Below are 55,197 nucleotides of genomic sequence, written 5' to 3' on the forward strand. Positions count from 1 at the left end.
TTGACTTTTGGCACGCTGTTGAGTTCTCAAGGAACGGACACTTCCTTCGGACCGCCTTCCAGCGGGCCCTCCGGGCGCTTCGTTCTTTCGTGTTTCCAGCTTATCAGATGTTTTCCGCTCCGTTTACCGGAGTTTCGCTTCCCTGACTCGCTGTCCTTCGGCCTTTCGGCGCTTCCGACTCTACCAGATCGCTCTGCAGTGTCTTTCCGCGCCTCCCGGTCTCAGGAGGCTTTCATCGGACCCGACCTGACGGCCCGTCCGACGTTTCCCACTTTAGCCGAGCCCCGCTCCGAAAAGCGAATCCGACCGCAATCCACAGAAACGGGCACGCCGAATTCACCCCGAGCCGCGGTGGCAAAAAGCAACGCGTACCCGGCCTGAACCAGGAAGTGGTGTTTCAGTGGATTGGCTACCCCGGGACCGTCCGCGCCGATGCGTGTCCGGTGCTCCCAGCCAGGCAGCTCGAAGAACACTAGACCTCTCGCGAGGCCGAGTCAAGCGCAGGCCCGGAGACCTCGGCTGATCCGCAGGCGACCCCGACGACATCGGCGCCGCGCCCCGGGTCCGGGTCGGCCTCGGGGTCCGCGGCCGGCAGCTGGAAGGCGAGGACGGCGACGTCGTCGTCGTGGTCCGAGCTGACGCCCATGGCGCGGAGCAGACGGGAGCAGACCACCTCGGGGTCGCCGACCGGGCCGGCGAGCGTCCGGGCGAGCAGGTCGAGGCCCTGGTCGATGTCCTCGTCCCGCCGTTCCACCAGGCCGTCGGTGTAGAGGACGCCGGCGGTGCCGGGCAGCAGGCGCAGGGTGTGCGAGACGTGCACACCGCCGCCGGTGCCCAACGGGGGGCCGTTCTGCTCCTCACTGCGCAGGACGGTGCCGTCGGGGCAGCGCAGCAGCATCGGGAGGTGGCCGGCGGACGCATAGGTAAGGGTGCGGCGCTGCGGGTCCCAGACGGCATAGGTGCAGGTGGCGATCTGGTTGGCGTCGATCTCCATGGCGAGTCCGTCGAGCAGGCGCATCACCTCGTGCGGCGGCAGGTCGAGGCGGGCGTAGGCGCGGACGGCGGTGCGCAGCTGGCCCATGACGGCGGCGGCGCGCAGGCCCCGGCCCATGACGTCGCCGATGACGAGTGCGGTTCGGCCGCCGTCGATGGCGATGACGTCGTACCAGTCACCGCCGACGGCCGCCTCGGCGCCGCCGGGCTGGTAGGTGGCGGCGACCCTGAGGTCGGCGGGCTGGTCGAGCTTCTGCGGGAGGAGGCTGCGCTGGAGGGTGACGGCGGCCTCGCGCTGGCGGCGCTCGGCCTCGCGCAGCCGGGTGGCGGCCAGGACCTGGTCGGTGACCTCGGCGGCGAAGATGAGGACTCCGGCGGGAGGTCCGCCCTGTCCCTCGCTTCCGCCGCGGGACTCGCCCTGGTCGGGGAAGGTGTCGTCGCGGGTGAGCGGGACGCAGGAGACGTTGTAGTAGCGGTTTCCGGTGAGGCCGAGGATGCAGCGGGCCTTGACGCTGCGCGGGCGGCCGCCGCGGACGACCTGGTCCATCAGGGGCAGCACGCCCATGGTGTCGAGCTCGGGGAGGGCGTCCCCGGCGGGCAGGCCCGTCGGCCGGTCGCCGAAGAGCTCGCGGTAGGCGCGGTTGGCGTAGCCGAGCTGGTGGAGCGGTCCGTAGGTGACGGCGACCGGTGCCGGGATGCGGTTGAGGATCTCCCGCAGGTCGCGGGGGCCCGGCAGCACGACGGCCTCGCTGGGCGCGGTGGTGGGGTCGCGGGGATTGGGGACCACGACGCCGTCGCCGGATGCCGTGCCCTGGTCGGTGCCGGGCCCGTTCTGCGGGGCGGCACGCCAGGGGACTCCGGTGAGCCGGGCGCTCCAGCGCATGAGGTTCAAACGACGGCCGCTTCCTCGGGTTCCAGGCATATCATCACTTTTTGTGTGCGCACTGCCACACGGGGTAATGACTCGGTTGGGCAGATCCTGTCAGGCGGAGGCCCGATTCCGGAAGTCGCGCGCGCGGGGCGCGGCCGTCATGTCAGTCGCCGCGAGGCGTCGGGGGCCGCTCTCAGGTCGGCCGGTCGTCCGCGAACCCCGCCTCGAACTCGGAGCGCGGGTGCTCCAGGGTGCCGAGCGAGACCACCTCCCGGGAGAACAGTCCGCCCAGGACCCAGTCCATCAGCACCCGCACCCGCCGGTCGGCGCTCGGCAGCCGGCGCAGGTGCCGGGCCCGGTGCAGCCACCAGGCCCGCCGGCCGGTGAGCCGGCCCCCGCGCCGGGTGTGCGCGACGGCCCGGCCGAGGCCGAGGGAGGTCGAGCAGGCGGCCTGGTCGGGCCGGTACGCGGCGATCCCCTCGGCGCGCGGGCCGCCGTCCAAAGAGGCCAGCACGTTGTCGGCGAGCTGCTCGGCCTGGGCGAACGCGTGCTGGGCGTTGGGTGCGCAGGGCGCGTCGTCCGCGTGCGGGTCGGGTACGGCGGCGCAGTCCCCGGCCGCCCAGACCCCGGGCAGCGCCCGGCCGTCCGGTCCGACGGCCTGCAGGGTGGGCAGACAGCGCACCCGGCCGGAGGTGTCCAGCGGGAGGTCGGTGTCGCGCAGCAGCGGGGAGGGGCGCACCCCGGCCGTCCAGACCAGGGTGCGCGCGGCGAAGCGGCTGCCGTCCGAGAGCGCCATGACCCGGCCGACGGCGGACTCCAGGGTGGTGCGCAGCCGGATGTCGACGCTGCGTTCGCGCAGCTGGGCCAGGGTGTGCGCGGCCAGCTCGGGCGACTCCTCGGCCAGGATCCGGTCGGTGGCCTCGACCAGCACCCATCGCAGGTCCTCGGGGCTGATGTTGTGGTAGCCGCGGACGGCGTGCCGGACCATGTCCTCCAGCTCGGCCAGCGCCCCGACGCCCGCGTAGCCGGCGCCGACGAAGACGAAGGTGAGCGCGGCCTGCCGGAGCGCCGGGTCGCGGGTGGCGGAGGCGAGGTCGAGCTGCTCCAGGACGTGGTTGCGCAGGCCCACGGCCTCGCCGACGGTGGAGAAGCCGAGGCCGTGTTCGGCCAGGCCGGGGACGGGCAGCGTCCGGGACACCGAGCCGGGTGCCACCACCAGGACGTCGTAGTCGAGTTCGACGGGCGCGGACGGCTCGCCGTGGGGTGCGGCGTCGGCCCAGGCCCGGCGGGTGGCGTGCTCGACGCGGGTGATCCGGGCGGTGAGCACCCGGCAGTCCGGCAGGGCGCGGCGCAGCGGGACCACCACGTGCCGGGGGTCGATCGAACCGGCCGCGACCTCGGCGAGCAGCGGGTGGTAGGTCAGATAGGACTGCGGTTCGACCACGGTGATCTCCGCCTCGCCCCGCCGGAGCCGCTCGCGCAGCGCGCGCTGGAGGCGCAGCGCGGTGGACATCCCGGCGCAGCCGCCGCCGATGATCAGGATTCTGATGGCGCACCCCCTGCCGATGTGGCCTTCCCTGGACCTTGGGCAGGGTGGAGCCCCGCCACGCCCTCAATGAAGGACCGTCGGGGGGCCTCTTGTCCACAGTCCGTACCGGGTCCGATGGGGCAGAAGTTGACCCGTGTGGCCAGATGTGCTGCCTGGGTGAGTTTCTGACGCACTTTCGGCCCCGAACTTCCGTGAACTATGGTCGGATTGTGTGCCGGGGCAGCCGTCGCCATGACAATCGGCGGCGACGCACCGTGGAGCGGCCACTACGGCCTGTTCTAGCGTTGGCGTGAGAACCCGACTGCGGGACCGTGATCCGGGGAAGGGTAGTTCCCGGACGGGGCCCCGAACTGTGCCGACGCCGAGCCGGTCGTAGGACCGGTCCGGTGGCGCCGACAGGTCGCGGTCGCAGAGCCGTGGGCCGTGGATCAGGCCCGATGTGGGCGATGCGAGCAGCACGAGCGATGGGTCATCGGGCTCATCTCCGACAGGTGAAGCTGCACCGGGGGGTGCAGGGGCGGGCGACGACAGGGTCCGGGATCGGATGCCTGCGGGGGAGAGTTGGGATGATGGAGCAGGATCGACTGTTGGGGCGGGCGGCCACGCCGCACGCCGGCCACGGAGTTGTGCCGGAGCAGCGCGGCCCCGCCGACCTGCCCGCGCAGCACGCCGCCGCGTACGCCGCGGTCCCGTACCGCGAGGGGCTGTCACCGGGTGCCGGTGCGCCCGCGCCGGGATCCCGGCTGCGGGTGGACGCCCGGCGGAACCTGGAGAGCGTGCTGCGCGCGGCGCGCGAGGTGTTCGGCGAGTTCGGCTACGGCGCGCCGATGGAGGAGGTCGCGCGCCGGGCCGGGGTGGGCGTGGGCACGGTGTACCGGCGCTTCCCGAGCAAGGAGGTGCTGGTCCAGCGGATCGCCGCCGAGGAGGTCGCCTGGCTGACGGCGCAGGCCCGGGAGTCGCTGTACGGCGGCGGCGGTGCCTGGGACGCGCTGGCCGGGTACCTGGCGCGGGCGGTGGGCACGGGCGCCGGGCGGCTGCTGCCGCCGGAGGCGTTCCGGTACGCGGAGGAGCTGGGCCGGGTGCCCGAGCATCGTGCGCCCGATCTGGCCGGGACGGGCGCCGTGCTCGGTGGCGTCCGCTACGAGCTGCGCGGTCCGGAGCCGTACCCGGTGCCCGATCCGGCGGCCGCCGGGGACGCGGATCCGCGGTTGCTGCTGCAGCTGCTCGCCGCGCTGGTGGCGCGGGCGGGTGCGGCCGGCGAGCTGCGGCCGGGGGTGACGGTGGCCGACGTGGTGCTGGTGCTCACCGCCTCGGTGCCGGTGCACGCGGCGCACCCGGCGCCGGTGCCCGGATCCGGGTCGGCGGGCGCGGGGGCGACGACAGGTGGTCAGCAGACGGACGGTCAACCGTCCGCGAGTCCGGCCGACCGGCTGCTGCAGATCCTGCTGGACGGCCTGCGGGCGCGCTGAGCCCGACCGCCGACCGCCGACAGCGGTCATCGTCCGCTGCCGGTCGTGGAGTTGGGCTCGGCCCTGGTCCGGGCGGCCGGGTCCGGGCGCGGTGCGGCGGGTGGTGCGGAGAGCGGGCGGCACGGGCCGAACACATCCGCGACGGCCCCTCGGAAGAGTGGGTCGCGGCCGGTCCGGCTACCGCCCAACTCTGCGCTATGCCATCCTTTGCCCGTGGTTGGAGCCAATGTCCCGATGCGCGCCGTTCGCGCGCCCTCGGCGCCGTGCAGCGGGGACCGGTGCGCCCACGCACTCCTGCGCGCCCTGCCACACTGCGGGGGCTGTCGTGGAATCTGGGGTCCGTTGTGAGCGCCGAGGAACAGAACGACTACGGCTACGGCCTTGACTTCGGCCGGTCCGGCTCGGGCGGGTCCGAAGGCGTGGGCAAGGGCCGGTCCGAGGACGGGACCGGCGATTCGGCCACGGGCTCCGGGGTGCCCGGGCGGCGCTCCGGCCAGGCGCCCGGCGCGGGTCCTGGGCAGCCGCCGGCTCCCGGCGTCGGCCAGGTGCCGGACCAGGCGGGGATGCCCAGCCGAGAGTCGCTCTCGGCCTCCGCCGCCGCGCTCCCGCCCAACCGGGTGCCCGGCCAGGCCCCGGCCGGCCGCGGCGGCGTCACCCCGGAGGCCTTCGTCGGCGGCGGCCTCCCGGCCCGGCCGACCGTGCCCGCCCCCGCCGATCCGGTGGACGGCGAGCGCCCGCCCTCCGACGCCGAGTTGACCGCCCTGGTGCGGGCCGGCGACGACACCGCGTACGAGGAGATCTACCGCCGGCACGCCGACTCGGTGCGCCGCTACGCGCGGACCTGCTGCCGGGACAGCTTCACCGCCGAGGACCTGGCCGGCGAGGTGTTCGCCCGTACGCTGCAGGCGCTGAAGGCGGGCAAGGGCCCCGAGTTCGCCGTCCGCGCGTACCTGCTGACCGCCGTGCGGAACGTCGCCGCGGCCTGGACCCGCAGCGAGCGGCGCGAGCAACTGGTCGACGACTTCAGCGCCTTCGCGCAGGGCTCGGCCGCCACCGTCGACCTCGACCTGGCCGACCCGGGCGCGGACGCCTGGGCGATGGCGATGGCCGACCAGCGCATGGTGATGCAGGCCTACGCCGAACTGCCCGAGGACGACCGGGTGGTGCTCTGGCACACCGAGGTCGAGCGGGAGTCCCCGAAGACCGTCGCGGTGATGCTGGGCAAGACCGCCAACGCCACCGCCGTCCAGGCCCACCGGGCCCGCGACCGGCTGGCCGCGGCCTTCCTGCAGGCGCACGTCGCGGGCAGCCAGAGCCAGGGCTGCGAGGCGTACGCCAACCGGCTCGGCGCGTACGCGCGCGGCTCGCTGCGCAAGCGGGCCTCGACGGAGGTGGGCCGGCACCTCAAGGAGTGCGACCGCTGCACGGCCGCCTATCTGGAGCTGTCCGAGATCAACCACGGGCTGCGGGCGCTGCTGCCCGGCGGTGTGCTGGTCTGGGTCGGTGTGGGCGGCTTCAGCGCCGCCGCGGCCGCCGTGGGCGGTGCGGCGGCGGTCGGTGGTGCTGCGGCGGGTACCGCGGCCGCGGTCTCGGGTGGCACGACGGGCGCCTCCGCCGGTGCGGCCGGTGCGGCCTCCGCAGGTGCCGCCGGGGCCTCGGGTGGAGGCGGTGCCGGAGCCGGCGCCGCGGTGGGCGAGGGTCTGGGTACGGCCGCCAAGGCCGGGATCGCCGCCGCGATCGCGGTGGCCGCGGCCGCCGTCGCCGCGTACGCGCTGACCGGCGCCCCCGAGCCGAAGCCCCCGCTGGCCGCTCCCCCGGCCTCATCCCCCGCCGCGCCCCCGCCGCCGGCCGCCCCGGCGCCGGTCCCGCCCGCGCCGGCCCCGGCGCCGAGCAGCCCCGCTGCGACGCCCTCGGCCGAGCCCGCCCCGCCGCCGCCGGCCCCCTCGCCGTTCCCGTCGGTGGTGCCGGGCCCGGCGCCCAAGGCCGCGCCCGCGCCCGCCGTCCCGCCGCCGCCCGCACCCGCCCCGGTGCGGACCTCGCCCTCGCCGACGCCGCCGAAGCCTCCCAGGCCGCCGGTACCCGAGGTGTCGGCCGTTCCGGTGGTCCCGGTGGTGCCGACCCCGGACGTTCCGGTGGTACCCACGCCCGAGGTGCCGGTGGTGCCGACGCCGACCGCGCCGCCCTCGCCGCCCGCACCGACCGTCGCGCCGCCCACCCCGCCCGCGCCGACCGACTTCTGGGCCGACGACCTGCCCGTGGTGAAGCCCGGCAACAACCGGGTGCCGCCGCCGGGGCCGAGCATCCGACAGAAGGGCAGCGACTGGTTCTGGCAGCGCGACGCCGTCTCCATCGACGGCCGCCGCCACCTGCACGGCATCACCGTGCACGCACCCGCCACCACGCTGATCGACCTCAACCGCGCCTGCACGTCCTTCGACGCGGTGGCGGGGGTCGACGATCTGACGGGCTCCCCCGGCGATGTGCGCTTCTCCGTCCAGGGCGGCGACGGCCGCACGCTGTGGACCTCGCCGGCGCTCGGTGCGGGCGACCCGGCGGTGCCCGTGCACGTGCCGCTGGCCGGTCAGCAGTCGATCCGGCTGACGGTCACCCCGGTGCACGGGATCTGGTCGGCGCTGAACGTGGCGGACTGGGCCGAGGCCCGCTTCAGGTGTGCCTGAAACGGGCCTCGGAGGTCGTACCGGGTCCTACCGGGTCGGGTCGGGTCAGATCGCGCAGGAGCCGTCCGCGCAGGCCTCGCCGGCCGGGGCGACGGGCACCGGCACCGGTCGGCGCTCGCCTATCTCGGTGGCGACCTGCTCCAGCACCTTGCGGAAGGTCTCGGCCTCCTGACCGCCCTGGACGGCCCACTTGCCCTCGAAGACGAAGGTCGGCACGGCGCTGATGCCCAGTTCGCGGGCCTCGGCCAGCTGGGCGCGGACCTCGGCGGCGCCCTCGTCGCCCGCCAGGTAGGCGCTCACCCGGTCGCGGTCCAGCCCGGCGGCCACGGCCACCTCGGTCAGCGCCGCGCGGTCGCCGACGTCCACACCGTCGGTGAAGTGCGCCTTGAGCAGCGCCTCCTTGAGCGCCCCCTGGACGGCCGCGCCGTACTCGCTCTCGGCGAGGTGCAGCAGCCGGTGGCCGAGGAAGGTGTTGGCGTGCAGCGCGGCGTCGAAGTCGTACGTGATGCCCTCGGCGAGGCCGAGCTCGGCCACCCGGGCGTCCATCGCGACCGACTGCGGGCCGTAGCGCTCGGCCAGCCACGCGCGGTGCGGGCTGGCCGTCTCCGGCGCGTCCGGCACCAGCTGGTACGGCCGGTAGACCACCTCGACGTCCTCCCTGCCCGCGAAACCGTCCAGCGCCTCCTCGAAGCGGCGCTTGCCGATGTAGCACCAGGGGCAGGCGATGTCGGAGTAGATCTCGACCTTCATGACGGGCTTCTCCAGGGGTGGGGAGGACGGCGTTCGAGATAGGTGAACGGTGAACCATCTCCGGACATTCCCGGCACCCCGGTGCGACGCGGCGGTCAGGCACGGCGGTCGAGCGGTCGGGCGCGGCGGTCAGCGGTCGGGCGGGGCGGTCAGCGGTCGGGCGGGGCGGGGACGACCAGCACCGGACAGGCCGCGTGGTGCACGGCCGCCGCGCTGACCGAGCCGAGCAGCAGTCGGCTGAAGCCGCCGTTGCCCCGGGTGCCGATCACCAGGGTGTGCTGCCGGGTCGAGGCGGCGAGCAGCACCTCGATCACGTTGCCCAGCACCACGTGCAGCGACAGCTCCCCCTCGTACGGGCGGCCGCGGGCGTCCTGCACGGCGGCCACCGAGCGGCGCAGGCCGTCCGCCATGCTCTCGACCAGCGTCTCGACGCTCTCGTGCACCAGTTCGGCCATCCCCGGCGGGTAGCCGGCCGGGGCCGGGTTGACCACCGCGAGCACGTACAGCGGCAGTCCGAACAGCTCGGCCTCCGTCATCGCCCGGTCCAGCGCCCAGAGCGCGCCGTCCGAACCGTCGCAGGCGGCCAGCACCCCGGGCGGCCGACCGGACGGCGGGCGGCCGCGCACCGACAGGACGACGGGGACGGACGGTTCCGGGTTGGCGCTGCTCACCGGGGCCTCCACGGGGGAACGGGACAGGGCGCCCCGCCATGATCGCCGCCGTGCGGGCGAGCGGCGGCGAGCCGCGCCGGAGGCGGCGGCGCGGCCCGCCCGGCGCGCGCCGCGACCGGTCAGACCCGGCCCAGGGCGGGGCGCTCCGCGGTCGGCAGGCCGGTCCAGCACGCGCCGTGCCGGCGGGCGCGGACCCGGCGGAGCCACAGCTCGGTGGAGACCAGCTCGGCGAGGCCGGCCAGCGCGTCCGGGGGCAGCTCGGCGGCCCGGGCCAGCGTGGCGCGCACGGCGGGGAGGTCGATCAGGCCCGCCTCGGCCAGCAGCGGGGCGTCGAACAGCTCGGCGATCCCGTCGGCGGCCAGCCGCAGGCCGGTCCGCTCGGACGCGGCGCGGTCGGGGCGCGGGGCGCGGCCCCAGTCGGGCGGCAGATCGGTGCGGCCGGCCCCGGTGAGGACGGCGTGCAGCAGCGCGTGGCGGGCGCCGGGCTGCAGCCGGACCTCGTCGGGCAGCAGCCGGGCCGCGCGGACCACCTGGTTGTCCAGGAACGGCGCGTGCAGCCGCTGGCCGGGCTGCTCGGCGGCGTGCACCAGGGTGCGGAACCCGCGTGCATGGCGGTGGAGGGCGTGCCGGGCCCGCTGCGCGCCGGGGTGCTCGGTGGGCGCCGGTCCGCGCGCCGCCAGCCGGAGCCGCAGGGCGACCGCCGACAGCGCCTCGTCGGAGAGCCAGCGGGCGGCCGGCCCCGGCACGCACCAGGCCAGGTCACCGGCCGACCGGGCGCCCACCGTGCCGCCGCCCGGGGTCTGCCGGACCGTGAGCCGCACGGCGGCGTCGTCGAGCGCGTCGGCGTACCGGACCCGGGAGAGCCGGTGGGCGGCGCGCAGCACGGTGAGCGGGGTGCGCAGCGCCCCCGCCAGCACGCCGACCGCCGCCCGGTCGGCGCCGGCCAGGGCGGCGACCGGGGGGAGCAGCTCGCGCGGGCGGCCGACCCGGATCAGGTCGGCGAGCCGGGCCGGGTGCCCGTCGAGGACCTGGCGGGCGCCGTAGCCGGTGAGGTGGTCGGTGCCGCCGGCGTCGAAGCGGGCCTCGGCGCGGGCGGTGGTGACCAGCTCCGGTCCGGGTTCGTCGGTGAGCCGGCCGGCCTGCGGGTCGGCGCGCAGGCCCGCGTACGGGAGGGTGTCGGGGCCCGGTGCCAGCACGGTGTGCCGCAGCCGGGGCGTGTCGGGGGCGAGCGCCGGGGTGGCGGGCCCGTCGCTCTCGCCGAGGGTGACGGCGGCCAGCTGCTCGGGACCGGGCTGCTCCGCGGCGGCCGGGCGGGCCCAGGAGCCCTTGACGGCGCCGCTGCGGGCGCCGGGAGGGGGCCCGGCCGGGACCGGCAGCCGGTCGCCGGCACCCGGCGCCGGGGGTGCGAGCGGGACGGCGGCGGCGAGCAGGGCGACGGTGGCGGAGGCGGTGCCGTAGGAGAGGTCCACGCCCAGTCGGGCCCGCTCGGAGCCGGTCCGGCCCGGTCCGGTGGTGCGCACCCGGGAGCGGACGGACTCCAGCAGGGCGCGGGTGAGCTCGCGGACGGCGGGGGCCTCGCCGCGCGGCGGCGCACCGCCGCCGGGCTCGTCGTAGGACGCCAGGTAGGGGCGGCCGCCGCGGACGGCCAGCGCGTGCCCGGGCGGCACCCGCCGGACGCCGAGGTACGGGGTGCCGGTGCCGAGCGCCTCCGGTGACTCGGGGCAGGCGAGGCGGGCGGCGAGGTGGCCGGTGTCGAGGGGCGCGCCGATCAGGTCGGCGAGCGGGAGGGCCGCGGTGGCGTACGCGGTGCCGCCGCACCAGGGGGTGTGGAAGACCGGCTGGGCGCCGGCCAGGTCGGTGAGCAGCACGGTGGAGCGGGTGCCGGTGCGCAGCACGACGGTGTAGCTGCCGGGCCAGGCGGTGAGGTGGCGGACGGCGCCGCCGCGGGCCGCGGCGAGGCCGGCGGCGAGTTCGGCGTCGGTGGCGCCGCAGTGGCCGAGGACGGCGAGCCTGGTGGTGGCGGGGGTGTCCGCGGCGGGGTCGGGGCCGGGCGGGCCGGCGGTGACGGCGGCGGGGGCGCCGGGGCGGAGGGTGACCAGGCGGATCTCCTCGGGCCGCCAGTCGCCGACGGCCCAGAGCGGGTTGGGTCCGGTCCACAGGGGGCGCGCGGCGATCGGTACCACCGCGCCCAGCGCCTCGTGCGCCGGAGCGCCCGCCCGGGGCGCGCCCGTGCTCCAGCCCGTCAGCCACCGCATCGCGCCTCCACCGGACGAGGACCTGTACCGCGCGGCGCGTCCGCCGCCGGTCACTCCTCGTCCCCTGCCCGTGGCGCGCCCAGGCGGCCGCCCACCGCGATCCGGCGCGCCGTCAGGAGACATCGTGCCACCGGTTGCCGCTCCGGTGACCGGAGTTGTCGTTTCCGATTCCGCCGCGGCCTGGTCCGCTCGGCGTGTCCCACTGGTCACCCGAGCCCCGGCGGCGGCCTCCGGCCGGGCGGGCCGGGCCTCCCCCTCCCCGGCCCGGACCGCCTGCGCGACGGCACTGTCATGGCCATCGCAAGATGGCCGAAAGGCGTCGCCCAGCCCGGGAGGGCATCCGCATGCCCTCCCGGACCTCGCCGCCGCCCGCGGGGATTGAGGCGGCGGCATCCCCCGGCCCGCCGGGTCCTCGACGGCGGGCCGACCCACGACCACCAGCGAATCGCCGACCGGCCGGTCGGGCCAGGGGGCACGGCCGGGCGCACATCGACACGGGACCGGAGCACAGCACTCCGGCGGGCGGCCCGAGCGGTCGGTCCCGGCCGTTCCCGAGGCGGTCCGGACCAACCCCGCCGGGCCATCCCCGGGGCGGCGCCGGGTGCGGTATCCCGCCATCCGGAATGCGGCCTCTTAACCGTCGGAACGCGTCCGACTACTCTAGGTACAGCAGCTACGGCCCGGTGCCGCCCGGGCCCCGCGCACAAGGCCGCAGGAGGTGCCGCCGCCACCATGACCGTCAGCCCACGAGGACCGAACGAACGGCTCGGCACGCTCCTGACCCTGGCCCAGATCAGCAACGCCGGTCTGGCCCGCCGGGTCAACGACCTCGGCTCCCAGCGCGGGTTGACGCTCCGCTACGACAAGACCTCGGTGGCCCGCTGGGTCAGCAAGGGCATGGTCCCGCAGGGCCCGGTGCCGCACCTGATCGCCACCGCGATCGGCGGCAAGCTCGGCCGGCCCGTCCCGCTGGAGGAGATCGGCCTCGGCGACACCGACCCGGCGCCCGAACTCGGCCTGGCCTTCCCCCGGGAGGTCTCCGAGGCGGTCCGCTCGGCCACCGACCTCTGGCGGGTCGACCTCGACCTGCGGCGCGGGCCCGGCGGCGGCCGCTGGAGCGACAGCCTGGCCGGGACCTTCTCGGTGGCGGCCTACGCAACTCCCGTGTCCCGCTGGCTGATCACCCCGGCGGACGGCTCGGTGGCCCGCGAGGCCCCCCGGGTGCCCGCCGAGTCCGGCCCCTACCGGGTCGGGCACTCGGACGCCGCCAAGCTCCGCGAGGCCGCCCAGGAGGCCCGCCGCTGGGACTCCAAGTACGGTGGCGGGGACTGGCGTTCCTCGATGGTGCCGGAGTGTCTGCGGGTGGAGGCGGCGCCGCTGCTGCTGGCCTCGTACAGCGACGCGGTCGGCCGGGCGCTGTTCGGCGCGACGGCCGAACTGACCAGGCTGGCCGGGTGGATGGCCTTCGACACCGGCCAGCACGAGGCCGCCCAGCGCTACTACATCCAGGCCCTGCGGCTCGCCCGGGCCGCCGCCGACGTGCCGCTCGGCGGCTATGTGCTGGCCTCGATGAGCCTGCAGGCCGGCTACCGGGGCTTCGCCGAGGAGGCGGTGGACCTCGCGCAGGCCGCCCTGGAGCGCAACCGGGGGCTGGCCACCGCCCGCACCATGAGCTTCTTCCACCTGGTGGAGGCCCGGGCCCAGGCCAAGGCCCGCAACGCGGCGGCGTGCGCGACGGCGCTCGGCGCGGCGGAGAGCGCGCTCGAACGCGCCCGCGCCGGTGACCCCGACCCCGCGTGGATCGACTTCTACGCCTACGACCGCCTCGCCGCCGACGCCGCCGAATGCTTCCGGGACCTCGGAGTGCCCTCCAAGGTCCGCCAGTTCACCCGGGAGGCGCTGGCCCGCCCGACCGAGGGGTTCGTCCGCTCGCACGGACTGCGGCTGGTGGTCTCCGCGATGGCCGAGGCCGAGGCCGGCAACCTGGACGCGGCGGTCGCGGCCGGCGAGCGCGCCGTCGAGGTGGCCGGGCGGATCTCCTCGCAGCGCAGCCGCGAGTACGTGGTGGAGATGCTCCGGCGCCTCGAACCGTTCCAGGGCGAGCGCCGGGTACGCGAGTTGGCGGAACGGGCGCGCACCGTGCTGGTCGCCCCGGCGTGAGCCGGGCCGGCGCCGCCCCGCGGTAATTCGAATGCGGGCACCGGAACGGCCCCGATATGGTCGTTCTCGTCCAGGTGCGCAGGCAGAGGTTACTTCCACTGTTAATGGGCGGGTCGCGGGTTCGAGTCCCGTCACCGGCTTCGGGCCGGTGTAGCTCAGTTGGTAGAGCAGCACACGTCACCTCAGCCGTCCTCGATCTCTGGACACCAATACCTGAATAGAATTCCGCACCTTCCGGTGCGATGGCAGCGGTTACTCCGTGGAGTGCCCCCAGCGGGGCGCGTGGAAGCGAATACCGACACCGCCGCCGCGTCGATCTCGGGAGGCAGAGCGCCGGGGTGCCCGGTGCGAAGGCGGGGGTTACTTCGGATCTTGCGGTTCCGGGTTCAAATCCCGGGCGTGCCGTGCGCGGCCGTTAGCTCAATCCGGATAGAGCACAAGGCATATCACCTCCGCCGATGCCGGCCGCCGGGCCGGCCCGATCTCGGGCACCCCTGTTTCGCCATGCCTCCCTCCCGTTCCACCAGCCAGCAGGGGGGCTCCACCATGTCGCGTTTCAACATCCGCACGGCCAAGCCTGGTCCGAGCTCGCCCGTGACCACCACCGGGCAGCGCACGGTCAACCACAACGGCGGCACCGGCCACCTCCGGGACGCGAAGTCCGAGCTCTTCCTCCTGGCCGTCGCCAACCTCGTCGGGCAGGACACCTTCTACGAGAAGGGCGGCGACCGCGACGACCGCTTCACCGCCCTGGTGCGCGAACTCGCCGTCGCCGACCCGGAGTGGACCCTCGGGCTGCTGCGCTGGCTGCGCCACGGCGCGCAGCTGCGGACGGCCCCGCTGGTCGGTGCCGCCGAGTTCACCCGGGCCCGGCTGGACGCGGGGGCGCCCGGCTACTCCCGACAGGTCGTCGACGCCGTGCTGCAGCGCGCCGACGAGCCCGGCGAACTGCTCGCCTACTGGACGTCCCGCTACGGCCGCGCGCTGCCGAAGCCGCTCAAGCGCGGCGTCGCGGACGCCGTGCGCCGGCTCTACAACGCGCGGTCCCTGCTCAAGTACGACACCGCCAGCAGGGACTACCGCTTCGGCGACGTCCTGGAGCTGACCCACCCCGCGCCCGATCCGGCCAAGCCTTGGCAGGGCGCGCTGTTCGGCTACGCGCTGGACCGCCGGCACCGGCCCGACGAGGCCGTCCCGCCCGCCGGCGACCGGCTGCTGACCGCCAACCGCGAGCTGCTCGCGCTGCCGGTGGCCGAGCGCCGGGCGGCGGTGACGGCCGAGGACGGCGCCGAGCGGCTGGCCGCCGCCGGCCTGACCTGGGAGGCGCTGGCCGGTTGGCTGCAGGGCCCGCTGGACGCGGCCGTCTGGGAGGCGGTCATCCCGTCGATGGGCTCGATGGCGCTGCTGCGCAACCTGCGCAACTTCGACCAGGCCGGGGTCTCGGACGAGGTCGCGGCCGAGGTCGCCCGGCGGATCTGCGACAAGGACGAGGTGCACCGCGCCCGCCAGTTCCCCTTCCGCTACCTCGCCGCGTACCGGCACGTGCCGTCGCTGCGCTGGGCGCAGGCGTTGGAGACGGCGCTCGGCCACTCGCTCGCCAACGTGCCCGCGCTGCCCGGCCGGACGCTGATCCTGGTGGACCGCTCGGGCTCGATGTTCGACCGCCCGAGCGAGCGGACCAAGCTCAACCGGGCCGACTCGGCGGCCGTCTTCGGCACCGCGCTGAAGGTCCGGGCCGCCCAGGCGGACCTGGTCGAGTTCGGCACCACCAGCCGGGTCGTCGAGGTGGCCCGGGGCGAGGCCGTGCTGCGCGTGCTGGGCCGCTTCGGCGACCTCGGCGGCACCGCCACCGGCGCGGCCGTGCGGGCCCACTACCGGAACCACGACCGGGTGGTCGTCATCACCGACGAGCAGACCGGCCCGGTCGGCCGGGGCGGCGGCGCGCTCGACGCCGTGCCCGCCGCCGTCCCCGTCTACACCTGGAACCTGGCCGGCTACGCGCCCGGTCACGCCCCGAGCGGCTCGGCCGGCCGGCACACCTTCGGCGGTCTGACCGACGCCGCGTTCCGGCTGATCCCCCTGCTGGAGAGCGGCCGGGACGCGCGCTGGATCTGGGAGCGGCCGGACGGCGACCCGGCGCCCTCCGGTCGGTCCTGACGGACCGGGGGGCGGCTCCCCGGCGCCCGGCCGCGCCGGGCGCAGGCCCCCTCGACCGGCACCGCCCGCCGTGGCAGCATCGGCGGCGTGGCGGTGCCGGGCGGACCTGGGGAGCGAGCGGTGGCGTACGACTTCGACGTGCTGGTGGTGGGCGGCGGGATCGTCGGGCTCTCCACGGCGTACGCGCTGACCAGGGCCCGGCCGGGGCTGCGGCTGGCGGTACTGGAGAAGGAGCCCGGCTTCGCCGCCCACCAGACCGGCCGCAACAGCGGAGTCATCCACAGCGGCGTCTACTACCGGCCGGGCTCGCTCAAGGCCGAGTACGCCCGCGCGGGCGCCGCCGAGATGGTCGGCTTCTGCCGCACCCACGACCTCCCGTACGAGGTGACCGGCAAGCTGATCGTGGCCACCGACCGCGCCGAGCTGCCCCGGCTGCGGGCGCTGGCCGAACGCGGCCGGGAGAACGGCATCCCGGTCACCGAGCTGGACCGCAGGGGCGTCGCCGAGCACGAGCCGGAGGTCACCGGTATCGCCGGGCTGCACATCGGCACCACCGGCATCTGCGACTTCCCCGCCGTCGCCACCGCCTACGCCCGGCTCGCCCGGGAGGCCGGCGCGGAGCTGCGGCCCGGTACCGAGCTGCGGGCGGTGGCCCGCCGGGCGGACGGGGTGACGGTGCAGACCTCGGCCGGCGAGCTGCGCTGCCAGGTGCTGGTGAACTGCGCGGGTCTGCACAGCGACCGGATCGCCCGGCTGGCCGGCGACGACCCCGGCGTCCGGATCGTGCCGTTCCGCGGCGAGTACTACGAGCTCGCCAAGGACCGCCGGGAGCTGGTGCGCGGACTGGTCTACCCGGTGCCCGACCCGGCCTTCCCCTTCCTCGGCGTCCACCTCACCCGGGGCATCCACGGCGATGTGCACGTCGGCCCCAACGCGGTGCCGGCCCTCGCCCGCGAGGGCTACGACTGGCGCACCGTGCGCCCGCGCGAGCTGGCCGGGACGATCGCCTTCCCCGGCACCTGGCGGATCGCCCGCCGGCACTGGCGGTACGAGATCGGCGAGCTGCACCGCTCGCTGTCCAAGCGGGCCTTCACCACCGCCGTGCAGCGGCTGCTGCCGGCCGTCACGGCCGCGGACCTCGTCCCGGCCACCGCCGGGGTACGGGCCCAGGCGGTCGCCCGGGACGGCACGCTGCTGGACGACTTCGCCTTCGCCGGATTCGACCCGGACGCGCCGCGCTCCACCCGCCGCCTGGTCCACGTGCTGAACGCCCCCTCCCCGGCGGCGACCGCCTCGCTGCCGATCGGGCGCGAGGTGGCCCGGCGCGCACTGGCCGCGCTGGAGGCGGGCGGCTGAGCGGCGGGGTGGGGAACGCGGCCCCGTAGACTCGGTTGATTGTGACTGCCACTGCCCCGATCCCCCAGCCCTCGCCCTCCGCCCGGCTCTCCGCCGCACCGGCCGGGTACCCCGCGCCGATGTACCCGCACCGGGCCACCGAGGCCCAGCACAGCGAGCGGCGCATCCGCAGCTTCCAACCGCGCCGGGGCCGGATGACCAACGCCCAGGCCGGCGCGCTGGACCGGGGCTGGGAGCGGTACGGCATAGCGATCGACGGCAGCCCGCTCGACCTGGGCGAGCTCTTCGAGGGCCTCCCGGTGACCCTGGAGATCGGCTTCGGGATGGGCGAGACCACCGCCGCGATGGCCGCCGCCGACCCGGCCATGGGCATCCTGGCCGCCGACGTCCACACCCCCGGCCACGGCAACCTGCTCGGCATGCTGGAGCGCGACGGCTCCCGCAACGTCCGGCCGGCCGCCGGCGACGCCGTGATCCTGCTGCGCGACATGCTCTCCGACGCCTCGCTGGCCGGTCTGCGGGTGTACTTCGCCGACCCGTGGCCCAAGCCCAAGCACCACAAGCGCCGACTGGTCCAGCCGTCCTTCCTGGAGCTGGTGCTGCCCCGGCTCGCCCCCGGCGCCCTGGTGCACTGCGCCACCGACTGGGAGCCGTACGCCGAGCAGATGCTGGAGGTGCTCTCCGCCTCCCCCGAGCTGGAGAACCTGCACCCGGAGGGTGACGGCACCGGCTGGCTGGAGCCGGCGGACCACCCGGACGGCAGCATCCCCGGGTACGCGCCCCGGCCCGAGTGGCGGCCGGTCACCAAGTTCGAGCGGGCCGGTATCGCCAAGGGGCACGTGGTCCACGACCTGCTGTTCCGTCGCCGCTGAGCCCGCTCCGGGCGTTCGATCCGGCGGCCGTGCGGTGAGCGGCGGGCCCGGGGCGGGTGGGACGGATCGTCCCGATACCTCCCGACGGGCCCGTGTCGTGGCCTACCCTGTGCCGGGTGAGCAGCCCGTCCGGCGGCGGGTACCGCGCCGCCGTGGCCGCCGACGCCCAGGAGATGCCCACGCGCACCGCCGGCACCCGGCCGATTCCGGGGCCCCGGAGGCGCCGGGCGCACCGGCTCGTGCCCTGGCCCGCCGTCGCGGCGCCGGGCCTCCCTTCGGCCGTTCCGCTCGGTTCGGCCGGTTCGGCCCGTTCGACCCGTTCGGCCCGTTCGACCCGGGCACCCGTACTGCCGTGGCTGCTGCGGCTGGCGCGCCCACCGCGCTCGGTGGCGCTCTCCTCGGTCACCGCCACGGCCGTGCTGACGCTGGCGGGCTGCGGGGTGCTGATCCTCCACCTGGTGCGCCGCCAGACCGGCACCACCGGGCTGCTGGTGGGCCTCGGCCTGGCGATGGTCCCGCTGCCCTTCGTGCTCGGCGGCCTGGCCTGGCTCAACCAGACCGCCCGGGTGCCGCTGCGGCACACCGTGTTCTGCCTCGGCTGGGGCGCCTTCGCCGCGACCACCGCGGCGATCCTGGCCAACGGCTGGACCAGTACCTATCTGACCGCCCACCAGGGCAGCCTCGGCGAGATGCTGGGCGCCGACATCGTCACCCCGGTGATCGAGGAGAGCGCCAAGGGCGCCGCCCTGCTGGTCCTGCTGCTGCCGCTCGGCCAACGGCTCCGATGTCACGGCCACCGCACCGACCGCCCCTGCGCGGCCGTCCTGCGCCGGTTGCCCGGCACCCACCGCCCGCACCCCCGGGCGTACGCCCGCCGGCTCGCCGCCCTGCACGCCCGCCACGGGCTGGGGCTGCGCCCGTACCTGCGCCCGCTGCCGTACCTGCGCCCCTACCCGCCGACCCACGCCCACCCGCGCGCCCGCTCCCGGCCGCGCACCCTGGCCGCCGGGGTCGTCCTCGGCGGGATCACCGCGTGCGGCTTCGCCTTCACCGAGAACGCCCTCTACCTGGGCCGCGCCTTCACCGACGACCAGCAGCAGCGGTTGGACAGCATCGGTCTCGGCGAGTCGCCCAGCCTGCGGGACTTCGACAGCACCGTGCAGACCTTCGTCCTGCGCGGGCTGCTCTCGCCCTTCGCCCATCCGCTGTTCACCGCGCTGACCGGGCTGGGCCTGGCCGTCACCCTCACCACCGGCCGCCGCTGGCTGGCCCGGCTGGCCGCACCGGGCGGGCTGCTGCTGGCGATGGCCCTGCACGGCACCTGGAACGCCGCCGCGGACCTCGGCACCCACGGCTTCCTGCTGGTCTACGCGGTCCTGATGGTGCCCTGCTTCGCCGCCCTGGTCTGCTTCGCCGCCTGGGCCAGGACCCGGACCGCCCGGCGCGCGACACGCCGCGCGCGGCCCTGAACCCGGACCGTTCGCCACCGAACCGTTCCCGGCGGGGAGCCCGGCGCGGGGTCGGTGAAGAACCGATTTCCCATCCGGGCGACTTCCCCGTACTGTTGTGTTTACCGACGCGGGGTGGAGCAGCTCGGTAGCTCGCTGGGCTCATAACCCAGAGGTCGCAGGTTCAAATCCTGTCCCCGCTACTTTGTAGCCGAAAGGCCCGGAGGATTCGTCCTCCGGGCCTTTTGCGTGCCCGAACGCGGCCAGGGCACGGTCGTGGCACGAAGCTGTAACAGGGGCGAGTTTCAAGATCCGGTAAATCGCGCGTAAACCATACTCGGGAGAAAGTCACCCGGACGGGTGTGTTCAGCCGCACCGAGTTAGGAAGCTCCCCATGCTCTCGAAGCGCCTTGCCAGTACCGCCGCGATCTGTCTGCTGCTGGCAGCGGGCACGGCCGCCTGCGGAGGTGACAAGGACTCGGCCGCCGCCGGGCCGAAGCTCGACACCGAAAAGCTGAGCGCCCAGGAGATCGAGAAGCAGGCCAAGGACGCGCTGGCCGGTGCGAGCGCCGTCAAGATCGCCGGCACCATGGCCGGCGAGGACGGCAAGACCACGATCGACCTGTCGCTCGACACCAAGGGCCAGTGCACCGGCTCGATGGGCATGCCCGGCACGGGCTCGTTCGAGATCATCAGCGACGGCAAGGCCACCTACCTGAAGCCGGACAAGGAGTTCTGGAAGACCTTCGGCGGCCCGAAGGGCGAGCAGGCCGCCGAGCTGTTCAAGGGGCGCTACCTGACCGGCTTCGAGAACGACCCCCAGATGAAGAGCCTGACCACGATCTGCAACCTCGCCGAGCTCGGCAAGAAGATCACCGAGGACGACGGCACCAAGAGCAAGGCGGAGAAGGGCTCGGCGGGCACCGTCAACGGCGCCAAGACCTTCAGCCTCAAGGTCACCAACGACGAGGGCGAGCAGTCGACCATCCACGTCGCCACCGAGGGCAGGTTCTACCCGGTGCGGATCGAGAAGGCCTCCGGCAAGGACGGCGGCCAGCTCGACTTCACCGACTACGACAAGCCGGTCGTCATCAAGGTCCCGGCCGCCGACAACGTGATCGACTTCGCGAAGTTCAAGCAGCAGCTCCAGACCGCCTGAGCCGTCCGGACCGGCCGGATCGGCAACCGCGAATAATCCGTTGCCCTCCTTCGGGTGCGGTGCCTACAGTGGCCGCACACTGAAAGGAGGTGATCCTGAGTTGAGTTCCATCAGGATGTGTGAGGTGGCTGCTCGCTAGAGCCGCCCCTGCCTGCGTAGTAGGGCGAGGTCCTAGGGCCCTAGGCCTCCGGCAGGCGAAATCCATAGCAGTCACCCGGCCCGTGTGCTCACCGGAACATCCCCGGTGCCTCGGCGCCCCGGCCCCGCACAGGGCCCCGGCGCGAGGAAGCAGCACACGGGCCGTCTGCGTTCCGTGTGCCCTGTGTCGTTCCCAGGGTCAGCGCCCTCGCAAGGGACAGGGCGGGGGCGTCTCGCTGGTGGCGCCGAAGGTCCGGGGGCAGGACACCGCGGCCACGGATCGGAGCTGCTGGCCGGGCGTCCAGTACGTCCAGATCACGTCATTCGGGAAGGCGCCCAGGAACGTCCGGGCGTGGTCCAGCCGGACCGCCGGTCCGAGGTCCGTCTCCAGCACCGGGGAGTCGGCGAGCTGCTTGCCGAGCCAGTCCAGCACTTCGGCCGGGTCGTCGGTCGTGACCTTGATCTGTGCTGCCGACTTGGCAAGCCAGTGCATGACCTCCAGCGGGGGCACCGGGCTGGACCAAACGGGCCGTACGCCGTTCTGCATCTCGGGCGGCCGCCGCTCGGCGTCGTCTGGGCGCTTGCTCCCCGCCCACGTGTACCCGTGCCAGTGCAGTCCGGGCCTTACCCAGTGACTCATGCGCGCCTACCCTGATCAGGGGCGGGCCCCCGCTCTCAGTTCCGATGAGAGCGAGGGGCCGCCTGTCTGTCGTGTGCGTCAGACGGCCGTGTCGAACTTGGCCGGGTCGATGCCCGCGTTCTCCAGCTCGGCCGTGGTGAACCTCAGCTCCACGCCGGGACGCTTGCTGTCGCCCATGACCCAGAGGCCACCCGCCACGCCGGGCACCTCCTTCAGCGTCGGGCACGTCTCGTGCTCCGACTGCTGGTTGCCGCCGCACGCCTTGTAGGCGGTCAGCCCCGACGGGATTTCGATCTTGTACAGGTCGCTCACTGTGACGCCTTCCTGTTTCGGTCCAACGGGGAAGCCGTCCCCGCACGGTGATGCACCCGCACCGACCCGGCATCCAAGGAGCGCATGCAGGAGTTCAGTTGGGCTCGTCAGCGGACAGGCCGGGTACGACGGGCTCCTCGGCAGGCCAGGGTGGGCTTTGATCCACTCAAACGAGGTCCACCGGCTCTGGGCCTCGTTCCTCCCACCGACCCGCCACCAAGATCTGACAACCGCCCAGGACGGTGAAACCCCGCGCAAAGGACACTTCAGAACGTCCCCTGCGCGATAGAACGTCCCTAGCAGGGACCGGTGTTTGTGGGGAGACGGGCAAGATGCCGAACGAAAGACTGAAAGGCGTCATGGTGTCGGGTGGTTGGACGTGCGCCGCCCTCGCCGAGAAGGCCGGCGTGGACACCAAGTCGGTTGAGCGGTGGGCCAACCAGGGCAGGACACCCCGGCTACGGACAGCGCGCCTGGCGGCCGAGGCCTTGGGTGAAGACATGTTCGCGCTGTGGCCGAGCCTGCGGCAGCCCCGAGCCGCCCGGGCGATAAGCCCTGAGCTGGTGGCGCTGTACGAGCAGCGGGCCGACTTGCCGGTGTCCGTCATCGTTGATCTGCTCGGTAAGGCTGCTGAGCGCATTGACGTGTTGGTCTACGCTGCGGTGTTCCTGCACGAGGCGTACCCCAGGCTTAACGATCTCCTTCGCGAGCGTGCCGCCGAGGGCTGCGTAGTCCGCATCGCCCTCGGGGACGCCGACAGTGAGAACGTGAGGCAGCGCGGCGAAGAGGAGAGGTTCGGGCACGGCATCGAATCTCGGTGCCGCCTCGCCCTGATGCACTACCGCCCGCTCATCGGCACTCCCGGCGTCGAGATCCGCACGCATGGGACCACCCTCTACAACAGCCTGTACCGGGCCGACGATCAGCTTCTCGTGAATGCCCACGTCTGGGGTGTGAACGCCTTCGGCACTCCGGTCTGGCATCTCCGCCGAACAGGTGCGGGCACGATGTTCGACACCTACGCTTCGAGCTTCGATGCGGTGTGGAGCGCCGCACGACCAAGCGAGGAGAGCTGAGGCATGGCACGGACCGAGTACTACGACGACCCCGACGCGCCCGAGCCGAACCGGCTGGTGGTCGCGGCTTCCGCCGTCGTTACGGATGAGGCCGGGCGCGTCCTGCTCCAGCGGCGCACTGACAACGGGTTGTACGCCCTGCCTGGCGGAACGATGGATCTTGGTGAGTCCCTCCCGGGCACCGCCGTGCGAGAGGTTCGCGAGGAGACCGGGTTCGATGTCGAGATCACGGGGCTGGTCGGCACTTACACCGACCCCCGGCACGTCATCGCCTACTCGGACGGCGAGGTTCGGCAACAGTTCAACGTCTGCTTCACGGCCCGTATCACGGGCGGTGAACTGCGCATCTCCGACGAGTCCACAGACCTTCGGTTCGTCGCGCCCGAGGGCATCGGTGATCTACCGATGCACCACACACAGCGCCTTCGGCTCCGACACTTCCTGGATGGCAGGACCGCGCCGTACCTCGGCTAGCGGATGCCCCCGGGGGGAGTCGCTCCCGTTCCGTGTGCCCTGTGGGGGCTCCGGCCGCCGTCGTGCGCGCGTTCCCGTCCTCGTGGTGCGGCGCTAGAGTCGGCTGGCGCTCCGGCTCCGGAGCGGAGCGGGGCCGGCACAGGGGGTATGTGATGGCGGGGACGCGGCGGGGTGGGGCGGCGACGGTGCGTACGGCGCAGCGGGCTGCGGCGGGTGCGCTGCTCGGGGTGGGGGTGCTCGGGCTGCTGCTGTTCTCGCTGGGGCGCGCGCACGCCTGGCAGGCGCTCGGCGGCGGGCTGGTGGTGTCCGGGGCCTCGGCCGTGCTGGGCGGCGCGCTGGGCTTCCTCTTCGGGGTGCCGCGGGTGCGCGGTACGGCCGGCGGAGAGCCGCCGCAGGGCTCGTACGTGCCGAACACCAATCTGGAGCAGGTCTCGGACTGGCTGACCAAGGTGCTGCTGGGCGTCGGGCTGACCCAGCTCGGCTCGCTCGGCGAGCGGCTGCACCAGCTCGGCTCCGCGCTGGCCCCGGCGCTGGGCGGCGGGGACGGGGCGGTGCCCTTCGCGGCGGCGCTGGTCCTGTACTTCCTGGTGCTCGGGTTCCTGGCCGGCTGGCTGGTGACCCGGCTGGCGCTGCCGCAGGTGCTCTCGGACGCCGATCAGGCCCTGGACCTCTTCCTCGCCGGGCAGGACCGCGACCGCCGGGGCGACAAGGTGGGCGCCGACGACCTGCGGGTACGGGCGATGCAGCACCTGGGCCTGCTGGGCGGCAGCGCGGACCGTGCCGACGACCTGGCCCGGCAGCTGCCGCCGAGTGCGGCCACCGGGCCGGCGAGCGTGGTGGCCGAGGTCCGGTCGACGGCGCGGCGCTCGGCGCTGACGGCGGACCAGGTGCGGGAGCTGTTCGAGGACGGCTCTCAGGGGCGGCGGATCCAGGCGCTGGCGCTGATGCAGGGCGATCCGGCGCTGGCCGACCTGGCGAGCGTGCTGGACGCGATCGAGCACCCGCGCTCCGGGTTCGAGCAGTACCACGCGCTGCTGGCGGCCCGCGGCCTGCTGTCCCGGCTGCCGGCCGCCGAGGCCCAGCGGCTGCGGGACGCGGTGGCCGCCCGGCTGGTGGCGCCGGACGGCATCCCGTACGGCTCGGACCGCAGCTGGCTGGCGGAGAAGATACTGTCCCGGCTGGAGGCCACCGTCTTCCTCCCGCAGCAGCCCGGTTCGGTCGCCGACCCGGTGGAGCCGAAGCAGGCGCCCGAGCCCTCCTAGGGCCTAGGGCCTGGCGGCCCGGCGGCGGTGGTCGGCCGCGCGCAGGACCAGGACCCGGCGGGTCCCGCCGTCCTCCGGCCGCGGGAAGGTGTGGATCTCGCTGGCGATCCGGCGCTCGCCGAGGGCGTGGCGGACGGCGTCCAGGTGGGGGCAGCGGCGGCTGGCGCCGTCGTGCAGGGGGTGCACCCGCACCTCGCCGTCGGCGGCGGTGACCCGGACGAGTTCGGCCAGCGCGGCCACCTGCTGGGCGGGCCCGAACAGCTCGGGGTAGGCGAAGACCAGGTACCCGCTGAGGGTGAGCGCGAAGGTGCCGTCGGCGAACGGCAGCCGCGGCAGCTCGCCGGCCACGTACTGCTGCGGGTGGGCGGCCCAGTCGGCGGTGAAGAGCCGGCGGGCCCGGTCCCAGCTCCGCAGGTAGCGCTCGTACGGGCGGTCGCGCGGCGCGGGGTACAGCTCGGGACGGGTGTCCATCGCGGCGGCCATCGCGGCCCGGGCGGCCAGCGCGCGGGCGGCGAGCTCGGGGGCCGGCCAGGCGTACGCCGGGTCGGCGGCGATGACGCGGCAGCCCAGTTCGCGGGCCTCGGCGGCGAGTCCGGCGGCGCCGCCGGGGCAGTCGAGCAGGGGCCCGGGCAGGGCCGCCAGCCGGGCGCGGGTGAGTCCGAAGAGCCCGCAGTACTCGTCCAGCGGTCGGGAGGTGACCAGCACCCGAGCGGTGATGTCGGCCATTGCGCCATCCGAACACGGCCGGGCCCCGCCCGCATCCGCAGCGGGCGGGGCCCGGGCCCGGGTGGAGGTGAGGGCTACCGGCCGAGCAGGCCCTGGACGGCGAGGCGGTTGACGTTGGTCAGACCGCGCACCAGTGCGGGGGTGAGGAAGACGAGCAGCAGGCCGAGCAGCGAGACCCCGGCGATCTGCGCGGGCGCCTCGATGAAGTACTTGTGCTCGACGCCCGCGCTGTCGCGGTAGTCGAACAGCTGGAGGCCGGGCCAGCCGACGAAGGTCGGGTACACCCAGTGGTACAGCGGGTAGAGCGTCAGCACCCAGCCGAGCAGCAGGAACACCAGCGACACCACGAAGCTGAAGACCGCCCACGGGAACATCACCACCTGGTACAGCGCCGCCTTCCACCCGGCGGCGTCCGCGATGCGCGCGGTGACGCCGCCCCAGGCGCCGGGCCGGACGACCCGGACGGGCTTCGGGCCGGGCACGTCCAGCGCCAGCATGCCGCGCGCCCGCGACCGCTCCAGCCGGCCGAAGCCGCGGGCGGCCGTGGTCAGGCCCGCCAGCACCGGGAGGCCGAGGACGGTGACGAAGGTGCCGAGACCGAGGGCGAACAGCGTGATGGCGAGGGAGAAGCCGGCGACCGCGACCGGCAGCCCGGTGAGGGTGTAGCCGATCTCCCGGTAGGTGTAGGAGGAGAAGGGGGCCCGCCAGAAGTACGGCGGCTCCTCGGTGCGGCGGACCCGGGCGGCGCCCCGCTCCCCGTCGGCGGCGTACGAGTCGGCGGCGTACCGGTCGGCGGAGGAGGCGTCGGTGTCGTGGCGGTCGTACTCGCTGCGCTGCGTGCTGTGGCTGCTCATGGCCGGCCTCGGTCCTCGGGTCTGTCGTGACGGCTTTCCTACTGACCCCTGAAGCCTGTCAAAAGGCGCTCCCGCCGGACATCCGGCTCCCCGCCGAACCGTGGGTGGGGTTAACCCCCCGCCCCGGTCCCCGCCCCCGTCCCCGCCCCGGTCCACTCCCCGGCCAGCAGGGAGTACTGGAAGGAGTCGTACCAGGTGCCGCGCAGGTACAGGTCGTGCCGGATCCGGCCCTCCAGCTGGAAGCCGGCCCGGGTGAGCACCCGGCAGGAGGGGGCGTTGTCCACGTCGACCCGGGCGGCCAGCCGGTGCAGGCCCAGGGCGCCGAAGGCGAAGTCGCAGAGCAGTCCGGTGATCTCGCCCGCGTAGCCGTTGCCCCAGGTGTCGCGGCGCAGCGCGTAGCCGAGGAAGGCGGAGCGGTGGTCGCCGAGGGTGAGGGCGGCCATCCCGATCGGGGCGGCGTCGTCGTCGCCGTCCTCGCCCTCGGCCGCGGCCGGGGTGACGGCGAGGCGGTAGACCGTCCGCTCGTCCTTGAGCGCCTCCTCCAGGTACTGCTCGATCTGGTCGGCGCAGCTCTCCCGGTCCCGGGGTTCGAAGGGGAGGTAGCGGGTGGTCTCCGGGTCGCCGAAGACCGCGTGCAGGGCGTCGGTGTCGCCCGGCGTGTGGTGGAACTCGCGAATGGCCAGCCGGGGGCCGGTGAGTCGTACGGGGACCATGCCTGCCGACCCTACCCGCCGCTTACCGGTTACCGTACGTGACATGGAAGAAGAAGACCTGCGGCTCGCCCCGCGCACCAAGGCCGCCGAGCTGCTCGCCTGGGCGGAGGCGGAAGGCCGCGACCCGGTGGGCGAGGAGCCGCTGCGGACGGTGTTGGCGTTGCTGGAGCTGGGCGAGGGCAGGATGCGCGACGGCTGGCCGGAGCTGACCTCGGACGCGGTGGAGCAGCTGCTGGTCGAGCGGCTGTACCTGTACGTCCAACCCGCGCCGGAGCAGGACCCGTTGGCGTACGGCGAGGCGGTCCGGCTGCTGGTCGACCACCAGCGGGCGGCGAAGCGGCTGAACGCCAAGCGGCAGGAGCGGCTGCACGCCGAGGCCGAGTGGCAGGGCGAGGTGGCGACCGGTCTGCTGCGCCGGGCCGACCTGGTGACCTGGCCGCGGCTGTACGCGCTGCTGCTGCACGCCGCCGGGGTGGACGTGGCGGACGACGCGGCGGTGCGGGCCTGGCTGGAGGCGTTCCGGGAGCTGGCGCCGCAGGAGCGGTCGGCCGCCTACGCCGCGCTGGCCGAGGCCGGGTGGCTGGACGAGCTGGACGAGGAGGGCTGGGGCGAGGCCCGGATGCTGACGGTCGGGATGGCCACCGACGGCGCCCGGCGGCTGCTGGAGCAGGGCCTGATGCGGCGCAGCTACCGCAACCTGGCGGCGCTGAACGCGCTGGGCCGCCCGATGCCGGACGAGCTCGCCGGGGACTTCGGCGCGTTCGAGGAGGCCGCGGTCGAGGTGGCGCTGGAGCTGTCGGGCGAGTGGACGGTGCCTGGGCTGGCGCAGCTGCTGGTGACGGAGTTCCCTGAGCTGGCGCCGGAGCCGGGGCAGGAGGAGATCGACGCCTACCTGGCGCGGCTGCCCCAGGAGTAGCGCGGCCGCCCCCGGAACAGCGAGGCGCCCCGGTCCGCAGTGGACCGGGGCGCCTTCGACCGTAGGGGGCCCTGCCTCAGGGCGTGATGCCGCGCTGCTCGAACCAGGTCTCCGGGTCGACCGGGGCGCCGCCGCCGGGGCGGACCTCCAGGTGCAGGTGCGGGCCGGTCACGTTGCCGGTGGCACCGACCTTGCCGATCTGCTGGTTGGGGACGACCTTGCCGGAGCCCTTGATGATCGAGGAGAGGTGGCAGTACCAGATCTCGGTGCCGTCGGGCAGCGTCTCGACGATCCGGTAGCCGTACGAGCCGGACCAGCCGGCCGAGGTGATGGTGCCCTGGCCGACCGCGTACACCGGGGTGCCGGTGTCGGCGGCGAAGTCCAGGCCGGTGTGCAGGTGGGCCCAGTAGGAGGCGCTCTGGCCGTAGTGGGCGGAGAGGTTGTAGTCGCGCACCGGCAGGTTGACGGCGGCGAGCTTGGCCTTCTCGGCGGCCTCGGCGGCGAGCCTGGCCTCCACCTGCTGGGCGGCGCGCTTGGCCTCCGCCTCCTTGGCGGCCTGCAGGCGGGCGGTCTCGTCGGCGGCGGTGCGCTGGCTGTCGGCCTGCTGCTGGATGCGGGCGGCGAGCGCGAGGCCCGGGTCCGCGGAGAGCGCGACCGGGGCCTCGTCCGGGGTCTCGATGGCGGGCGCCGCGGCCGGGGTGGCGGAGGCGAAGCCGGTGGCACCGAGGGTGGCGGCGACGGCGGTGACGCCGAGCAGCGGCGCGGTCCCGCGGGTCTGGCGGGGCATCCGGTGCCGGTTGGTGTCGGCGGGCTGCGGGGCGTGCTCGTCGGCCGGGCCGCCGTATCCGCCGCCGTGGGCGGGCGGCCAGGGGTGGTCGAGCAGTTGGGTGCCCGAGCCGGAGCCGGGCAGGTGTGCCGGAGAGTGCGTCGACGCCACGGAGGCGCGCTCCTTTCCTTCCTTCGCGCCTACCGGGTTAGCTGACGGGTTCGGAGCAGGAAGGTCTCCTACGGCCGGGCCTGGGCCTGGCCGATTCACCCCAAGGAACATGGTTCCCCGGCTCCCTGACCTGCCCGGAGGCGGGTCGTCGGGATTAGGCGACGGCGCACGGTGCCGTCTGGGTACGGCGTTGCCGACCGCGCTGCGTTATCAAACGTTAATCCTAGGAGCCCCTGATTCCAAGCCATCCGGATGGGACGACCTGAGACCGCCCGGGCAGTACGTGGCCTGATGGGCGATTTGTGAGGCTTGAGCACAACTGACACTACCGAACGTGATGAGACGTCAACGAACGGACGCCGGGTTGAGTACTTCTACTCATGTGCGGCGCGCCCCGGCGCCACCATCCTGGCGCCATGAACGCACCCGTGCAGTCGCGCACCACGTCCGCGTACTACATCCAGGCCGTCCTGTCCTTCGCCCTGTCCGGCGTCGCCCTCGCGATCGGGATCGCCTACCTCCCGGTCGACGCCTGGACGCGGGCCTTCCTCGGACTGGGCCTGCTCTACACCGTCACCTCCTCGTTCACCCTGGCCAAGGTGATCCGGGACCGGCAGGAGACCAACGAGATCGTCACCCGGGTGGACCAGGCCCGACTGGAGAAGCTGCTCAGCGAGCACGACCCGTTCAAGGTGGAGGGGGTCTGAGCCGCCCGGGACCGCCCGGGACGGAGGCTCACCCGAAAGATTCCTCGGTCGATAGCTTGACGGCTAAGGCTATTAGCCTTAGCTTTATGGCTATCGGCAGAACCGCCGATGACGCGCACGGCGGACCGAGGAGGCCCACGATGACCGGCTCCAACACCCCCACCACGCAGTTCCTCGACGTTCCCGGCGGCCGGCTGGCGTACGACGACACCGTGCAGGGCGACGGCGCCCCGGTCGTCCTCCTGCCGGGGATGCTCGACAGCCGGACCGCGTACCGCCACCTGCGCCCGCTGCTCACCGCCGCGGGCCGCCGGGTGATCACCATGGACCTGCGCGGCTTCGGCGAGTCCTCGATCGCCTGGGACGACTACTCGCCCGCCGCGATCGCCACCGACGTCATCGCGCTGCTCGACCACCTGGGCATCGAGCGCGCCGTCCTGGCCGGCAACTCGTACAGCGGTGCCAGCGTGGTCAAGGTCGCCGGGGACGCCCCCGGGAGGGTCGCCGGGATCGTCCTGCTGGACGCCTTCATCGAGAACCTGCCGCCGAACGCCCTGCAGCGCGCCGCCTTCGGCGTGATGGGCGCGCTGCTGGTGCACTCGCCCGCGTTCTGGGGCCTCTACCACCGCAAGATGGCCTACCCCGGCGCCAAGCCGGCCGACTTCGACGCCTACGTCGACGGACTGGTCGCCGCCATGCGCACCCCGGGCCGCAAGGCCGCCACCCGCGGCTATGTGCACGGGGACTCCGCACCGACCGGCTGGAGCGCCGCCGTGCAGTGCCCGGCGCTGGTCGTGATGGGCAGCAAGGACCCCGACTTCCCCAAGCCGGAGCTGGTCGCCGACCGGCAGGCCGCGGCGCTGCACGCCCGCAAGGTGATGATCGAGGGAGCCGGGCACTACCCGATGGCCGACCAGCCGCAGGCCACCGCCGACGCCCTGCTGCCCTTCCTCGCCGAACTGGCCTGAGCCGCCCCCGGCGCCGACCGTCACGGCCGCCCGCCCCGCCCCCGCCCCACCCCTTCCGAGCCCACTCCCCCGGTACGGAGACCGCACATGCCCCGAGTCGGACTGACCCCCGAGCAGGTCGTCGACCACGCCCTCGCCCTGATCGACGAGCAGGGCCCCGAGGCCCTCACCCTGGCCGCCGTGGCCGCCCGGGCCGGCGTGGCCACCCCCTCGCTGTACAAGCACGTCAGCGGCGGCCTCGCCGAGCTTCGCCGACTGATCGCCGTCCGGGTCACCCAGGAACTGGCCGACCGCCTCGCCGAGGCCGCCCTCGGCCGGGGCGGGGACGACGCCGTCGCCGCCGTCCTGCGCGCCTACCACGGGTACGCCACCGAGCATCCGCACCGCTACTCCGCGCTGCCGCAGGCCCCGCAGCCGGACGACGAGCTGACCCGGGCGGCCGCGCGGCTGGTCGGGGTGATCGTGGCGGTGCTGCGCGAGTACGGCCTGGGCGGCTCCGAGGCGATCCACGCCGCGCGCACCGTCCGCTCGCTCGCCCACGGCTTCGCCTCGCTGTCCATCGGCGGCGCCTTCCAGCTCTCCGAGGACCTGGCCACCACCCAGGACCGGCTGATCACCGTCCTCACCAGCGGTCTGCGCAGCTGGCCCCGGCCCTGACCCGCCGCCCGGACACCGGCGGAACCTCTGGTGTGTTTCGAACAGTCAATCGCCACCAATCGGGCAAGACGGGTTAGATTGGCCCGGCTCACAGGTGGTCACGACCCGCGACCGCCCACCCCGAGGCGGAGGTCGACGTGCCCGCACCGAAGGCGAGGCCGCGCCGACCACGGGTGTTCCCGCTGGGCGGCGCCCTCGGGCGCTGGAGCGGACGGCTGCTGGACGGGGACCGGACGGCCGAGCGGAACGCACTGCTGGCGATGCTCGCCCTGACCGTGCTCCTGAGCGGCCTCGCGATCGCGGCGCCGAAGAGCTGGCCGCCGTCCTCGATGGTGCTGCCGCTGGTCGTGGGCGGGCTGGTGCTGCGGCGGGGCCGGCTGCTGGTGCTGGTCTGCGCGGCGCTCACCGGCAGTGCGCTGAGCGCGGTGGTGCACCACCCGCACGGGGTGCGGGTCGGCGTGACGATCGTCCTCGCCGCGACCGGCGCGACCGTCCTGACGGCCAACCGCTTCCGCGACCGGCTGGGCCTGCGCGGCACCCGCGGGGACTCCATGCTGCTGGAGCTCGCCGAGCACACCCGGACCCTGGGCCGGCTGCCCGACCGCCTGCGCGACTGGCACTTCGACGGCGCGCTCGCACCGGTCGGCGGGAACTCCTTCTCCGGTGACTTCCTGCTCTGCACCCACCGCCCCGAACAGGACCTGCTGGAGCTGCTGCTGGTGGACGTCTCCGGCAAGGGCAGCCGGGCCGCCGCCCGCTCCACCCACCTCTCCGGCGCCTTCGCGATGCTGCTCGGAAGAGTCCCGCCGGAGGAGTTCCTGCCCGCCGCCAACGACCACCTGATCCGGATGGGCTGGGAGGACGACTTCGCCACCGCCGTCCACCTCGCCCTGCACCCGGCGACCGGCCGCTACCGGCTGTTCAACGCCGGCCACCCGCCGCCCGCGCAGTACCGCGGGGCCGGCGGCGGCAGCTGGCAGGTGTCGGCCCCGGGCGGCCCGGCGCTCGGCCTGCTCGCCGACGTGCCCTACCCCGCGAGCGGCGGACGCCTCGGCCCCGGGGACGCGCTGCTGCTGTTCAGCGACGGCGTGGTGGAGGTCCCGGGCCGCGATCTGGACGAGGGGGTCGACCGGCTGCTGACCGCCGCCGAGCCGGTGCTCCGGGCCCCGGGGGCGGCGCTGCGGCACTCCGCCCGGGGCGCCGCGGACCGGCTGGTGCGAACGGTCGCCCGGAATGTGGCCGACGACCGGACCCTGGTGCTGGTACGCCGCCTGGGCCACCATTCCCCGACATAAGAAATAAGCTATTAAGAATTAAGGACCCGCTAGGACACCCACCCCCTCGGAGCGGAAAGGCCGGGTATCCCGATGGACCTGACCTCGCCATGGCTCCCCCCCTCCGAGGACGAGAGCCGGACCCCGCGCAGCAGCCCCACCGCGCGCACGGCGATGCGCTGCGTGCGCTTACTGCTCGGGTGCACCACCGCCGCCGAACTCCTCGGCACCGTCCTCGCCGAGGGTCCGAACTGGATCACCGGCGAGGGCTCCGCGTTCTACCTGCTGGACTCCGCCGGAATGCTCCGGCTCACCGCCTCCCACGGCCTGCCCGACTGGGCCCATGAGCGCTACGGCGTCGTCGACCCGGCGAGCGACCTCCCCGCCGCGATGGCCCTGCGACTGCGCCGCCCCTATCTGCTGAGCCCCGAGCGCACCAGCGTCGACTACCCCAACCGCAACACCGGCATGGGCACCGGCATGGTCGCCATCATCACCCTGCCGATGATCGTCGACGAGCAGCCGCTCGGCGTGCTCGCCCTCGCGCTGGCCCACCGGGGCACCGTGCCGCGCCGCGACCTGGACGTCCTGGAGACCCTCGGCGACGCCTGTGCGCACCGGCTCGCCCATCTGCTCGACCACGCCGGCGCGGAGCCGGGCACGAACCGCACGGTCCGGGTGGGCGCGCCCGACACCGACCGGACCGCCGGGCTCGCCCACCCGATGCTCTCGCTCGCCGTCCGCTCCGCCGGGCACGGCGCCTTCGAGCGCGACCTGGTCACCGGCGAGAGCTTCTGGGACGCCCAGGCCTACCGGGTGGTCGGCCGTCCGGCGCCGGAGGACGGGCCCGGTACCGCGCCCGAGCTGGACCGGCTGGTCCACCCCGAGGACCTGCCCGACGTCCAGGCCGCCCTGGCCGAGGCGCTCGCCACCGGCGGCCCCTACCGGCTGCTCTACCGGGTACCGCGCCGCGGCGGCGGGGTGATCCGGATCGAGGAGACCGGCGAGGTGATGCTCGACGTGCACGGCCGGCCGGTCCGGATCGCCGGCCTGCTGGCCGACCTGGACCGGGTCCGCGCGCCCGAGGAGCACCCGCCGCCCACGGCCGAGCCGGGTGGCGCCGGCGCCGCCGGGGCCCGCTCGGCGCTGCTGCTCGCCCTCACCCGGTCGCTGTCCCGGGCGGTCACCGTCCGGGACGTCACCACGGCCGTCACCGATGTCGCCCGGCCCGCGCTCGGCGCCGCCAGCATCGTGCTCGACCTGGTGGACGAGGGCCGGCTGCTGCCCGTCTCGCACACCGTCTACGGCGGCCCGCGCCGCACCGAGCTGACCAGGCTGGCCGACCTCTCCGAGGGGGTCATGCAGCACGCGCTGACCCGCTCGACCCCGCTGTTCAGCGAGCCCCGGCCCGCCGACGGGCGCGTCTACGGGAACGCCGACGGGAGCGCCGACGGCCGGGCGGAAGCAGCAGGGGACGCCGACGGGACCGGACCGCTCACCCCGGCCGCCTGGGCCGTCCTGCCGCTGGTCGCCTCCGGCCGGCAGGTCGGGTCCTGCCTGATCACCTTCGCCACCGAGCGGGCCTTCAGCCGCGAGGACCGCACCCTGTACTCGGCCTTCGCCGGCATCCTCGCGCAGTCCCTGGAGCGCGCCCGGCTCTACGACACGCACCACCACCGGGCCACCGAGCTGCAGCGGGCGATGCTGCCGCGCACCCTGCCCCGGCTGCCCGGGCTCGCCAGCGCCGCCCGCTACCTGCCCAGCACCGAGGGCATGCAGATCGGCGGCGACTGGTACGACCTGCTGCGGCTGCCGGACGGCCGGGTCGGCCTGGTGATCGGCGACGTCCAGGGGCACAACGCCGAGGCCACCGCGGTGATGGGCCAGCTGCGCAGCGGTCTGCGGGCCTACGCCACGGACGGCCACGACCCGGCCGCGACCCTGGCCCGGACCAGCCGGCTGCTGTCCGAACTGGACACCGAGCTCTTCGCGACCTGTCTGTACCTGACCCTCGACCCGGCCGACGGGACCTTGCAGGCGGCCCGCGCCGGGCACCCGTCGCCGGTGCGGATCGCCGATGCCAAGGCGGTCGAGCTGGAGCTGCCGGGCGGTCCGCCGCTGGGGGTGGACCCGGGGGAGCCGTACCAGCTGACGGTCGGGCACCTGGCGCCGGGCGAGACGCTGCTCGTCTACACCGACGGGCTGGTCGAGGACCGCGAGGAGGACTACGACGAGTCGGTGCAGCGGATGCTCGGCGGCCTGGAGCTGTGGGCCCGTCAGACCGGTCCGGTCGGTGTCGGCGCGGTGACCGCGCTGGAGCGGCTCGCCGACCTGCTCACCCTCAACGTGACCGAGCGGCGCTCGCGCCCGGACGATGTCGCGCTGCTGTTGCTGCACCGGATGTCGGCGGAGCAGCACTGACGGCCGTCGGCGCGGTCGCGGGTTCCAGGCTTCCCGGCGGGGTGGCCGGTCGGGCAGATGGGGCAGGCCGTTCGGCCCGAAGGATGTCTGGTTGACGCCGCATTGACGGGATATTGACGAGATCCGGTCAGTTGGCGAGATCCGTTCACACCTTCGTAGGATCATCACCCTAGAATTCGCCGCGTGACGATGACTCAGTGGTGCGCAACGGCAACCGGCGTACTTGCCGCCCTCGCCCTGCTGGCCGCCGCCCGCTACCGCGCGGTCGCCGCCACCCAGCGCCACCGGGCCGACCGGCAGCAGCGCGAACTCGCCCGCCTCCAGGAGCAGCTCGGCACCGAGCTGAACCGACGCGGCACCGAACTGGCCGCCGTCCAACAGGAGCAGGAGCTCAACGCCTCCACCCAGCGGGCCTTCCTCAGCGTGGCCCGCCGGATCCTCGTCATGGCGCACGACCAGCAGGCCCTGCTGGACGAGATGGAGCGCACCCACGACGACCCGGCCCTGCTGGAGGGCCTGCTCAAGGCCGACCACGCCGCCGCCCAACAGGCCCGTCTCGCCCAGACCCTGGCCGTGCTCTGCGGCGCCCGGGCCGGCCGGCACTGGCCCGAGCCCGTCCCGTTGGAGGACGTGGTGCGCGGCGCCCAGTCGCGCATCCTGCCCTTCCAGCGGGTGGTGGTCCGCAGCCGGATCGAGACCGCCGTGGTCGGCGCCGCCGCCGAGGCACTGATCCACGCCGTGGCCGAACTGCTGGACAACGCCACCCGCTACTCCCCGCCCAGCACCCAGGTGTTCGTCACCCTGATGCCCGTCCACAACGGCGTCGTCGTCGAGATCGACGACGGCGGGGTCGGCATGCCCGAGCAGGCCGTCGCCAAGGCGGCCTCCGCGCTGGCCGGCGGCACCGCGCTGGAGGTCTCCCGCCTCGGCGAGGTACCGCAGTTGGGCCTCGCCGCGGTCGGCCGGCTCGCCGAGCAGTACGGGTTCCGGGTCACCCTCAGCTCCGCGCCCTCCCCGTACGGCGGGGTCCGGGTCGTGGTGCTGCTGCCGAACGCGCTGCTCACCGAGCCGCTCCCACCGACCGTTCCAGGCCTCGGCCCCGACGACCTGGCCTTCACGCCCGGCTCCCACCGGGCCGTACCGCCGCACTTCCCGGCCGCCCCCGCGACCGGCTACCCGCCGGAGGCCGGCTACCCCCCGGCCGCCGCGCACCCGCTCCTGGAGGTCCCGCCGACCGGCGGCTCCCCCGCGACCGCCCCCACCGCACCACCGCCGCTGCCCCGGCGGAGCCACCGGCGCGACCCCGCCGCCCGCACCGCCCGCACAACCGCCGCCGAGCCCCCGCCCGCCCCGCCGTACCGGTCGGCCCCGCAGGCCCAGGCGTTCATGGCGAACTTCCAGGCCGGCACCGCCAGCGGCCGGTCGGCCGCCCGGGCCCAGGCCCACACCGATCCCTTCTTCCCCGCTTCCCCCCAGCTTCCCCAGCGCTCCGGAGAGTTCCATGACCACCACCCCTGATCTCGGCTGGCTGCTCGCCGACATCGTCTCCGTCCCCGAGGTCCAGCACGCCGTCGTGGTGTCCAACGACGGCCTGGAGATCGGCCGCACCCCGGGGATCGTGCGCGACGACGCCGAACGGCTCGCCGCCGCCTGCTCCGGCCTGCAGTCGCTGGCCCGCGGCGTCGCCCAGGGCTTCGGCGGCCGCGGCAGCGCCACCCGGCAGATCATCATCGAGTACGGCGGCGGCTACCTCTTCATCGTCGCCGCCGGGGCCGGGGCCCACCTGGCCGTGGTGACCGGCGAGGCCGTCGACGCCGGCCTGGTCGCCTACCAGATGCAGGTCCTGGTCGAGCGGATCGGCGCCCATCTCACCAGCCCGCCGCGGGTCGACCACGCGGCGGGGGGCGAACGGTGAGCGGGCCGGTCCGGCCCTATGTGATCACCGGTGGCCGCAGCCGCCCCACCCGGGCCGCGCTCGCCGTCGAGAGCCTCGTCAGCGCGCTGCCCGACCGGCCCGAACTCCCCGAGCACGCCCTGCTCAACCGCGAGCACCAGCGCATCCTCGACCTCTGCCGCAGCCTGCTGTCGATCGCGGAGGTCGCCGCCCACCTCGGACTGCCGCTCGGCGTCGTCAAGGTGCTGGTCGGCGACCTCTGGGACCTCGGCGCCCTCCAGGTGCTCCCGCCCGTACCGCAGGCCGAACGCCTGCCCGCAACCCTCCTGGAAGAGGTGCTCGTTGGCCTCCGCCAACTCCGCTGAGCCGCGGTCCACCGAAGCGCGGTCCGCCGAGGGCCTGGCCGCCGACCGGTCCGCCGAGGGCCTGCCGGCCGAGCCGCAGTACCTGCCCCCGTCCGTCCGGGGCGCGGTGAAGATCCTGGTCACCGGCCCGTTCGGGGTCGGCAAGACCACCCTGGTCGGGTCGCTCAGCGAGATCACCCCGCTGCGCACCGAGGAGACGATGACCGCCGCCAGCAGCGGCGTCGACGACCTCACCGGGCACAGCGGCAAGACCACCACCACGGTCGCCCTGGACTTCGGCCGGATCACGCTCAACCCCCGGCTCGCCCTGTACCTCTTCGGCACCCCCGGCCAGCAGCGGTTCCGGCCGCTCTGGGACGACCTGGCGCAGGGCGCGCTGGGCGCCATCGCCATGGTCGACCTGCGCCGCCCGGACGAGAGCTTCGACGTGCTCGGCCGACTGGAGGAGCAGCGCATCCCCTTCGCGGTGGCCGTCAACACCTTCCCGGACTCGCCGAGTTACCCCGAGGAGGAGCTGCGCTCCGCCCTCGACCTGCTGCCCGACGTGCCGATCCTGTTCTGCGACGCCCGGGACCGCCGGGCCGCGTACGACCTGCTGATCGACTTCGTCGGCCATCTGCACTCGACCGCCGTACTGGAGCTCCAGCGATGACGACTCCCGAGCCCGGTACCGCCGCCGCGCACGACACCGCTGGGCACGGCACCGCACCGCACGGCACCGCACCGCACGCCGGGGCCCCCCGCCACGCCGGGCCCCCGCCGGGCTGCCCGGCGCACGTCGCGCCGCCCGGTCCGGGCCCGTACACCCCGCTGTACGGCGCGGCCGTCGCCGAGGACCCGCACGGCCTGTACGCCCGGCTGCGCGCCCAGTACGGCCCCGTCGCCCCGATCGAGCTGGAGCCCGGGGTCGAGGCCTGGCTGGTGGTCGGCTACCCCGAACTGCTCGAACTCACCCGCAACGAGGCGCTGTTCTCCAAGGACTCGCGGCGCTGGAAGGTGCCCAAGGAGGGCCGGCTGGCCGCCGACTCCCGGCTCCTGCCGATGACCTCCTGGCGGCCCACCCTGCTCAACCTGGACGGCGCCGAGCACCAGCGGCTGCGCGCCGCCGTCGCCGACACCCTCGCCCAGATCGACCACCGCCAGCTGCGCGAGACCGCCGAGGCCGCCGCCGACGCCCTGATCGACAGCTGGGGCCCGGACGGCACCGCCGACCTGATCGCCCAGTACGCCCGCCGGCTGCCGCTGCTGGTCTTCACCCGGCTGCTCGGCCTGCCCGCCGAGGCCGGCCCCCGGCTGATCGAGCTGATCAGCCACTTCGTGGACAGCAGCGAGAAGTCGGTGCGGGCCAACGCGGAGTTCCAGGCCCTCCTGGTCGACCTCGTCCAGCGCCGCCGCAGCGCCCCGAGCGCCGACCTCACCTCCTGGCTGCTCGCCCACCCGGCCGCGCTGTCCGACGAGGAGGCCGTGCACCACCTGGTGGTGATGATGGTCGCGGGCAACGAGACCACCATCAACTGGACCGGGAACACCCTGCGGCTGCTGCTCACCGACCGCCGCTTCCGGGCCACCCTCACCGGCGGCCGGCTCACCGTCGCCGACGCGCTGGAGGAGGTGCTCTGGCGCGACCCGCCGACGCAGAACTTCCCCGGCCGGTGGGCCACCGGCGACACCGTCCTCGGCGGGCAGTACATCAGCGAGGGCGACATGCTGGTGCTCGGCCTGGCCGCGGCCAACGCCGACCCGGCCGCCCAGGGCGGCGCCCTGCCGGGCCACGGCGCCCTCCCCGGCCACGGCACCCTCGGCGGCAACCGGGCCCACCTGGCCTGGGGTGCGGGCCGGCACGTCTGCCCGGCCCAGCACCCGGCCCGGATCATCGTCGAGACCGCCGTCGAGACCCTGCTGCACCGGCTGCCGGACCTCCAACTCGCCGTCCCGCCGGGCGAACTGGCCTGGCGGCCGTCGCCCTGGTCGCGGGCCCTGGTCAGCCTGCCGGTGCTCTACAGCGCCTTCACCCCACCCCGTCCGCCAGCTCCCGAGAGGCCTTCATGGACACCGCCGCAGCCGACCTCGACCGATCCGGCCTCCAGCCCATCCGACTCGACCCCTTCGGGCGCGACCAGCACGGAGAGAACGCCCGACTCCGAGCGGCCGGGCCTGCGGTCCTGGTGGAACTCCCTGGCGGGGTGGTGGTCTGGGCGATAACCCACCACGACACCCTCCAGGAGCTGCTCGCCGACCCGCGCGTCGGCAAGAACCCGCAGCTGTGGAGCACCTTCACCGAGGGCCGGCTGCCGCAGGGCTGGCCGCTGCTGAACTTCGTCACCGTGCCGGGCATGGTGACGGCCGACGGCGACCACCACCGCCGGCTGCGCGGGCTGGTCACCCAGGCGTTCACGCCCCGCCGGATAGCCGAGCTGCAACCGGCCATCGAGGCCCGGGCGGTGGCCCTGCTCGACCGGGTCGCCGAGCTGGAGGGCGAGTTCGACCTGCGCGAGCACTTCGCCTACCCGCTGCCGATGCAGGTCATCGGCGAGCTGCTCGGCCTGCCCGAGCGGCAGCAGGACGAGCTGCACGAGCTGTCGAACACGCTGGTCTCCAGCTCCGCCACCCCCGAGGCCGCCGTCGCCGCCCAGCAGGGCCTGCACGCGCTGCTCGCCTCGGTAGTGGCCGGCAAGCGCGCCGAGCCGGGGGACGACCTCACCACCGACCTGATCGCCGCCCGGGAGTCGGAGGACCGCCTCAGCGAGCAGGAGCTGGTCGGCACGCTGCTGCTGATGCTGGTCGCCGGGCACGAGACCACGCTGAACCTGATCACCAACGCCGTCCGCGCCCTGCTCGCCCACCCCGAGCAGCTGCGGCTGGTGCTGGACGGCGGGCAGCCGTGGTCCGCGGTGGTCGAGGAGACGCTGCGGTACGACTCGCCGGTCGGCCAGTTCCCGCTGCGCTACGCGATCGAGGACATCCCGGTCGGGGACGTGGTCATCCCGCGCGGGCAGGCGCTGATCGCCTCGTACGCGGCCGCGGGGCGGGACTCCGGGCACCACCCGGACGCCGACCGCTTCGACATCACCCGTCGGCCGAACCGGCACCTCTCGCTCGGCCACGGGCCGCACTTCTGCCTCGGCTCCGGCCTGGCCCGGCTGGAGGCGGAGACGGCGCTGCGCTTCCTGTTCGAGCGGTTCCCCGGCCTCGCGCTGGCCGAGGGGTCGGCGAGCGAGCCGATCGGGTCGTTCATCAGCAACAGCGTGCGGACGCTGCCGGTCACCCGCTGAGGCCCGGGCGGCCGGGACTCGCCGCGTCGGTGAGGTGACCTCAGGGCGGCCGGGTCGTTTGGCGTTCCATGAAGAAACTCGCGACTCTGGCCGCCCTCACCATGGCGGGCCTCGCCCTGGCCACCCCGGCGGCCTCCGCCGCCACCTCCACCGCGACCTCGCCGGACGCCCTCGACGGCCTCTCCAGCGGCCTCACCCTCTCCCCCGCCGACCTCGTCATCCACGAGGCGGGCAAGCTCCCGGTGACCGGCCACCTGGCGCAGGAGGTGGAGGCGATCGGCACCAACCAGATGACCCACCCGGGGCTCAGCGGGCAGATCGGCTAGGCCCCGCGGCGGGTCGGTTCGGCGGGCGGGCCGGTCCGGGTGCACCCCCGCGGGCACTCGGACCGGCGGCCCGTCACCCCTCGGCGAGGGCGTTCAGCTCCTGGTAGGTGAGCCCGCCGTCGAGCGCGGCGTACGTACCGGTGCCGTAGACCTCCTCGGCGGCGCGGCGCACGGCCGCGTACGCCGCCTTGGCCAGGCCGGGGCCCAGGCTGACCCGGGCCACCCCGAGCCCGGCCAGCTCCGGGACGGTCGGCGATCCCGGACCGGCCAGCACGTTCAGCGGCGCCGGAACGGCCGCGACCAGGGCGGCGATCGTCTCCGGGTCGCCGACACCGGGGGCGAACACCCCGTCCGCGCCCGCCTCGACGTACCGGCGCAGTCGGCTGACGGCCTCGTCCAGGCGGCCCTCGGGGGCGCCGATCCCACGGAGGAAGACGTCCGTCCGACCGTTGACGAAGAGGTCGACGCCGGCCTTGTCCGCCGCCGCGCGCGCCGCCGCGATCCGCTCGGCCGCCTCGTCGACGGGCAGGTCGGCGTCCTCCAGGTTGACGCCGACGGCGCCGGTGGCGAGCAGGGCGGTGATCGACTCGCCGACCTCGGCGGCGCTCGCGCCGAAGCCGCTCTCCAGGTCCGCGGTGACGGGCAGCCCGACCGAGCGCACGATCAGCGCCGTCCGGGCGAGCACCTCGTCCCGGTCGGCGCCCTCACCGTCGGCGCTGCCGAGCGACCAGGAGATGCTGGCGCTCGCGGTCGCGACGGCCGTGGCTCCGGCGGCGGCGACCAGGCGGGCCCCGGCGGCGTCCCAGACGTTGGCGAGCACCAGCGGCTCGCCCGGGCGGTGCAGGGAGCGCAGGCGCAGGGCCAGCTCCTGCTGGGTGGACGTCATGGCCGTTCCCCCTACTTCGCGGCCGGGCTGAGCCGGGAGGTGACACCGATCCGGTTCCAGGAGTTGATGGCGATGATCAGCGCGATCAGCTGCGCCAGCTCCTCCGGCTCGAACTGCTCGGCGGCCTCGTCGTAGACGGCGTCCGGCACGTGGCCCTGGGTCAGCAGCGTGACCGACTCGGTCAGCGCGAGGGCGGCCCGCTCCCTGGCGGTGAACCACGGCGTCTCCCGCCAGGCCGGCAGGCTGAGCAGCCGGTGCTCCTGCTCGCCCTCCTTCACGGCGTCGGTGGAGTGCATGTCGATGCAGAACGCACAGCCGTTGATCATCGAGGCGTGGACCTTGACCAGCTCCGCCAGCACCGGGTCCACGCCCTTCCGGGCGGCGCGGTCCAGGCCGATCATGGCCTTGTAGAAGTCGGGGGCGAGGTCCGGGAGGGAGATCCGCTGCGCGGGGGCGGGCACGGTGCCGTTCGCATGCTCGTTCGTCGTCATGCAGGCCAGCCTAGGGGCGGAGTGGACCGTCACCCTGGTGCGTTTGGACGATGGATCCTTGGGCCACTTGGCGGCACCGGCGCCGCTCGGACCGACCCGCCCGAGTGTGGCACGGCCGCGGCGCAAAGGGCAGGGTGCACGCCTCCCCCGATGGAAACAGGCGTGCGAGGATCACTCCCAGGGTGGCGCTGCCGGTCACCCGCAGGGCAAGGTCAGGGGGACCAGACCGTGTGTACGGCGTTCATCAGCATCGAGCCCTCGTCGGCCGTGCCCGTGCTGCTGCTCTCGGTCCGGGACGAGTACGCCGGGCGGCGGTGGTCCCCGCCGGACCGCCACTGGCCCGCCCACCCCTCGCTGGTCGGCGGCCTCGACCTCGCGGCGGGCGGCACCTGGCTCGCGGTCGCCCCGGGCACCCCCGGCGACCGGGGCGCCACCGCCGCGGCGGCCTGCCTGCTCAACGGCTTCGGCGCCATGGCCCCGGCGCAGAACCGCCTCTCGCGCGGGCAGCTGCCGCTGGTGGCCCTTCGCGACGGCGGGCTCGACGGGGTAGACCTCGCCCGGTACGACCCGTTCCACCTGGTGCTCGTCGGGCGCGCCGGGGCGCGGGTGCTCAGCTGGGGCGGCGGCGCCCTGGCGGACCGGGCGCTGCCGAACGGCCTGAGCATCGTGGTCAACGACGGGCTGGAGGGGATGGCGGAGAACCGCACCGCCTCGGAGCTGGTCCGTTCGGTGATGGCCGCCCGCGCCGCGCACTTCCGGGCCCGGTTCGAGACGGCCGCGCGCCCCGAACCGCTCGACGGTGAGACGGCTCAGGCCTGGGGGTCCTGGCTGCCGATCGTCTCCGGCGACGGGCTGGAGCCGGACGCCCCGGCCGCCCTGATCCAGCGCCGCGAGTTCGGCGACGGGCGGATCTGGGGCTCGTCCTCGATATCGCTGCTCGCCTTCGGGCCGGACGGCGTCCGCTACGACTTCAGCCCGGCCCCGGCGCCGGCCGAGGGGGCCTGGCGCCGGGTCGGGCTGGTGGGCTCGCCCTGCTGAACAGGGGCCGACTGCCGGATCAGCCCTCGACGGGGGCCTCGCCGCGGGCCTCGCGCCAGCGGGCGGCGACGGCCTCGCTCACCCAGTAGAAGAACTCGGTCTTGAGCCCCTCCTCGGTGCTGGCCGCCTCCACCCACCACATCGGCCAGTGCTCCCGCTGGTAGTGCTTGTGCAGGACCCGGGTGAAGGCCGACAGGGCTCCCCGCAGCTGCTTGCGGTCCGTGCCGAGCCGCTCCACCAGGACGCTGTAGCTCACGCGCTCGGTCGGCTGCTTCGCCAGGATGTCGAGGATGGCCGCGACCGTCCGGACCGAGTCCCGCCCGTCCCCCGCCAGCAGCCGGAGGTCCTGGACGGTCCACGCGTCCCGCTGCCACTGACCGTCGCCCTGCGGGCTCTTGCCCTGCCACGCCGGCGAGCCGGCCGCCCCGGCCCCCTTGAGTTCGCCGATGTAGGTGTACACGTCCGTCACGAACTCGCGCGGCACCGGCACCCAGATGAACTCGGAGTCTTCCTGCGTCATGTGATCGGCCTCCCCTTGGTGCCGCCCGTGTGGCGGCAGGTCGATACTGACACGCAGTTAGTCCACGTGTCTACCCGCTAGTGCCAGCTAGTGCCCTACTAGTGCCGCTAGCCGGGCTGCGGCGGCGCTCATCGGCCCCGCCCCCGCCTCGGCGACTCCGCCCTCGCTCCGGCCGCCACAACCCCTGCGGCTATCGTCCGTCGGTGAACTGACGAATCGAAAGACGAGGATGGGGCGGATGAGCGAGCAGGACGACCTGGCACGGCGCTTCGAGGAACACCGGCCCCATCTGCGGGCGGTGGCCTACCGGATGCTCGGCTCGCTCAGCGAGGCGGAGGACGCCGTCCAGGAGGCCTGGTTCAAGCTGAACCGCGCCGACACCACCGACGTCGGGAACCTCGGCGGCTGGCTGACCACCGTGGTCGGCCGGGTCTGCCTGGACATGCTGCGCTCGCGCGCCTCGCGCCGCGAGGACCCGCTGCACGACCAGGACGGGCAGGTCCGCCTCCCCGATCCGGTCATCAGCGGGCCGGACGGCCTCGACCCCGAGCAGGAGATACTCCTCGCCGACTCGGTGGGCATCGCCCTGCTGGTCGTCCTGGACACGCTCGCCCCGGCCGAACGGCTCGCCTTCGTCCTGCACGACATGTTCGCCGTGCCCTTCGACGAGATCGCCACCATCCTCGACCGCACGCCCGCCGGCACCCGGCAGCTGGCCAGCCGCGCCCGCCGCCGCGTCCAGGGCGCCGCCCCCGCGCCGGACACCAGCCTGGCCCGCCGGCGGACCGTCGTCGACGCCTTCCTCTCGGCCGCGCGCGGCGGGGACTTCGACGCCCTCGTCGCCCTGCTCGACCCCGACATCGTGGCCCGCTCCGACGGCGGCGCCCTGCTGCCCAGCCTGGTCCGCCGCGGCGCGGCCGAGGTGGCCTCGCAGGCGATCACCTTCGCCCGGTTCGCCCAGTCCGGGTACCCGGTGCTCATCAACGGCACGCCGGGCGTGGTGTCGACGGCGGAGGGCCGCCCGATCTCGGTGATGTCCTTCACCATCCAGGGCGACCGGATCACCGCCCTCGACTTCCTCACCGACCCGGAGCGCCTCGCCCGGCTCGACCTCAGCGCCCTCGGCGGGCTGGACGGCCTCGACGGCTGAGGCCGACGGCCGTGTGGTGGGGCGGCGGGCCGCACCACACGGCGCACTCACTGCTGCCCCAGGACCATCCACTTCTCCGGCTTCTCCAGCGGCGCGAACCCCACCTTGGCGTAGACCTCGTGGGCGTCGGCCGTGGCCAGCAGGACGCGCCGCAGCCCGAACAGGGCGAGGTGGTCGCCGACGGCGGCGGCCAGGGCGGTACCGAGGCCCTTGCCGCGCGCGTCGGGGGCGATGTAGACGTCGCAGAGCCAGGCGAAGGTGGCCTGGTCGGTGACCACGCGGGCGTACCCGCGCTGGGCGCCGGAGGTCTCTTCGTAGAGCCCGAAGTTGAGCGAGCCGGCGATGGCCTGGTCCTGCTTCTCCCGGGGGCGCCCGAGGGCCCAGTACGCGTCCAACGACAGCCACTGGTGGATCAGCGCACGGTCGAGGCGCCCGGGGTCGGTGGAGATCTCATAGCCGGCGGGGAGGTTCGTGGTCATGGCCGCATCCAAGCAACCCGGCCGGAGGGCGGGCCACCGAATTGCCCGCAGGGGCCGTGGCGCACCCCAGGGCAGACTGCCCCTAGAGGCACGGTTGATCCGCATTCGAACCCCTTGTGGGGCGAGATGTTGATCAAGCGTCAGGACCTGCGGAGGATGGGCGGGAAGGCCGCCAGTACTCGGCCGCCCCCTGCCCGCCCTCCCCCTCCGAGGTGCCCATGAACAAGATCAAAACCGCGGTCGCCACCCTCGCCCTGCTCGCCACCGCCGGGCTGCTCGCCACCCCCGCCCAGGCCGCCGGCAAGTCCGAGGACGCCCAGATCTGCACCAGCAAGCTCGGCTTCAGCGGCGGCAGCTTCTACTGCGGCGGCGCCTACGGCGACGGCGAGAGCCCCTGGCCGCTGCAGAGCGGCGACTGGGTCGACTTCGTGATCGGCCTCGACCACGCAGTCTGGTTCCGCACCACCAACCACGCCGAGTGGATCTCCCTGGGCGGCTACTTCACCGGCAAGGTGACGTTCAACAAGAAGCTCAACGACCTCAACTTCACCATCAACGCCCTCGGCTCCGACGGCAGGACCACCTGGTCCCGCGACCGCACCCACAAGGGCTTCGTCACCCCCTGGTACGTCAAGGGCTAGAACGGAACAGCCGAGCCCTGCGGCCGGAACGTCCTCACTGGCCGCAGCCACCAACGAGCGCCTGCGGCCAGCACGATCACCGCACGGCTACTCAGCCTTCGGCCACTCCCATCCGAGCTGGAGAAAGAGGCCGAGACGGTCACTCACGGCGCGGATCTCGGTGATCTTGCCCTCGGTGAGGGTGAAGATCCAGATCGCCTCGTTCTCGAAGCTCCGGCCAGTCGGCTCGGGCATGCGCGGGTGGGTTCCATCGTGGACTCCACGCTGAGTGACGCGAGCGACCACCTGGTCGCCCTCGCCGATCAATTCGTCCACACGGACCGTGAGCGGCTCGAACGCGACCAACTGCTGACGAAGCCCCTCGAACGCAGAGCCCGGCTCGTCGACCTCCCCATGGATGATCTTGTTGTGGTCCACGACGTCGTGCGCCATGAACCGGGGAAGGTCCGCGAGTCGCCGGTCGCCGACCGCTTCGAAGAAGCCCAGAACGACCTTCTTGTTGTGATCCACCACTGAGACCCCCGTCTAATCGATTGTCAGTCATCGGATCCTAATCACCTTGATCCACGGGCCCGTCCACACGTTCGTGGCCGGCACTTTCGAGGCAGGCCCCAGGAACGCCCGGCCGAGCCACGCGACCGGAACGCCCTCGGAGCCCCCGGCCCGGCGAGCCTGAAGCTCGACGTCTGGCGAGCGGGTGGACCGCTGCCCACATGCTGCGGGGAGGGCGACACACGGAGAGGACTGTGCTGCTGAGCTCGGCTCCCGGCCGGAGGAGACGCATCAGGCCGACCCGTGGGGATGAACGGCGACCGATCTTGTCGAAGGGTCAGCCCCGCCGCAGGGGGCAGGGCGGGGGTGTCTCACTGGTGGCGCTGAAGGTCCGGGGGCAGGAGATGACGGCCACCGATCGGAGCTGCTGGCCGGGTATCCAGTACGTCCAGACCACGTCATGGGGGAAGGTCCCCAGGAACGCCTGGGATCAGGCGAGATCAATCTGCCGGTGGATCTGCCCCTGACCTCCGCTTCGGCTGTCCTAGCCTGACGTGCGGCGCTCAAGCACTGGCTGACGCGCCATCAAATGCGCAGTCCCGTGCGCCTGCCACGTCCGGAAGGATCCGAAGTCCACCCATGACCAGTATCCGCATACGAGCCGCCGCCATCGCGGCCGCCGTCGCGATCGGGTTCGGCACCCTCGCCACCGGTGTCGCCCATGCCGCCCCCGCGCCGACCCTCGCGTCGGCCGCTGCGGCGCCCGCCGCCGTGGCCGCCGCACTGTCGGCGCCCACCCGCATCCCGATGAACAGCGTGCTCTCCAGGAACCAGGCCTGGTACTCGCCGAACGGCCACATCCTGCTGGCCATGCAGGGCGACGGCAACGTCGTCCTGTACCGCGACACCACCCCGATCTGGGTCGCCCGCGGTGCCATGCCCAACGGCAACATCCTGGCCATGCAGGGCGACGGCAACCTCGTCGTCTACGCCGCCGACAACACCCCGCTGTGGTCCAGTGGGACCGCCAACCACCCCGGCGCCGAGCTGACCATCTACAACGAGGGCGCCATCGCGGTCGAGCAGAACGGCAAGATCCTCTGGACCTCCGCTCCGCCCGCCACCAACCCGTACCAGTGCCCGCCGTGGGGCCCGCCCTACCCCGGCCAGTACATCCCGCCGTGGTGCCCGGTGTGGCCCTTCTAGGGTCAGGCCCATCAGGCGGTGATCAATCCGCGGGATCCGCCTTCACCGCGGGCTCTCGGACACTGATCGAAACATCCCCACCGCCCGTGACGGATTCATGACTGTCCGTCAAATCCGCTGCTCTTCTGGCGTAAGATTCGATGGCCGCCACCCGAACTCGGGTGGCGGCCATCGATGTTCAACGCGCACGCTTCTACTTGGCGGTCGATGCCGCGCACGTTGTTCCTCACAACAGGGCCAGTATGCCAGCAGCGTGGCGGTTCAGGTGGACGCCTTCCCCCACTTTGCCCGTGCATCGGCCCCGAAAGGCTGAACGTGCACGTCGCTCCCCTCACCGCCGACATGATCGCCCTCGCCCGGCCGACCGGGACGCCGCCGGCTAACGAGTTCCGGCTCAGGCTCGGGCAGTGGATGCAGTCGCTCCCCACCGGCGGGGCCTGGCGGTCGCTCGGGCCGTCCTTCGTCCTCTTCCTGATGCACGCCGCACAGAAGGCCGACGCCGACGGCACCAACCTGCACCGCCCGCCCTCGAACCTCTGGTTCGCGCGGGCCTGCCGCGTCTCCAAGGACTCCGTCCCCGGCTTCTACCGCGCGGCCGAGGCCGCCGGGTTGATGGCCCTGCTCACCGGCCCCTCCGGCGCCCGCGTCCGCGGCTACGCCGTCACCCTGCCGCTCGGCGGTGAACCCGACTGGGACGCCGCCCTCGCCGTGCTGCGCTCCGACACCCGGCGGACCAAGCAGGAACAACTCCGCTGCTCCGCCGCCGGTAAGTCCGCACGTGCGGTGCTGCCCAGGCAGCGCCGCGGCGAGAGCGAGTCCGCACGTGCGGAGTCGGGCAGGTCCGCACGTGAGGGCTCGTTGATCCGCACGTGCGGACACAACCAAGAAGTCTCTTACCAGGAACAGGAGATGGTTGCTGTTGTAGTGACAGTGACCCCTCCGCGCGCGAGCGACGAACCCCCACCACCGCCGCCACCACCGCCACCACCTCCGCCGCCACCGCCGCCGCCCCCGTCGCTGCCCGACCACTCCGGCTGGGACCGGATGGCCGACCACCTGCCGCCCGGCCTCCAGGAGGCCGCCCGCGCCGTCCCCGAGGGCAACCTGCTGCGCCGGACGGCCGCCAGGGCCCTCCGGGACGGCTGGGCGAGCCCCGGGTGGCTCGCCGCCCGCCTGGCCTCCCGACGGCCGCCCTGCGGCCCCGCGGACTCACCCGCGGACCGGCTCGCCGCCGGCCTGGCCGCCGCCCTGCGGGCGCTGCAACCCTGGCCCGACTCCCCCGGATCGCCGGACGACCACGCCGAGTTCACCCGGCTCCTGGCCATCCGCACCCCCGGCGCACACCTGCTGTCGGACGGGGCATAGCTTGTGCCGCGTGAACGACGAGACTGCGGCGCTCCCGCCGACCGTGTACCCGTCCGCCAAGGGCCGGACGCTGCTGATGCTGCTCGGTGCGATCGCCTTCGTGGCGGTCGGGGCTGTCCTGCTGCTGCAGCAGGACGGGGTGAAGAACGTGGTCGTCGGGGCGGCCGCGGTGCTGTTCTTCGGCCTCTGCGCCGTGCTGCTGCTGGCCCGGCTGGTGCAGGGCCGACCGGAGCTGGTGCTGGACTCGGCAGGGCTGGAGCACGTGCAGCTCGGCCGGATCGGCTGGGCCGAGATCGGCGCCGTGCGGATCCGCGACATCCGGGTCAGGAACGCCCACCAGCGCATGATCGAGCTGCTGCTGCACGACCCCGCCGGGTACCTGACCCGGGCGCCCCGGCTGGTCCGCGCGACCGCCTCCGCCAACCGGGGCCTCGGGTACGGCCCGGCCAACATCTCCGCGAACACCCTGCCGGTCGGCCTGGAGGACGTGCTGGCGGCGATGGTGCGCCACCACCCGCGGCTGGTCGTCCAACCCTAGGCCAGGGTCTGGACGGCGGCGCGGACCTTCTGGGCCAGGGCGGGCGGCAGGGTGCCGTATCCGAGCGCGGCCGCCGACCGCTGGCCGTCCGCGCCCACCGCGTACACCAGGAACGGGCGCAGGGCCCGCAGGGCGTCCGCCACGTTGCCCCGGTCGCACACCAGCGCGTAGCCGATCTGGATGATCGGGTAGGCGCCCTCGACCCTCGTCGTGAAGTCGACGTCCAGGGCCAGATCTGCGCCGCTGCCCACGATTCGGGCCGCGCCCGCCGCCCGGCCGGGCGAGTCGGCGTCGACCGCCACCGGCGCGGGGGCACCCGTCGCCAGCCGGGCCGTCCTCAACTGCCGGGCGTCGCCCGCCGGGACGAAGGAGATCGCGCCGTCCGTCCCGGTCACCTCGCGGGCGAGGTCACCGGCCGGGGCCGGCTGCCCGCCCCGGATCGGCCAGGACCTGGCCGGCGGGTGCGCCCAGTCGTCGGGCGCGGCCGTGGCCAGGTACTGGGTGAAGGTGAGCGTGGTCGACGAGTCGTTCGAGGGCCGGAGCACCGTGATGCGGGCGGCGGGCAGCACCGTCTGCGGGTTGAGCCTGGCGATCCTCGCGTCGTTCCAGAGCGTGATCCGGCCGTCGAAGATCTGCGCGAGGGTGGCCGCGTCCAGCACCAGGGCGTCCACGCCCGCCAGCCGGTAGACGACGGCGATCGGCAGGACGCTCAGCGGCAGTTGGACGGCCCGGCCGCCGATGCAGCGGCGCGCCGAGTCCCCGACCTGACGCGACGTCAACGTCACGTCGGTGAAGGCGAGATCGGGCCAGCCGGACAGGAACTGCTGGAACCCGGTGCCCGCGGAGAGGCTGTCATGGGCGAGCTCCGCACCCGGGCAGATCTTCATGTAGTCGACGATCCAGCGGTCCATGACGTCCTCCTGGAGGCCGTCCCCGCCGATCTGGACCCGACCGAGCGGACCGCAGGGCGCCGGCTGGCCCGACGCGACGGGCGAACCGGCCGCCCCCGCACCACCGTTCGCCGCACCCTCGCCCTCGCCCGGCCGACCGGGCCCGTTGAGCACCGCGGTGAGCGCCACCGCCGCCGCGGCGATCACCGAGGCGCCGAGGAGGAGGGCCGTCCGGCGCCGGGCAGGCCGGCGGGACGGCGGCAGCACCGGGAGCGGCGGCAACGGCACGGGCGGGTCCGCGACCTCGGGGTACGGCGTGTCCAGGACGGTCGCCACGGCCGGCCGGTCCGGCTCGGCGGACACCTCGGCGGGCGGCTCCGCCTCGCCCGTCGCCCAGGCCAGCAGCCGCTCCACCGTGGGCCGTCGAGCGGGCTCCTTGGCGAGGCAGGCGGTGACCAGCGGCCGCAGCTCCACCGGCAGCCCGCGCAGGTCGGGGTCCTCGAAGACCACCCGGAAGCCCATCGCGTGCACCCCCTCCCCGTCGAAGGGTCCGCGCCCGGTGGCCGCGTACACCAGGACCGACCCCACGGCGAAGACGTCCGTCGCCGGGCCGACGGCACCGCGCCGGAACTGCTCGGGCGCCATGAACGGGGGCGTGCCGACGATCGAGCCGGTGGTGGTCAGCGGGGCGGCGTCCAGCGCACGGGCGATGCCGAAGTCGATGACCCGCGGGCCGTCGTCCGCGAGCAGCACGTTGCCCGGCTTGAGGTCGCGGTGCACCAGCCCGACCCGGTGGATGTCCCGCAGCGCCTCCGCCAGCCCCGCCGCCAGCCAGCGCAGCTGCGCCACGGACAGCGGCCCCTGCTTCTCGACCCGGTCGGAGAGGGTGGGGGCGGCGATGAAGACCGTCGCCAGCCAGGGCGCCTCGGCATCGGCGTCCGCGTCGACCACGGAGGCGGTGAACGCGCCGCTGACCCGGCGGGCGGCCGCGACCTCCTGCCGGAACCGGGCCCGGAAGGCGGCGTTCTCGGCCAGCTCGGGACGGATCACCTTCACGGCGACCTGCCGTCCGGAGGCCGACCGGGCGCGGTAGACCACGCCCATCCCGCCCGTGCCGAGCCGGTCCTCCAGCCGGTACCCGCCGATCACCCGCGGATCGGTCTCCCGCAGCGCCACGCGGTCGCCCCCTCTTCCCCCGGATCAGCGTAACCGCGTGTCCTCTGCCACGGGTTGGGGTTCACCGGCCGGGCGGCTCCTCGTAGGGAATGCGGGGGTTGCGCGGGCGCTGAAACGCGCCCGCAGCCGGCGCCTCGCGCTCCACCTTGGGGCGGGGAGCAGGCTTGGGCTGCGGCTTGGGCTTGGGCTTGGGCTTGGGCTGCGGCTTGGGCTTGGGCTCCGGCTTGGGCTTCGGCTCCGGCTTGGGCTTCGGCTCCGGCTTGGGCCGCGCGTGCTGGGCCCGCCTCCGTACAACCGCGTACCAGATCAGGGCCAGGATCCCGACGACCACGCACTCCAGCGTCGCCGCCGGCGTCCAGCCCGGGTACCGCCCGAAGACCTTCGGCACCAGGAAGTCCCGGACCAGCCACGCCGCCAGCGAGGAGAGCCCGGTCAGCACCACCGCCCGCACCGGCACCACCCAGCGGGCCTCCCGCCGGGGCCGCCCGGCCAGCCAGTCCAGCAGCAGCGCCACCCCGTAGGACATCCCGATCAGCACCGCCAGCTGCGGCGGGCCCGCGTGCTGCGGCGGCGTCTGCTCGGCCAGCAGGTCCGGCAGCACGATCGGCAGCGCGAGCAGGTTGCCCAGCACGGAGGAGAACAGCAGCATCCCGAACAGGCCCAGGCACCCTGGCCCCGAGCTCGTCGAACTCCCGTACGGCCGCGCCATGTTCGCCCCCGAGGTGTCACGTCCGGTCGGCGCAATCTAGCGCAGCGCGGCGCCTCCGGGGCAGGGTCCGGGGATTCCCGCGGCCGGCGGCAGCCGACGGACCTGGCCCGGACCTGAAGCCCGCAGAGCCCGGACCGGTTGGCGGGCGATAATCCCGGTGCGACTACGGACCGACCGCCCGACCGGCGGCACAGCGCAAAGGCCCTCATGACGACTTCCTGGACCGCCTTCGGCGGCGATCTGCACCTCGACCTCACCGGCCGGCGGGCGGCCGGGAGCGGACTGCGGGCGGCGCTGGAGGACGCGCTGCGCGAGGCCGTGCAGGACGGACGGCTGGCCCCCGGCACCCGGCTGCCGTCCTCCCGGGCCCTCGGGGAGGACCTCGGGATCGCCCGGAACACCGTGGTCGAGGCGTACGGCCAGCTCACCGCCGAGGGCTGGCTCACCTCCCGGCAGGGGTCCGGCACCACGGTCGCCGAGCGGGCGGCGCCGCGCCGCACCGCGCCCGCCCCGAGCGGGCCGTCCGGGCACCCGACCGCCCGGTACGACCTGATGCCAGGACGCCCGGACGTCTCGCTGTTCCCCCGCGGCCCCTGGCTGGCCGCCGCCCGCCGGGCGCTGGCCGTCGCCCCGCACGAGGCCTTCGGCTACGGCAGCCCGCAGGGGCGGATCGAGCTGCGGCGGGCGCTCACCGACTACCTCGCCCGGGTGCGCGGGGTCCGCACCGACCCCGAGCACCTGGTGATCTGCGCCGGCTTCACCCAGGGGCTGGGCCTGCTCTGCGGCGCCCTGCGCGAGCGCGGCGCCCGCGCGCTGGCCGTCGAGGCGTACGGGCTGCCGCCGCTGTACGCCGGCGTCCGGGCGGCGGGGCTCGCCACCCTGCCGCTGCCGCTGGACGGCTCGGGCGCCCGGACGGACCTGCTGGACGGCCGGCCGGGCGCCGTCCTGCTCACGCCCGCCCACCAGTTCCCGACCGGGGTGCCGCTGACCGCCGAGCGCCGGGCCGCGGCCGTCGGCTGGGCCCGGGAGCACGACGGGTACGTGATCGAGGACGACTACGACGGCGAGTTCCGCTACGACCGGCAGCCGCTCGGCGCCATGCAGGCGCTCGACCCGGAACGGGTGGTGTACGCGGGCACGGCCGCCAAGAGCCTCGCCCCCGGCCTGCGGCTGGCCTGGCTGGCACTGCCGGACGCACTGGTCGAACCCGTGGCCCGGCTCAAGCAGGTGGCGGACACCATGTCCCCGGTGCTGGACCAGCTCACCCTCGCCGAACTGATCACCTCGGGCACCTACGACCGCCACGTCCGCCGCTGCCGCCTGCACTACCGCCGCCGCCGGGACGCGCTGGTCGCGGCGCTCGCCGAACGCGCCCCGCAGGTCCGGGTGACGGGCATCGCCGCCGGGCTGCACGCCGTCCTGCGGCTGCCGCCGACCGCGCCGCCGGAGGCCGAGCTGGTGCGGCGCGCCGCAGCCGCCGGCCTGGCCGTCGGCAACCTGGGCTGGAGCCGCTCCGAGCCCGCGCTCGCCCCCGCGGCCCCACCCGGGCTGGTGATCGGCTACGCCACCCCGCCGGACCACGCCTTCCCCGGGGCGCTCGACGCGCTCTGCGAGCTGCTGCGCGACTGCTGAGGAACACCGCAAGGAGCAGCGGTCACTTGTTCCGGTTGCCCAGCTCGAAGAGCAGCATCAGGAAGCCCGCGAAGCCGTGCGTGGCGACCATGTAGATCAGTACCCGGATGCCGACGCGGCGGTTGGCCCACTTGCCGGCGTCGACGGTCTTCGGGGCGTCGGCGGGCGCCGCGACGGCGACGGCAGCAGGAACGGTGGTGGGATCAGCCATGGGAGATCTCCTCCAGGAGTTCTGACGAAGGGTCAGTGCGGAGTGGCAGGGCCGCCGCCGAGGCAGAGTTCGCCACCGGGGCTCTGCAGCAGGGTGTGGACGAAGAGCAGCTCCACCCCGTGCGCCGACTCGGCGGCGATGCAGTGCGGGGTGAGCGAGTCGAAGTGCGCGGAGTCGCCCTCCGCGAGCAGGTGGACGCGGTCGCCGAGGGTGAGCCTCAGCCGCCCCTGGAGGACGTAGAGCCACTCCTCGCCGGGGTGCACCCGGACGACGGCGTCCTGCACGCCCGGGGGGACGTGCACGCGCAGCGCCTGCATGGCCCGGCCGGGGGCGCCGGCCCGGCGGTAGCCCCAGCCGCCGGCCCGGCCCGGCTCGATCACGCCGCCGCGCACCACCGGGTCCGGCTCGACCATGGCCTCGCCGAGGAGGCCGGAGACGGACGTGCCGTAGGCGCGGGCGAGGCCGAGAAGCACGGGCAGCGAGGGCTGCCGGCGACCGGTCTCCAGTCGGGAGAGATAGGCTGGGGAGAGTCCGACCCGGGCTGCCGCCACCTCCAGGGTGAGGCGGCTGCCGAGTCGGTGCTCGCGCAGTCTGGTGGCGAGGCCGGCCACTTCCTGGTCGTCGAGCCGGCCCTCGACGGGCTGGTCGGCCGACCGGTCACCAGGCTGGTCACCGGACCGGTCACCGGGCTTGTCCCCGGCGGGTGGGCCGGGCGGGCTGCTGGTCATGTGACCAGTGGACACCCCACGTGCCGCTCGGGCAAGAAATTTGCCTCAGAGGCAAAAGCCTCCGCCGTACCCTCCCGCGTCACGGCCGGGGGATGTTCCGCAGATTGCTCCGGGCCAGGTCGATCATGCGTCCGACCCCGCCCGAGAGCACCGTCCGACCGGCCGCCAGCGCGAAGCCCTTCAGCTGGGCGGCGGTGATGTGCGGCGGGATGGAGAGCGCGTTCGGGTCGGTGACCACGTCCACCAGGGCCGGACCGGGCCGCTCCAGCGCCTCCGCCAGCACCTCCCGCACCCGCGCCGGGTCGGTGACCCGCTTCGCGGGGATGCCCATCGCCCGGGCGATCCCGGCGTAGTCCACGTCGCCGTTGTCGATCTCCGACTCGGGGTAGCCGGAGACCAGCATCTCCAGCTTGATCATGCCGAGCGCGCCGTTGTTGAACACCACCGTCTTCACGGGCAGCCGGTGCCTGGCCACCGTCAGCAGCTCGCCGAGCAGCATGGAGAGGCCGCCGTCGCCCGACATCGCGATCACCTGCCGCCCGGAGCAGGCCAGTTGGGCGCCGATGGCGTGCGGCAGCGCGTTCGCCATCGAGCCGTGCAGAAAGGAGCCGATCACCCGGCGGCGGCCGTTGGGCTGGAGGTAGCGGGCGGCCCAGACGTTGTTCATCCCGGTGTCCACGGTGAACACCGCGTCGTCGGCCGCGACCTCGTCCAGCACCGAGGCC

General features: G+C 74.4%; 52 protein-coding genes, 1 tRNA gene and 1 riboswitch (1 of these 54 only partly in view). Of the genes, 32 read left to right on the forward strand and 21 right to left on the reverse strand.

Annotation, left to right across the window (positions count from 1 at the left end):
* Positions 1–472 precede the first annotated feature (472 nt).
* On the reverse strand, positions 473–1,876 hold the full coding sequence (locus ACIGZJ_RS26250) for a PP2C family protein-serine/threonine phosphatase (RefSeq protein ID WP_396459637.1): 1,404 nt from the start codon (positions 1,874–1,876) through the stop codon (positions 473–475).
* A gap of 181 nt (positions 1,877–2,057) precedes the next feature.
* Positions 2,058–3,377, reverse strand: a complete 1,320-nt coding sequence (locus ACIGZJ_RS26255) for an NAD(P)/FAD-dependent oxidoreductase (RefSeq protein WP_396459519.1) — start codon at positions 3,375–3,377, stop codon at positions 2,058–2,060.
* 602 nt (positions 3,378–3,979) lie between these two features.
* Here ACIGZJ_RS26255 and ACIGZJ_RS26260 point away from each other — a divergent pair.
* Both ACIGZJ_RS26260 and ACIGZJ_RS26265 read left to right on the forward strand, forming a co-directional pair.
* A complete protein-coding gene (locus tag ACIGZJ_RS26260; protein ID WP_396459520.1) occupies positions 3,980–4,882 on the forward strand; it encodes a TetR/AcrR family transcriptional regulator in 903 nt (300 codons plus the stop codon).
* A 344-nt stretch (positions 4,883–5,226) separates the two neighbouring features.
* The gene (locus tag ACIGZJ_RS26265) at positions 5,227–7,560 is read left to right on the forward strand and encodes a sigma-70 family RNA polymerase sigma factor (protein WP_396459521.1); all 2,334 of its coding nucleotides are present in this window, start codon (positions 5,227–5,229) and stop codon (positions 7,558–7,560) included.
* A 45-nt stretch (positions 7,561–7,605) separates the two neighbouring features.
* On the opposite strand, the gene ACIGZJ_RS26270 is transcribed toward ACIGZJ_RS26265, so the two are convergent.
* The 3 genes from ACIGZJ_RS26270 to ACIGZJ_RS26280 all read right to left on the reverse strand — a co-directional run bounded on the left by ACIGZJ_RS26270 (position 7,606) and on the right by ACIGZJ_RS26280 (position 11,236).
* On the reverse strand, positions 7,606–8,310 hold the full coding sequence (locus tag ACIGZJ_RS26270) for a DsbA family oxidoreductase (protein WP_392929708.1): 705 nt from the start codon (positions 8,308–8,310) through the stop codon (positions 7,606–7,608).
* Between the two features lie 149 nt (positions 8,311–8,459).
* Positions 8,460–8,981, reverse strand: coding sequence for a universal stress protein (locus ACIGZJ_RS26275; RefSeq protein ID WP_392929710.1), 522 nt, complete (start codon positions 8,979–8,981; stop codon positions 8,460–8,462).
* Between the two features lie 119 nt (positions 8,982–9,100).
* Entirely contained in the window at positions 9,101–11,236 is a 2,136-nt protein-coding gene (locus tag ACIGZJ_RS26280) for an asparagine synthase-related protein (protein WP_396459522.1), read from the reverse strand.
* A 732-nt stretch (positions 11,237–11,968) separates the two neighbouring features.
* On the opposite strand from ACIGZJ_RS26280, the gene ACIGZJ_RS26285 reads away from it, so the two are divergent.
* The 7 genes from ACIGZJ_RS26285 (at position 11,969) to ACIGZJ_RS26315 (ending at position 20,388) form a co-directional block, all read left to right on the forward strand.
* Positions 11,969–13,396, forward strand: coding sequence for an MFS transporter (locus ACIGZJ_RS26285; RefSeq protein WP_396459523.1), 1,428 nt, complete (start codon positions 11,969–11,971; stop codon positions 13,394–13,396).
* A gap of 546 nt (positions 13,397–13,942) precedes the next feature.
* A complete protein-coding gene (locus tag ACIGZJ_RS26290) occupies positions 13,943–15,553 on the forward strand; it encodes a TROVE domain-containing protein (RefSeq protein WP_396459524.1) in 1,611 nt (536 codons plus the stop codon).
* Positions 15,554–15,673: 120 nt separating this feature from the next.
* On the forward strand, positions 15,674–16,909 hold the full coding sequence (lhgO, locus tag ACIGZJ_RS26295) for an L-2-hydroxyglutarate oxidase (protein WP_396459525.1): 1,236 nt from the start codon (positions 15,674–15,676) through the stop codon (positions 16,907–16,909).
* Positions 16,910–16,950: 41 nt separating this feature from the next.
* On the forward strand, positions 16,951–17,781 hold the full coding sequence (gene trmB / locus ACIGZJ_RS26300; RefSeq protein WP_392929719.1) for a tRNA (guanosine(46)-N7)-methyltransferase TrmB: 831 nt from the start codon (positions 16,951–16,953) through the stop codon (positions 17,779–17,781).
* Positions 17,782–17,897: 116 nt separating this feature from the next.
* A complete protein-coding gene (locus tag ACIGZJ_RS26305; protein WP_396459526.1) occupies positions 17,898–19,250 on the forward strand; it encodes a PrsW family intramembrane metalloprotease in 1,353 nt (450 codons plus the stop codon).
* A 108-nt stretch (positions 19,251–19,358) separates the two neighbouring features.
* Positions 19,359–19,432: transfer RNA gene (locus tag ACIGZJ_RS26310), tRNA-Met, on the forward strand.
* A 191-nt stretch (positions 19,433–19,623) separates the two neighbouring features.
* Positions 19,624–20,388 (forward strand): hypothetical protein, encoded by a 765-nt coding sequence (locus ACIGZJ_RS26315; protein WP_396459527.1) that lies wholly within the window; start codon positions 19,624–19,626, stop codon positions 20,386–20,388.
* A 337-nt stretch (positions 20,389–20,725) separates the two neighbouring features.
* On the opposite strand, the gene ACIGZJ_RS26320 is transcribed toward ACIGZJ_RS26315, so the two are convergent.
* Positions 20,726–21,166 (reverse strand): hypothetical protein, encoded by a 441-nt coding sequence (locus tag ACIGZJ_RS26320; RefSeq protein WP_396459528.1) that lies wholly within the window; start codon positions 21,164–21,166, stop codon positions 20,726–20,728.
* Positions 21,167–21,244: 78 nt separating this feature from the next.
* Positions 21,245–21,478: a DUF397 domain-containing protein gene (locus tag ACIGZJ_RS26325; protein ID WP_396459529.1), complete on the reverse strand. Its 234-nt coding sequence runs from the start codon at positions 21,476–21,478 to the stop codon at positions 21,245–21,247.
* 332 nt (positions 21,479–21,810) lie between these two features.
* On the opposite strand from ACIGZJ_RS26325, the gene ACIGZJ_RS26330 reads away from it, so the two are divergent.
* From ACIGZJ_RS26330 to ACIGZJ_RS26340, 3 genes are all read left to right on the forward strand, one after another.
* Positions 21,811–22,554 (forward strand): XRE family transcriptional regulator, encoded by a 744-nt coding sequence (locus ACIGZJ_RS26330; protein ID WP_396459530.1) that lies wholly within the window; start codon positions 21,811–21,813, stop codon positions 22,552–22,554.
* A gap of 3 nt (positions 22,555–22,557) precedes the next feature.
* Entirely contained in the window at positions 22,558–23,028 is a 471-nt protein-coding gene (locus ACIGZJ_RS26335; RefSeq protein ID WP_396459531.1) for an NUDIX domain-containing protein, read from the forward strand.
* Between the two features lie 185 nt (positions 23,029–23,213).
* Positions 23,214–24,290, forward strand: coding sequence for a hypothetical protein (locus tag ACIGZJ_RS26340; RefSeq protein WP_396459532.1), 1,077 nt, complete (start codon positions 23,214–23,216; stop codon positions 24,288–24,290).
* A 3-nt stretch (positions 24,291–24,293) separates the two neighbouring features.
* On the opposite strand, the gene ACIGZJ_RS26345 is transcribed toward ACIGZJ_RS26340, so the two are convergent.
* The 3 genes from ACIGZJ_RS26345 to ACIGZJ_RS26355 form a co-directional block, all read right to left on the reverse strand.
* Positions 24,294–25,016 carry a hypothetical protein gene (locus tag ACIGZJ_RS26345; protein WP_396459533.1) on the reverse strand — a complete coding sequence of 241 codons (723 nt, stop codon included), beginning with the start codon at positions 25,014–25,016 and terminating at the stop codon, positions 24,294–24,296.
* 74 nt (positions 25,017–25,090) lie between these two features.
* The gene (locus tag ACIGZJ_RS26350; protein WP_396459534.1) at positions 25,091–25,870 is read right to left on the reverse strand and encodes a sensor domain-containing protein; all 780 of its coding nucleotides are present in this window, start codon (positions 25,868–25,870) and stop codon (positions 25,091–25,093) included.
* A gap of 110 nt (positions 25,871–25,980) precedes the next feature.
* Positions 25,981–26,583 (reverse strand): GNAT family N-acetyltransferase, encoded by a 603-nt coding sequence (locus ACIGZJ_RS26355; protein WP_396459535.1) that lies wholly within the window; start codon positions 26,581–26,583, stop codon positions 25,981–25,983.
* Between the two features lie 43 nt (positions 26,584–26,626).
* On the opposite strand from ACIGZJ_RS26355, the gene ACIGZJ_RS26360 reads away from it, so the two are divergent.
* The gene (locus ACIGZJ_RS26360; protein ID WP_396459536.1) at positions 26,627–27,499 is read left to right on the forward strand and encodes a hypothetical protein; all 873 of its coding nucleotides are present in this window, start codon (positions 26,627–26,629) and stop codon (positions 27,497–27,499) included.
* A gap of 76 nt (positions 27,500–27,575) precedes the next feature.
* On the opposite strand, the gene ACIGZJ_RS26365 is transcribed toward ACIGZJ_RS26360, so the two are convergent.
* Positions 27,576–28,436 carry a M23 family metallopeptidase gene (locus ACIGZJ_RS26365; protein WP_396459537.1) on the reverse strand — a complete coding sequence of 287 codons (861 nt, stop codon included), beginning with the start codon at positions 28,434–28,436 and terminating at the stop codon, positions 27,576–27,578.
* A 12-nt stretch (positions 28,437–28,448) separates the two neighbouring features.
* Positions 28,449–28,607, reverse strand: a riboswitch (cyclic di-AMP (ydaO/yuaA leader).
* 245 nt (positions 28,608–28,852) lie between these two features.
* Here ACIGZJ_RS26365 and ACIGZJ_RS26370 point away from each other — a divergent pair.
* The 12 genes from ACIGZJ_RS26370 (at position 28,853) to ACIGZJ_RS26425 (ending at position 40,320) form a co-directional block, all read left to right on the forward strand.
* Entirely contained in the window at positions 28,853–29,143 is a 291-nt protein-coding gene (locus tag ACIGZJ_RS26370; protein ID WP_387940794.1) for a YiaA/YiaB family inner membrane protein, read from the forward strand.
* 140 nt (positions 29,144–29,283) lie between these two features.
* Positions 29,284–30,111, forward strand: coding sequence for an alpha/beta fold hydrolase (locus ACIGZJ_RS26375; RefSeq protein WP_396459538.1), 828 nt, complete (start codon positions 29,284–29,286; stop codon positions 30,109–30,111).
* A gap of 87 nt (positions 30,112–30,198) precedes the next feature.
* Positions 30,199–30,768: a TetR/AcrR family transcriptional regulator gene (locus ACIGZJ_RS26380; RefSeq protein ID WP_396459539.1), complete on the forward strand. Its 570-nt coding sequence runs from the start codon at positions 30,199–30,201 to the stop codon at positions 30,766–30,768.
* A gap of 137 nt (positions 30,769–30,905) precedes the next feature.
* Positions 30,906–32,063, forward strand: a complete 1,158-nt coding sequence (locus tag ACIGZJ_RS26385) for a SpoIIE family protein phosphatase (protein ID WP_396459540.1) — start codon at positions 30,906–30,908, stop codon at positions 32,061–32,063.
* 72 nt (positions 32,064–32,135) lie between these two features.
* Entirely contained in the window at positions 32,136–34,463 is a 2,328-nt protein-coding gene (locus ACIGZJ_RS26390; RefSeq protein WP_396459541.1) for a SpoIIE family protein phosphatase, read from the forward strand.
* 189 nt (positions 34,464–34,652) lie between these two features.
* On the forward strand, positions 34,653–35,981 hold the full coding sequence (locus ACIGZJ_RS26395) for a sensor histidine kinase (protein ID WP_396459639.1): 1,329 nt from the start codon (positions 34,653–34,655) through the stop codon (positions 35,979–35,981).
* Positions 35,965–36,378 (forward strand): roadblock/LC7 domain-containing protein, encoded by a 414-nt coding sequence (locus tag ACIGZJ_RS26400; protein ID WP_396459542.1) that lies wholly within the window; start codon positions 35,965–35,967, stop codon positions 36,376–36,378. Before ACIGZJ_RS26395 ends, ACIGZJ_RS26400 begins: the two co-directional genes overlap by 17 nt.
* Positions 36,375–36,722 carry a DUF742 domain-containing protein gene (locus ACIGZJ_RS26405; protein ID WP_396459543.1) on the forward strand — a complete coding sequence of 116 codons (348 nt, stop codon included), beginning with the start codon at positions 36,375–36,377 and terminating at the stop codon, positions 36,720–36,722. The genes ACIGZJ_RS26400 and ACIGZJ_RS26405 overlap by 4 nt, the downstream gene beginning before the upstream one ends.
* Before the next feature lie 61 nt (positions 36,723–36,783).
* The gene (locus tag ACIGZJ_RS26410; RefSeq protein ID WP_396459640.1) at positions 36,784–37,374 is read left to right on the forward strand and encodes a GTP-binding protein; all 591 of its coding nucleotides are present in this window, start codon (positions 36,784–36,786) and stop codon (positions 37,372–37,374) included.
* Positions 37,371–38,924: a cytochrome P450 gene (locus tag ACIGZJ_RS26415; RefSeq protein WP_396459544.1), complete on the forward strand. Its 1,554-nt coding sequence runs from the start codon at positions 37,371–37,373 to the stop codon at positions 38,922–38,924. Before ACIGZJ_RS26410 ends, ACIGZJ_RS26415 begins: the two co-directional genes overlap by 4 nt.
* Positions 38,888–39,994 carry a cytochrome P450 gene (locus ACIGZJ_RS26420; protein WP_396459545.1) on the forward strand — a complete coding sequence of 369 codons (1,107 nt, stop codon included), beginning with the start codon at positions 38,888–38,890 and terminating at the stop codon, positions 39,992–39,994. Before ACIGZJ_RS26415 ends, ACIGZJ_RS26420 begins: the two co-directional genes overlap by 37 nt.
* A 68-nt stretch (positions 39,995–40,062) precedes the next feature.
* Complete coding sequence (locus ACIGZJ_RS26425) at positions 40,063–40,320, forward strand: hypothetical protein (protein WP_396459546.1); 258 nt, start codon at positions 40,063–40,065, stop codon at positions 40,318–40,320.
* A 73-nt stretch (positions 40,321–40,393) separates the two neighbouring features.
* Here the strand turns inward: ACIGZJ_RS26425 and ACIGZJ_RS26430 are convergent, their stop codons facing one another.
* Positions 40,394–41,206 carry an isocitrate lyase/phosphoenolpyruvate mutase family protein gene (locus tag ACIGZJ_RS26430; RefSeq protein WP_396459547.1) on the reverse strand — a complete coding sequence of 271 codons (813 nt, stop codon included), beginning with the start codon at positions 41,204–41,206 and terminating at the stop codon, positions 40,394–40,396.
* Between the two features lie 11 nt (positions 41,207–41,217).
* The gene (locus ACIGZJ_RS26435) at positions 41,218–41,697 is read right to left on the reverse strand and encodes a carboxymuconolactone decarboxylase family protein (protein ID WP_396459548.1); all 480 of its coding nucleotides are present in this window, start codon (positions 41,695–41,697) and stop codon (positions 41,218–41,220) included.
* Positions 41,698–41,925: 228 nt separating this feature from the next.
* Here ACIGZJ_RS26435 and ACIGZJ_RS26440 point away from each other — a divergent pair, with 228 nt between their 5' ends.
* Positions 41,926–42,735 (forward strand): NRDE family protein, encoded by an 810-nt coding sequence (locus tag ACIGZJ_RS26440; RefSeq protein WP_396459549.1) that lies wholly within the window; start codon positions 41,926–41,928, stop codon positions 42,733–42,735.
* 19 nt (positions 42,736–42,754) lie between these two features.
* Here the strand turns inward: ACIGZJ_RS26440 and ACIGZJ_RS26445 are convergent, their stop codons facing one another.
* Positions 42,755–43,255 carry a hypothetical protein gene (locus ACIGZJ_RS26445; RefSeq protein ID WP_396459550.1) on the reverse strand — a complete coding sequence of 167 codons (501 nt, stop codon included), beginning with the start codon at positions 43,253–43,255 and terminating at the stop codon, positions 42,755–42,757.
* Between the two features lie 238 nt (positions 43,256–43,493).
* On the opposite strand from ACIGZJ_RS26445, the gene ACIGZJ_RS26450 reads away from it, so the two are divergent.
* On the forward strand, positions 43,494–44,405 hold the full coding sequence (locus ACIGZJ_RS26450; RefSeq protein WP_396459551.1) for a sigma-70 family RNA polymerase sigma factor: 912 nt from the start codon (positions 43,494–43,496) through the stop codon (positions 44,403–44,405).
* Positions 44,406–44,452: 47 nt separating this feature from the next.
* Here the strand turns inward: ACIGZJ_RS26450 and ACIGZJ_RS26455 are convergent, their stop codons facing one another.
* Positions 44,453–44,884: a GNAT family N-acetyltransferase gene (locus ACIGZJ_RS26455; protein WP_396459552.1), complete on the reverse strand. Its 432-nt coding sequence runs from the start codon at positions 44,882–44,884 to the stop codon at positions 44,453–44,455.
* Between the two features lie 218 nt (positions 44,885–45,102).
* On the opposite strand from ACIGZJ_RS26455, the gene ACIGZJ_RS26460 reads away from it, so the two are divergent.
* Complete coding sequence (locus ACIGZJ_RS26460) at positions 45,103–45,525, forward strand: hypothetical protein (RefSeq protein ID WP_396459554.1); 423 nt, start codon at positions 45,103–45,105, stop codon at positions 45,523–45,525.
* 87 nt (positions 45,526–45,612) lie between these two features.
* Here the strand turns inward: ACIGZJ_RS26460 and ACIGZJ_RS26465 are convergent, their stop codons facing one another.
* Entirely contained in the window at positions 45,613–46,035 is a 423-nt protein-coding gene (locus ACIGZJ_RS26465) for an ester cyclase (protein ID WP_396459555.1), read from the reverse strand.
* A gap of 621 nt (positions 46,036–46,656) precedes the next feature.
* On the opposite strand from ACIGZJ_RS26465, the gene ACIGZJ_RS26470 reads away from it, so the two are divergent.
* The 3 genes from ACIGZJ_RS26470 (at position 46,657) to ACIGZJ_RS26480 (ending at position 49,126) form a co-directional block, all read left to right on the forward strand.
* Positions 46,657–47,223 (forward strand): hypothetical protein, encoded by a 567-nt coding sequence (locus ACIGZJ_RS26470; protein ID WP_396459556.1) that lies wholly within the window; start codon positions 46,657–46,659, stop codon positions 47,221–47,223.
* A 315-nt stretch (positions 47,224–47,538) separates the two neighbouring features.
* Positions 47,539–48,588, forward strand: a complete 1,050-nt coding sequence (locus tag ACIGZJ_RS26475; RefSeq protein ID WP_396459557.1) for a hypothetical protein — start codon at positions 47,539–47,541, stop codon at positions 48,586–48,588.
* A gap of 10 nt (positions 48,589–48,598) precedes the next feature.
* Positions 48,599–49,126 (forward strand): STM3941 family protein, encoded by a 528-nt coding sequence (locus tag ACIGZJ_RS26480; protein ID WP_396459558.1) that lies wholly within the window; start codon positions 48,599–48,601, stop codon positions 49,124–49,126.
* Here the strand turns inward: ACIGZJ_RS26480 and ACIGZJ_RS26485 are convergent.
* Both ACIGZJ_RS26485 and ACIGZJ_RS26490 read right to left on the reverse strand, forming a co-directional pair.
* Positions 49,123–51,192 (reverse strand): serine/threonine-protein kinase, encoded by a 2,070-nt coding sequence (locus ACIGZJ_RS26485; protein WP_396459559.1) that lies wholly within the window; start codon positions 51,190–51,192, stop codon positions 49,123–49,125. The two genes, ACIGZJ_RS26480 and ACIGZJ_RS26485, sit on opposite strands and share 4 nt — an antisense overlap.
* Positions 51,193–51,253: 61 nt before the next feature.
* Positions 51,254–51,841, reverse strand: coding sequence for a hypothetical protein (locus tag ACIGZJ_RS26490; RefSeq protein WP_396459560.1), 588 nt, complete (start codon positions 51,839–51,841; stop codon positions 51,254–51,256).
* A 267-nt stretch (positions 51,842–52,108) separates the two neighbouring features.
* On the opposite strand from ACIGZJ_RS26490, the gene ACIGZJ_RS26495 reads away from it, so the two are divergent.
* On the forward strand, positions 52,109–53,533 hold the full coding sequence (locus ACIGZJ_RS26495; protein ID WP_396459561.1) for a PLP-dependent aminotransferase family protein: 1,425 nt from the start codon (positions 52,109–52,111) through the stop codon (positions 53,531–53,533).
* Positions 53,534–53,555: 22 nt separating this feature from the next.
* On the opposite strand, the gene ACIGZJ_RS26500 is transcribed toward ACIGZJ_RS26495, so the two are convergent.
* From ACIGZJ_RS26500 to ACIGZJ_RS26510, 3 genes are all read right to left on the reverse strand, one after another.
* Positions 53,556–53,744 (reverse strand): DUF6126 family protein, encoded by a 189-nt coding sequence (locus tag ACIGZJ_RS26500; protein ID WP_396459562.1) that lies wholly within the window; start codon positions 53,742–53,744, stop codon positions 53,556–53,558.
* 32 nt (positions 53,745–53,776) lie between these two features.
* Positions 53,777–54,472 carry a helix-turn-helix domain-containing protein gene (locus ACIGZJ_RS26505; protein ID WP_396459563.1) on the reverse strand — a complete coding sequence of 232 codons (696 nt, stop codon included), beginning with the start codon at positions 54,470–54,472 and terminating at the stop codon, positions 53,777–53,779.
* A 79-nt stretch (positions 54,473–54,551) separates the two neighbouring features.
* Positions 54,552–55,197: the 3' portion of a pyruvate dehydrogenase gene (locus ACIGZJ_RS26510; protein ID WP_396459641.1), read on the reverse strand. It continues 1,067 nt past the right edge of the window; 646 of the gene's 1,713 nt are visible here — the last part of the coding sequence; its start codon lies off the right edge, out of view; its stop codon occupies positions 54,552–54,554.

It is taken from the genome of Kitasatospora sp. NPDC052868, from assembly GCF_044547105.1.
Taxonomy (GTDB): Bacteria; Actinomycetota; Actinomycetes; order Streptomycetales; family Streptomycetaceae; genus Kitasatospora.

What these genes read in the sequence shown, in the direction of transcription:
- ACIGZJ_RS26285 (WP_396459523.1), top strand. Translation starts at nt 11,969, where the DNA reads ATGACCGTCAGCCCACGAGGACCGAACGAACGGCTCGGCACGCTCCTG.
- ACIGZJ_RS26255 (WP_396459519.1), bottom strand. Translation starts at nt 3,377, where the DNA reads ATGTCCACCGCGCTGCGCCTCCAGCGCGCGCTGCGCGAGCGGCTCCGG.
- ACIGZJ_RS26360 (WP_396459536.1), top strand. Translation starts at nt 26,627, where the DNA reads ATGGAAGAAGAAGACCTGCGGCTCGCCCCGCGCACCAAGGCCGCCGAG.
- ACIGZJ_RS26320 (WP_396459528.1), bottom strand. Translation starts at nt 21,166, where the DNA reads ATGAGTCACTGGGTAAGGCCCGGACTGCACTGGCACGGGTACACGTGG.
- ACIGZJ_RS26290 (WP_396459524.1), top strand. Translation starts at nt 13,943, where the DNA reads ATGTCGCGTTTCAACATCCGCACGGCCAAGCCTGGTCCGAGCTCGCCC.
- ACIGZJ_RS26500 (WP_396459562.1), bottom strand. Translation starts at nt 53,744, where the DNA reads ATGGCTGATCCCACCACCGTTCCTGCTGCCGTCGCCGTCGCGGCGCCC.
- ACIGZJ_RS26400 (WP_396459542.1), top strand. Translation starts at nt 35,965, where the DNA reads ATGACCACCACCCCTGATCTCGGCTGGCTGCTCGCCGACATCGTCTCC.
- ACIGZJ_RS26335 (WP_396459531.1), top strand. Translation starts at nt 22,558, where the DNA reads ATGGCACGGACCGAGTACTACGACGACCCCGACGCGCCCGAGCCGAAC.
- ACIGZJ_RS26350 (WP_396459534.1), bottom strand. Translation starts at nt 25,870, where the DNA reads ATGAGCAGCCACAGCACGCAGCGCAGCGAGTACGACCGCCACGACACC.
- ACIGZJ_RS26390 (WP_396459541.1), top strand. Translation starts at nt 32,136, where the DNA reads ATGGACCTGACCTCGCCATGGCTCCCCCCCTCCGAGGACGAGAGCCGG.
- ACIGZJ_RS26425 (WP_396459546.1), top strand. Translation starts at nt 40,063, where the DNA reads ATGAAGAAACTCGCGACTCTGGCCGCCCTCACCATGGCGGGCCTCGCC.
- ACIGZJ_RS26250 (WP_396459637.1), bottom strand. Translation starts at nt 1,876, where the DNA reads ATGCGCTGGAGCGCCCGGCTCACCGGAGTCCCCTGGCGTGCCGCCCCG.
- ACIGZJ_RS26505 (WP_396459563.1), bottom strand. Translation starts at nt 54,472, where the DNA reads ATGACCAGCAGCCCGCCCGGCCCACCCGCCGGGGACAAGCCCGGTGAC.
- ACIGZJ_RS26370 (WP_387940794.1), top strand. Translation starts at nt 28,853, where the DNA reads ATGAACGCACCCGTGCAGTCGCGCACCACGTCCGCGTACTACATCCAG.
- ACIGZJ_RS26430 (WP_396459547.1), bottom strand. Translation starts at nt 41,206, where the DNA reads ATGACGTCCACCCAGCAGGAGCTGGCCCTGCGCCTGCGCTCCCTGCAC.
- ACIGZJ_RS26490 (WP_396459560.1), bottom strand. Translation starts at nt 51,841, where the DNA reads ATGCTGCTGTTCTCCTCCGTGCTGGGCAACCTGCTCGCGCTGCCGATC.
- ACIGZJ_RS26280 (WP_396459522.1), bottom strand. Translation starts at nt 11,236, where the DNA reads ATGCGGTGGCTGACGGGCTGGAGCACGGGCGCGCCCCGGGCGGGCGCT.
- ACIGZJ_RS26445 (WP_396459550.1), bottom strand. Translation starts at nt 43,255, where the DNA reads ATGACGCAGGAAGACTCCGAGTTCATCTGGGTGCCGGTGCCGCGCGAG.
- ACIGZJ_RS26395 (WP_396459639.1), top strand. Translation starts at nt 34,653, where the DNA reads ATGACTCAGTGGTGCGCAACGGCAACCGGCGTACTTGCCGCCCTCGCC.
- ACIGZJ_RS26355 (WP_396459535.1), bottom strand. Translation starts at nt 26,583, where the DNA reads ATGGTCCCCGTACGACTCACCGGCCCCCGGCTGGCCATTCGCGAGTTC.
- ACIGZJ_RS26345 (WP_396459533.1), bottom strand. Translation starts at nt 25,016, where the DNA reads ATGGCCGACATCACCGCTCGGGTGCTGGTCACCTCCCGACCGCTGGAC.
- ACIGZJ_RS26315 (WP_396459527.1), top strand. Translation starts at nt 19,624, where the DNA reads ATGCTCTCGAAGCGCCTTGCCAGTACCGCCGCGATCTGTCTGCTGCTG.
- ACIGZJ_RS26455 (WP_396459552.1), bottom strand. Translation starts at nt 44,884, where the DNA reads ATGACCACGAACCTCCCCGCCGGCTATGAGATCTCCACCGACCCCGGG.
- ACIGZJ_RS26470 (WP_396459556.1), top strand. Translation starts at nt 46,657, where the DNA reads ATGACCAGTATCCGCATACGAGCCGCCGCCATCGCGGCCGCCGTCGCG.
- ACIGZJ_RS26435 (WP_396459548.1), bottom strand. Translation starts at nt 41,697, where the DNA reads ATGACGACGAACGAGCATGCGAACGGCACCGTGCCCGCCCCCGCGCAG.
- ACIGZJ_RS26415 (WP_396459544.1), top strand. Translation starts at nt 37,371, where the DNA reads ATGACGACTCCCGAGCCCGGTACCGCCGCCGCGCACGACACCGCTGGG.
- ACIGZJ_RS26495 (WP_396459561.1), top strand. Translation starts at nt 52,109, where the DNA reads ATGACGACTTCCTGGACCGCCTTCGGCGGCGATCTGCACCTCGACCTC.
- ACIGZJ_RS26330 (WP_396459530.1), top strand. Translation starts at nt 21,811, where the DNA reads ATGCCGAACGAAAGACTGAAAGGCGTCATGGTGTCGGGTGGTTGGACG.
- ACIGZJ_RS26460 (WP_396459554.1), top strand. Translation starts at nt 45,103, where the DNA reads ATGAACAAGATCAAAACCGCGGTCGCCACCCTCGCCCTGCTCGCCACC.
- ACIGZJ_RS26450 (WP_396459551.1), top strand. Translation starts at nt 43,494, where the DNA reads ATGAGCGAGCAGGACGACCTGGCACGGCGCTTCGAGGAACACCGGCCC.
- ACIGZJ_RS26270 (WP_392929708.1), bottom strand. Translation starts at nt 8,310, where the DNA reads ATGAAGGTCGAGATCTACTCCGACATCGCCTGCCCCTGGTGCTACATC.
- ACIGZJ_RS26380 (WP_396459539.1), top strand. Translation starts at nt 30,199, where the DNA reads ATGCCCCGAGTCGGACTGACCCCCGAGCAGGTCGTCGACCACGCCCTC.
- ACIGZJ_RS26375 (WP_396459538.1), top strand. Translation starts at nt 29,284, where the DNA reads ATGACCGGCTCCAACACCCCCACCACGCAGTTCCTCGACGTTCCCGGC.
- ACIGZJ_RS26260 (WP_396459520.1), top strand. Translation starts at nt 3,980, where the DNA reads ATGATGGAGCAGGATCGACTGTTGGGGCGGGCGGCCACGCCGCACGCC.